The organism is Mycobacterium sp. SMC-21, assembly GCF_045310825.1.
Classification (GTDB): Bacteria; Actinomycetota; Actinomycetes; order Mycobacteriales; family Mycobacteriaceae; genus Mycobacterium.
The window spans coordinates 1-45,110 of sequence record NZ_JBJIAO010000040.1 but is presented as its reverse complement, the minus strand read 5'-3'; the positions used below and the strand labels follow the sequence as shown (position 1 = coordinate 45,110).

Annotated in this window: 41 protein-coding genes and 1 tRNA gene; 21 read left to right on the top strand and 21 right to left on the bottom strand. The window is 67.6% G+C overall.

Annotation, left to right across the window (positions count from 1 at the left end; genetic code table 11):
• Positions 1–256: 256 nt before the first annotated feature.
• Positions 257–580 carry a hypothetical protein gene (locus ACJH6H_RS25395; protein ID WP_346414333.1) on the bottom strand — a complete coding sequence of 108 codons (324 nt, stop codon included), beginning with the start codon at positions 578–580 and terminating at the stop codon, positions 257–259.
• Positions 581–599: 19 nt separating this feature from the next.
• Positions 600–672 (bottom strand) — tRNA-Arg (locus tag ACJH6H_RS25390).
• Between the two features lie 166 nt (positions 673–838).
• On the opposite strand from ACJH6H_RS25390, the gene ACJH6H_RS25385 reads away from it, so the two are divergent.
• From ACJH6H_RS25385 to ACJH6H_RS25350, 8 genes are all read left to right on the top strand, one after another.
• Positions 839–2,320, top strand: a complete 1,482-nt coding sequence (locus ACJH6H_RS25385) for a wax ester/triacylglycerol synthase family O-acyltransferase (RefSeq protein WP_406776067.1) — start codon at positions 839–841, stop codon at positions 2,318–2,320.
• A complete protein-coding gene (locus ACJH6H_RS25380) occupies positions 2,317–3,894 on the top strand; it encodes an HAD-IB family hydrolase (RefSeq protein ID WP_406776066.1) in 1,578 nt (525 codons plus the stop codon). The genes ACJH6H_RS25385 and ACJH6H_RS25380 overlap by 4 nt, the downstream gene beginning before the upstream one ends.
• Entirely contained in the window at positions 3,891–6,248 is a 2,358-nt protein-coding gene (locus ACJH6H_RS25375; RefSeq protein WP_061006001.1) for a glycerol-3-phosphate 1-O-acyltransferase, read from the top strand. Before ACJH6H_RS25380 ends, ACJH6H_RS25375 begins: the two co-directional genes overlap by 4 nt.
• A gap of 163 nt (positions 6,249–6,411) precedes the next feature.
• On the top strand, positions 6,412–6,849 hold the full coding sequence (locus ACJH6H_RS25370) for a single-stranded DNA-binding protein (RefSeq protein ID WP_061006009.1): 438 nt from the start codon (positions 6,412–6,414) through the stop codon (positions 6,847–6,849).
• Between the two features lie 172 nt (positions 6,850–7,021).
• The gene (gene ettA, locus ACJH6H_RS25365; protein ID WP_061005999.1) at positions 7,022–8,695 is read left to right on the top strand and encodes an energy-dependent translational throttle protein EttA; all 1,674 of its coding nucleotides are present in this window, start codon (positions 7,022–7,024) and stop codon (positions 8,693–8,695) included.
• Between the two features lie 55 nt (positions 8,696–8,750).
• A complete protein-coding gene (locus ACJH6H_RS25360) occupies positions 8,751–13,610 on the top strand; it encodes an NAD-glutamate dehydrogenase (protein WP_061005997.1) in 4,860 nt (1,619 codons plus the stop codon).
• Positions 13,611–13,617: 7 nt separating this feature from the next.
• The gene (locus ACJH6H_RS25355) at positions 13,618–14,031 is read left to right on the top strand and encodes a thioesterase family protein (RefSeq protein ID WP_061005995.1); all 414 of its coding nucleotides are present in this window, start codon (positions 13,618–13,620) and stop codon (positions 14,029–14,031) included.
• The gene (locus tag ACJH6H_RS25350) at positions 14,028–14,663 is read left to right on the top strand and encodes a hypothetical protein (RefSeq protein WP_293013022.1); all 636 of its coding nucleotides are present in this window, start codon (positions 14,028–14,030) and stop codon (positions 14,661–14,663) included. Before ACJH6H_RS25355 ends, ACJH6H_RS25350 begins: the two co-directional genes overlap by 4 nt.
• Here ACJH6H_RS25350 and ACJH6H_RS25345 read toward each other — a convergent pair.
• The 3 genes from ACJH6H_RS25345 to ACJH6H_RS25335 all read right to left on the bottom strand — a co-directional run bounded on the left by ACJH6H_RS25345 (position 14,660) and on the right by ACJH6H_RS25335 (position 16,727).
• Positions 14,660–15,631, bottom strand: coding sequence for an IS481 family transposase (locus ACJH6H_RS25345; RefSeq protein WP_043988055.1), 972 nt, complete (start codon positions 15,629–15,631; stop codon positions 14,660–14,662). The genes ACJH6H_RS25350 and ACJH6H_RS25345 overlap by 4 nt on opposite strands.
• Positions 15,632–15,770: 139 nt before the next feature.
• The gene (locus ACJH6H_RS25340) at positions 15,771–16,262 is read right to left on the bottom strand and encodes a pyridoxamine 5'-phosphate oxidase family protein (protein ID WP_346414340.1); all 492 of its coding nucleotides are present in this window, start codon (positions 16,260–16,262) and stop codon (positions 15,771–15,773) included.
• 63 nt (positions 16,263–16,325) lie between these two features.
• Positions 16,326–16,727 (bottom strand): nuclear transport factor 2 family protein, encoded by a 402-nt coding sequence (locus tag ACJH6H_RS25335; RefSeq protein ID WP_346414341.1) that lies wholly within the window; start codon positions 16,725–16,727, stop codon positions 16,326–16,328.
• Positions 16,728–16,814: 87 nt separating this feature from the next.
• Between ACJH6H_RS25335 and ACJH6H_RS25330 the strand changes: the two genes are divergently transcribed.
• Positions 16,815–17,405 carry a helix-turn-helix domain-containing protein gene (locus ACJH6H_RS25330; RefSeq protein ID WP_346414342.1) on the top strand — a complete coding sequence of 197 codons (591 nt, stop codon included), beginning with the start codon at positions 16,815–16,817 and terminating at the stop codon, positions 17,403–17,405.
• A gap of 50 nt (positions 17,406–17,455) precedes the next feature.
• Here ACJH6H_RS25330 and ACJH6H_RS25325 read toward each other — a convergent pair whose 3' ends face one another.
• From ACJH6H_RS25325 to ACJH6H_RS25290, 8 genes are all read right to left on the bottom strand, one after another.
• Positions 17,456–18,121 carry a cyclase family protein gene (locus ACJH6H_RS25325; RefSeq protein WP_406776065.1) on the bottom strand — a complete coding sequence of 222 codons (666 nt, stop codon included), beginning with the start codon at positions 18,119–18,121 and terminating at the stop codon, positions 17,456–17,458.
• A gap of 33 nt (positions 18,122–18,154) precedes the next feature.
• A complete protein-coding gene (locus ACJH6H_RS25320) occupies positions 18,155–19,078 on the bottom strand; it encodes an SDR family NAD(P)-dependent oxidoreductase (protein WP_346414346.1) in 924 nt (307 codons plus the stop codon).
• Entirely contained in the window at positions 19,075–20,652 is a 1,578-nt protein-coding gene (locus tag ACJH6H_RS25315) for an NAD(P)/FAD-dependent oxidoreductase (protein WP_346414347.1), read from the bottom strand. Before ACJH6H_RS25315 ends, ACJH6H_RS25320 begins: the two co-directional genes overlap by 4 nt.
• Before the next feature lie 11 nt (positions 20,653–20,663).
• The gene (locus ACJH6H_RS25310; RefSeq protein ID WP_346414348.1) at positions 20,664–21,545 is read right to left on the bottom strand and encodes a metal-dependent hydrolase; all 882 of its coding nucleotides are present in this window, start codon (positions 21,543–21,545) and stop codon (positions 20,664–20,666) included.
• A 24-nt stretch (positions 21,546–21,569) separates the two neighbouring features.
• Complete coding sequence (locus tag ACJH6H_RS25305; RefSeq protein WP_346414349.1) at positions 21,570–22,451, bottom strand: metal-dependent hydrolase; 882 nt, start codon at positions 22,449–22,451, stop codon at positions 21,570–21,572.
• A 146-nt stretch (positions 22,452–22,597) separates the two neighbouring features.
• A complete protein-coding gene (locus tag ACJH6H_RS25300) occupies positions 22,598–23,305 on the bottom strand; it encodes a TetR/AcrR family transcriptional regulator (protein ID WP_346414350.1) in 708 nt (235 codons plus the stop codon).
• A gap of 3 nt (positions 23,306–23,308) precedes the next feature.
• A complete protein-coding gene (locus tag ACJH6H_RS25295; RefSeq protein WP_406776064.1) occupies positions 23,309–24,877 on the bottom strand; it encodes an alpha-amylase family glycosyl hydrolase in 1,569 nt (522 codons plus the stop codon).
• The gene (locus ACJH6H_RS25290; protein ID WP_212814902.1) at positions 24,877–25,281 is read right to left on the bottom strand and encodes a globin; all 405 of its coding nucleotides are present in this window, start codon (positions 25,279–25,281) and stop codon (positions 24,877–24,879) included. The genes ACJH6H_RS25295 and ACJH6H_RS25290 overlap by 1 nt, the downstream gene beginning before the upstream one ends.
• A 132-nt stretch (positions 25,282–25,413) precedes the next feature.
• On the opposite strand from ACJH6H_RS25290, the gene ACJH6H_RS25285 reads away from it, so the two are divergent.
• From ACJH6H_RS25285 to ACJH6H_RS25275, 3 genes are all read left to right on the top strand, one after another.
• Positions 25,414–26,055: an HNH endonuclease gene (locus tag ACJH6H_RS25285; protein ID WP_212812343.1), complete on the top strand. Its 642-nt coding sequence runs from the start codon at positions 25,414–25,416 to the stop codon at positions 26,053–26,055.
• Positions 26,056–26,118: 63 nt separating this feature from the next.
• Positions 26,119–26,349, top strand: coding sequence for a hypothetical protein (locus tag ACJH6H_RS25280; protein WP_029105398.1), 231 nt, complete (start codon positions 26,119–26,121; stop codon positions 26,347–26,349).
• Positions 26,336–26,812, top strand: a complete 477-nt coding sequence (locus ACJH6H_RS25275) for a DUF5130 domain-containing protein (RefSeq protein WP_020102225.1) — start codon at positions 26,336–26,338, stop codon at positions 26,810–26,812. The genes ACJH6H_RS25280 and ACJH6H_RS25275 overlap by 14 nt, the downstream gene beginning before the upstream one ends.
• Positions 26,813–26,931: 119 nt before the next feature.
• Here the strand turns inward: ACJH6H_RS25275 and ACJH6H_RS25270 are convergent, their stop codons facing one another.
• On the bottom strand, positions 26,932–28,170 hold the full coding sequence (locus ACJH6H_RS25270) for an alkane 1-monooxygenase (RefSeq protein ID WP_346414352.1): 1,239 nt from the start codon (positions 28,168–28,170) through the stop codon (positions 26,932–26,934).
• A 459-nt stretch (positions 28,171–28,629) separates the two neighbouring features.
• Here ACJH6H_RS25270 and ACJH6H_RS25265 point away from each other — a divergent pair, with 459 nt between their 5' ends.
• A complete protein-coding gene (locus ACJH6H_RS25265; protein WP_346414353.1) occupies positions 28,630–30,252 on the top strand; it encodes a GMC oxidoreductase in 1,623 nt (540 codons plus the stop codon).
• A gap of 31 nt (positions 30,253–30,283) precedes the next feature.
• On the opposite strand, the gene pepN is transcribed toward ACJH6H_RS25265, so the two are convergent.
• On the bottom strand, positions 30,284–32,884 hold the full coding sequence (gene pepN, locus ACJH6H_RS25260; protein WP_346414354.1) for an aminopeptidase N: 2,601 nt from the start codon (positions 32,882–32,884) through the stop codon (positions 30,284–30,286).
• Between the two features lie 102 nt (positions 32,885–32,986).
• Between pepN and ACJH6H_RS25255 the strand changes: the two genes are divergently transcribed.
• From ACJH6H_RS25255 to ACJH6H_RS25240, 4 genes are all read left to right on the top strand, one after another.
• On the top strand, positions 32,987–33,625 hold the full coding sequence (locus tag ACJH6H_RS25255) for a DsbA family protein (protein ID WP_212812339.1): 639 nt from the start codon (positions 32,987–32,989) through the stop codon (positions 33,623–33,625).
• 194 nt (positions 33,626–33,819) lie between these two features.
• Positions 33,820–36,006 carry an LpqN/LpqT family lipoprotein gene (locus ACJH6H_RS25250; protein WP_406776063.1) on the top strand — a complete coding sequence of 729 codons (2,187 nt, stop codon included), beginning with the start codon at positions 33,820–33,822 and terminating at the stop codon, positions 36,004–36,006.
• A gap of 92 nt (positions 36,007–36,098) precedes the next feature.
• On the top strand, positions 36,099–36,578 hold the full coding sequence (locus ACJH6H_RS25245; RefSeq protein WP_061002719.1) for a ribose-5-phosphate isomerase: 480 nt from the start codon (positions 36,099–36,101) through the stop codon (positions 36,576–36,578).
• 15 nt (positions 36,579–36,593) lie between these two features.
• The gene (locus tag ACJH6H_RS25240; protein WP_073698148.1) at positions 36,594–37,388 is read left to right on the top strand and encodes an Fpg/Nei family DNA glycosylase; all 795 of its coding nucleotides are present in this window, start codon (positions 36,594–36,596) and stop codon (positions 37,386–37,388) included.
• A gap of 3 nt (positions 37,389–37,391) precedes the next feature.
• Here ACJH6H_RS25240 and ACJH6H_RS25235 read toward each other — a convergent pair whose 3' ends face one another.
• Positions 37,392–38,246: a hypothetical protein gene (locus ACJH6H_RS25235; RefSeq protein ID WP_061002712.1), complete on the bottom strand. Its 855-nt coding sequence runs from the start codon at positions 38,244–38,246 to the stop codon at positions 37,392–37,394.
• Between the two features lie 72 nt (positions 38,247–38,318).
• On the opposite strand from ACJH6H_RS25235, the gene ACJH6H_RS25230 reads away from it, so the two are divergent.
• Genes ACJH6H_RS25230 through ACJH6H_RS25220 form a run of 3 tightly spaced genes read left to right on the top strand, consistent with a single transcriptional unit; the run spans position 38,319 to position 41,351 of the window.
• On the top strand, positions 38,319–39,170 hold the full coding sequence (locus tag ACJH6H_RS25230; RefSeq protein ID WP_073698151.1) for a phosphoribosyltransferase family protein: 852 nt from the start codon (positions 38,319–38,321) through the stop codon (positions 39,168–39,170).
• 14 nt (positions 39,171–39,184) lie between these two features.
• Complete coding sequence (locus ACJH6H_RS25225; RefSeq protein ID WP_133427209.1) at positions 39,185–40,723, top strand: nicotinate phosphoribosyltransferase; 1,539 nt, start codon at positions 39,185–39,187, stop codon at positions 40,721–40,723.
• A complete protein-coding gene (locus ACJH6H_RS25220; protein WP_061002717.1) occupies positions 40,716–41,351 on the top strand; it encodes an NUDIX domain-containing protein in 636 nt (211 codons plus the stop codon). The genes ACJH6H_RS25225 and ACJH6H_RS25220 overlap by 8 nt, the downstream gene beginning before the upstream one ends.
• A 211-nt stretch (positions 41,352–41,562) precedes the next feature.
• Here the strand turns inward: ACJH6H_RS25220 and ACJH6H_RS25215 are convergent, their stop codons facing one another.
• Positions 41,563–41,778, bottom strand: a complete 216-nt coding sequence (locus tag ACJH6H_RS25215) for a hypothetical protein (RefSeq protein ID WP_064858062.1) — start codon at positions 41,776–41,778, stop codon at positions 41,563–41,565.
• A gap of 117 nt (positions 41,779–41,895) precedes the next feature.
• On the bottom strand, positions 41,896–42,045 hold the full coding sequence (locus ACJH6H_RS25210) for a hypothetical protein (protein WP_165605489.1): 150 nt from the start codon (positions 42,043–42,045) through the stop codon (positions 41,896–41,898).
• A gap of 93 nt (positions 42,046–42,138) precedes the next feature.
• Between ACJH6H_RS25210 and ACJH6H_RS25205 the strand changes: the two genes are divergently transcribed.
• On the top strand, positions 42,139–42,546 hold the full coding sequence (locus tag ACJH6H_RS25205) for a DUF2628 domain-containing protein (protein WP_166428082.1): 408 nt from the start codon (positions 42,139–42,141) through the stop codon (positions 42,544–42,546).
• On the opposite strand, the gene ACJH6H_RS25200 is transcribed toward ACJH6H_RS25205, so the two are convergent.
• The 3 genes from ACJH6H_RS25200 to ACJH6H_RS25190 all read right to left on the bottom strand — a co-directional run.
• Positions 42,543–43,604 (bottom strand): IS630 family transposase, encoded by a 1,062-nt coding sequence (locus tag ACJH6H_RS25200; protein ID WP_016895231.1) that lies wholly within the window; start codon positions 43,602–43,604, stop codon positions 42,543–42,545. The genes ACJH6H_RS25205 and ACJH6H_RS25200 overlap by 4 nt on opposite strands.
• Positions 43,605–43,647: 43 nt before the next feature.
• Entirely contained in the window at positions 43,648–44,859 is a 1,212-nt protein-coding gene (locus ACJH6H_RS25195; protein ID WP_226521232.1) for an alkane 1-monooxygenase, read from the bottom strand.
• 8 nt (positions 44,860–44,867) lie between these two features.
• Positions 44,868–45,110: hypothetical protein (locus tag ACJH6H_RS25190; RefSeq protein ID WP_406776062.1), on the bottom strand; the 243-nt coding region annotated here is incomplete at its 5' end.

The window sequence follows — 45,110 nt, the reverse complement described above, 5'->3', positions numbered from 1 at the left end:
AAGGACCCTAACACCGGCTACGCTGCCAGTAGCCGCGTAACCACAAATCCCGTGTCCACTACATGGGGGCAAGGCCCCTGGTGTGGGGCATCCCGATGTCGATGACCATTGCCGGCATCTTTGCCAAGGCCTGGCGCCGCGAACCGTTCGGCTGGGGCGGCAAGCTGTGGCGCGGCGTGACGTGGTTCGTCCTGTATCTGACGATGATCGGGGTCCGGGAACGGATCGCGTTCGGTGCCGAGCACCACGGGTGGAGTCAGATTCTGCTCTTCGCCGTGTCGCTGATCCCGGTCTGGATCTTCTGGACGATCACCCCGGCGCTCCTCGTGCGCGACGGCGGCCGCGCCTGGCGTGCGCTGCTGCTCGCGGGGTTGGCGGGCGTCGTCATCGAGGGCACCATCCTGCCGCTGGCCGCCCGGATGATCTTCCCGCCGCTGCTACGCGGGTGGGACGACTTCGGGCCGATCGGCGTGGCGATGGCGCTGCTCACGTGGTGCGGCATCAGTGGCGCCGGCTGGGTCGTCACGGCGTGCGTCGGGGCGGTGCTGTGGGAGCGGACGGCGCCGTCGCGCACGGTCATCGAGGCCGAGACGGGTGAGCGCCCCCGACAGGACTCGAACCTGCAACCTACGGAGTAGAAATCCGCTGCGCTATCCATTGCGCCACGGGGGCACGTAAACGATACGCAACCGCGCAGATGTGAAGGCAACGCACTCGCCGTAGCCCGATGACGCCTCTGCACAGTGGCCATGGCAACAGCCGTATTGCCCGCACCCTCCCCGGCGGCGGACTAGCGTTAGGGTCCAGCGCTGGGCAACGACGGAGGAGAGCGACAGCCATGAGCGACGTGCCGGACTTTGACACGGCCGGGTTGCCCGAAGAGTTGAGTGCGGTTGATCAGTTGATGCATCGCGGGGAGGCCAATCCCCGCACGCGGTCCGGCATCATGGGCGTCGAACTGCTGGACGTCACCCCGGACTGGGACCGGTACCGCGCGCGGTTCGAGCAGGCGTCCCGCAAGGCCATCCGCCTGCGGCAGAAGGTCGTGATGCCGAGCCTGCCGACGGCGGCGGCGCGCTGGGTCGTCGATCCCGACTTCAATCTGGATTTTCACGTGCGCCGCGTGCGTGCCCCGGGCGCGGGCACGCTGCGCGAGGTCTTCGATTTCGCCGAGCTGGCGCTGCAGTCGCCGCTCGACATCTCCCGTCCGCTGTGGACGGCCACGTTGGTCGAAGGGCTGCCGGGCGGTGGGGCCGCCAACATCGTGCACATGAGCCACGCCGTCACCGACGGTGTCGGCAGCATGGAGATGTTCGCGAACCTCTACGACCTCGAGCGGGATCCCGCGCCGAGGCCGTCGGCGCCGTTGCCGATCCCCGAAGACCTGTCGCCGAATGACCTTGCGCGCCAAGGCATCAACGCGCTGCCGAAGGGCATCGCCAACAACGTGCTCGATGTGACCCGCGGCGCGGCGGGGCTGCTCGGGCGCATGGTGCGGGATCCGGCCGACGCGGTCGGCGGGGTGGTCGACTACGTCCGCTCGAGCCGGCGGGTCATGACGCCCGCGGCGCCGCCGTCGCCGGTGCTGCGGCGCCGTGGTCTGGCGTCGCGCAGCGAGGCGATCGACATCAAGTTCAGCGATCTGCACAAGGCCTCCAAGGCCGCCGAGGGCTCCATCAACGATGCGTACCTCGCCGCGCTGTGCGGCGCGCTGCGCCGCTACCACGAGGCCAAGGGCGTCCCGGTGGCGTCGCTTCCCATGGCGGTGCCGGTGAACGTTCGCTCCGACTCGGATCCCGCCGGTGGCAACAGATTTGCCGGCGTGAACATCGCCGCCCCCATCGGCGTCGTCGACCCGCGCAAGCGCATCCAGAAGGTGCGCGCCCAGATGACCCGCAAGCGCGAGGAGCGCGCCATCGAGGTCGTGGGCGTCGTCGCGCCGCTGCTGAACCTGGTGCCGGATCCGCTGCTGGAATCCATGGCCGGTTCGGTGGTCAATTCCGATGTGCAGGCCAGCAACGTGCCCGGTCCTCCGGTCGACACGTACATCGCGGGCGCAAAAGTGGTGCGGCACTACGGAATCGGTCCGCTGCCCGGCGTCGCGATGATGGCGGTGCTCATCTCCCGCAGCGGCTGGGTCACCATCAGCACCCGCTATGACCGGGCATCCATCAATGATCCCGAGCTGTGGGCCCGCTGCCTGCTCGACGGATTCAACGAGGTGCTGGCCCTCGGCGGGGACGGCCGAGCCATTCCGGCGTCGTTCGAGTTGTCAGACGAACAGGCCGAGTCGGCAGTGAACGGGGGTGCCGCACAATGAGTTCGGACGACGACTACGCGGGTGAGTTCCGCAACGCCCGGCTGCCGGGCTCGGTGGCGGAGATTCTGGCCAGCCCCGAAGGGCCGGAGGTCGGCGCGTTCTTCGACATGGACGGCACCCTGGTGGCCGGGTTCACCGGCGTGATCATGACGCAGGACCGGTTGCGCCGCCGCCAGATGGGCGTCGGTGAATTCATCGGCATGGTGCAGGCCGCGGTGAACCACCAACTGGGCCGCGCCGAGTTCGAGGACCTCATCGGCCGGGGCGCGCGGATGCTGAACGGCAATTCGCTCAGCGACCTCGACGAGCTGGGCGAGCGGTTGTTCATCCAGCACATCAAGAAGCGGATTTATCCCGAGATGCGTGAGCTCGTCCGTGCGCACCAGGCGCGCGGGCACACCGTCGTGTTGAGCTCGTCGGCGCTGACGGTCCAGGTGGAACCCGTGGCGAACTTCCTCGGCATCAAGAACGTGCTGTGCAACAAGTTCGAGACCGACGAGGACGGACTCATCACCGGTGAGGTCGTCAGGCCGGTGCTGTGGGGCCCCGGAAAGGCCAACGCCGCACAGCATTTCGCGGCGAACAACGGTGTCGATCTGGCGAAGAGCTACTTCTACGCCGACGGTGACGAAGACGTCGCGCTGATGTACCTGGTCGGCAATCCCCGGCCCACCAACCCGGCTGCCAAGCTGGAATCTGTTGCCGCCAAACGTGGTTGGCCGGTGCTGAAGTTCTCCAGCCGCAGTGGCAGCAGTCCCATCGCGCAGCTGCGGACCTTCGCCGGCATCGCGTCGCTGGCACCGGTCGCCGCCGGTGCCCTCGGGCTCGGCCTGTTGACCGGCAACCGGCGCACGGGCGTCAACTTCTTCACCTCGGCGTGGAGCAAGGCGCTGATGGCGACGCTCGGCATCGACCTCAACGTGCTCGGCGCGGAGAACCTGCGGGCGCAACGGCCCGCGGTGTTCATCTTCAACCACCGCAATCAGGCCGACCCGATGATCGCCGGCGCCCTGGTGAGCGACAACTTCACCTCGGTGGGCAAGAAGGAGCTCGAGAGCAACCCGATCATGGGCACCATCGGCAAGGTGATGGACGCCGCGTTCATCGACCGCGATGATCCCGCCTCGGCCATCGAGAGCCTGCACAAGATGGAAGAGCTTGCCCGTAAAGGCCTTTCGATCCTGATCGCACCCGAGGGCACCCGCCTGGACACCACCGAGGTCGGCGAGTTCAAGAAGGGGCCGTTCCGGATGGCCATGGCCGCTGGTATCCCCGTCGTGCCGATCGTGATCCGCAACGCGGAGGTGATCGCCGCGCGCGATTCGTCGACCTTCCACGCGGGCAAGGTCGACGTCGTCGTCTATCCGCCGATCTCGGTCGAGGACTGGACGCTCGACGATCTGTCGGAGCGCATCGCGGAAGTGCGTCAGCTCTATCTCGACACCCTCCGAAAATGGCCGCACGACAGCGTGCCCGACAATCCGCTGTACCACCGGTCGGCGGCGCCGGCCGAACCCGGGGACTCGCCCGACGACAGCGGCGATGCGCCGCGCAGCGCCAAGGGCCGACGGTGAAGCACACCGCTGACGACCTCGCCAGCTTCGACCCGACGGACGACGCGCTGGTGCTGACCGCGGTCGGCTCCGCGGCCGAGTGGGACCTGCTCAACGACTGGCTGGCCCATCAACGCAAGCAGCATCCGGATACCCGCCTCGAGGTGCTCCGGCTGCCGACCGAGGGCGAGCCGTCGCCCGGCACGCTGGCCCGGCTGGTGGAACTGCTCGGCGCCGACGAAAGCCGTTCGGTGGTTCCCGTTCGAGTGTTCTGGGTGCCCGCCGGTCTGCCGACGCGCTCCAAGATCGTCTCGCTGATCTCCGGCCGCGACCGGTACCGGCCGCCGGAGCTGCTGCAGCGCCGCATCCTGCGCAAGGACCCGCTGCGGGCCCGGGTGGTGGCCGGTGAGCCCGCCACGGTGGGCCAGCTGCGGCAGCAGTGGAAAGACACCACGACCGCCGAAAACCCAAGGGAATTCGCGCGATTCGTGCTGCGCCGCGCACAGCTCGCCATCGAGCGGGTGGAGTTGCGGCTGCTCGGGCCCGAATACAAGTCACCCCGGCTGGTCAAGCCCGAGGTGCTGGCATCGGCCCGGTTCCGGGAGGGCCTGGAGAAGATCCCGGGCGCGACGGTCGAGAAGGCCGGCGAGATGCTCGACGAGCTGTCGACGGGCTGGAGCCGGTTCTCCGTCGACTTCATCCCCAAGATCGGGCGCGCGATCTTCAGCCGGGGTTTCGACCCCAACGTGGACTACGACCGCGAGCAGGTCGAGTCGATGCGGCACGCGCTGGAGCTGCACCCCGCCGTGCTGCTGTTCTCGCACCGGTCGTACCTCGACGGCGTGATCGTCCCGGTGGCGATGCAGGAGAACCGCCTGCCGCCGGTGCACACCTTCGCCGGCATCAACCTGGCGTTCGGTCTGATGGGGCCGATCTTCCGGCACTCCGGCGTCATCTTCATCCGGCGCAACATCGCCGGCGACCCGTTGTACAAGTACGTCCTCAAGGAGTACGTCGGGTACATCGTGGAGAAGCGCTTCAATCTCAACTGGTCCATCGAAGGCACGCGCTCCCGGACCGGAAAGATGTTGCCGCCCAAGCTCGGTCTGCTGGCGTACGTCGCCGACGCCTACCTCGACGGCCGCAGCGAGGACATCCTGCTGCAGCCCGTCTCCATCAGTTTCGACCAGTTGCACGAGACGGCCGAGTACGCCGCGTACGCCCGCGGCGGTGAGAAGACCCCCGAAGGCCTGAGCTGGCTGTACCACTACATCAAGGCACAGGGCGACCGGAACTTCGGCAAGATCTATGTGCGGTTCCCCAAAGCGGTGTCGATGCGGGAACAGCTGGGGCCGCCGGACGGTCCGGTGGCCACCGATCCCGCGCTCAAACGCCTTGCGCTGCAGAAGATGGCTTTCGAGGTGGCGTGGCGCATCCTGCGGGCCACGCCCATCAATGCCACGGCTCTGGTGTCGGCACTGCTGCTGACCACCCGCGGGCTGGCGCTGACGCTCGACCAGTTGCACCACACCCTGCAGGATGCGCTGGATTACCTTGAGCGCAAGAAGATTCCGATGACCAACTCGGTTCTGCGGCTCCGCACCCCCGAGGGGGTCCGGGCCACGCTCGACGCCATGTCCGGCGGGCATCCGGTGACCGCGGTGGACAGCGGCCGCCAGCCGGTCTGGTACATCGCGCCGGAGAACGAGCACGAGGCGGCGTTCTACCGCAACACGACCATCGACGCGTTCCTCGAGACCGCCATCGTCGAGCTGGCCATGGCACACGCCGCAAAGGCGGAGTCCGATCCGGTGGGGGCGTTCTGGGCCCAGGTGATGCGGCTGCGCGACCTGCTCAAGTTCGAGTTCTACTTCGCCGACTCGGCGTCGTTCCGCGAGCACATCCTGGAAGAGATGTCGTGGCAGGACAACTGTGAGCAGCAGCTGGCCGAGGGCGGCGAGGCCATCTACGCGATGCTGCGGGCCAAACGGCCGATCATCGCCGGCGCCATGCTGCGGCCGTTCCTGGAGGCCTACGAGCTGGTCGCCGACGTGTTGCGGGGCACGCCGCCCGACATCAGCGAGAAGGACCTGACCAAGAGGGCGCTCGGCGTCGGCCGGCAGTACGTCGCGCAGGGCCGGATCCGCAGCAACGAGTCGGTGTCGGCGCTGCTGTTCACGACGGCGCGGCAGGTGGTGGCCGACCAGAAACTGCTGGAGGCGGCACCCGACCTGGAGGAGCGGCGCACCGCATTCCTGGCCGAGCTGCGGGCGATCCTGGCGGACATGGCGACCGTCGACTCGATCGGCTGGATCAAGTTCGATGTCCGTGAGCTGCAGCGGCGCAAGTCCAAGAAGGCGATCGAGGCGGAGTGAACCGGGCCGGGTGAGTCCCACCCCGGGTTGTCCACAGTTCGCGATTCATCCACAACCGGCGCCGCCCCGAGGGCGGCGCCGGTTCTTTTGTCGGTGCCTGACGGGTCAATGGACGCACAGGCCGACGAGAACGCCGGCAACACCGAAATGGATGGAGAAGCACATGTTCGAGACACCCTTCACCGTGGTCGGCAACGTGATCACCGACGTCGTCGCGCGCCGGGCCGGGGAGAGCAACCTCGCGACGTTCCGGATGGCGAGCAATTCGCGGAAGAAGACCGACGACGGCTGGGAGCCGGGCAACTCGCTGTACGTCACGGTCAACTGCTGGGGCCGGCTGGCCGACGGGGTGGCAGGCCGGTTGTTCAAAGGCGACCCGGTGGTGGTCGTCGGCTACATCTTCACCAACGAGTACCTGGACAAGGAGGGCAACCGCCGGTCATCGATGGAGGTGAGGGCGACGTCCGTCGGTCCGGACATGGCGCGTTGCCAGGTCAAGATCGATCCCCGGCGGCCGAGCCCGATCGAACCGGAGCAGCCCCAGGTGGCCTCGGAGCCGCCCGAGACCGAGAACTCGGACGCGCTGGTGCTGTCGGCGTAGGGCAAATGTCGGGGCGCCCCACGCGGCGGCGCCCCGACCGCGCCAGCGGGCGATTTGGCGGCTTGCCTAGGATGGTCAGCGAGTTTTCGCGGGACCGCGCCCGATCCAGTGAGTCGGGGTGCGCGCGACGAGAACGCTACGACGAACAGCCAACGAAAGGCATGACGACGGCATGGCCGAATTCATCTACACGATGCGCAAGGTCCGTAAGGCGCACGGCGACAAGGTCATCCTCGACGACGTCACCCTGAACTTCCTGCCCGGCGCGAAGATCGGTGTCGTCGGCCCCAACGGCGCCGGTAAGTCCAGCGTCCTGAAGATCATGGCCGGCATCGACAAGGCCAACAACGGCGACGCCTTCCTGGCGCCCGGCGCCACGGTCGGCATCCTCATGCAGGAGCCCGAACTCGACGAGACCAAGACGGTGCGCGAGAACGTCGAGGCCGGCGTGGCGGTCAAGGCCAAGCTCAACCGGTACAACGAGGTCGCCGAGCTGATGGCCACCGACTACACCGACGAGCTCATGGAAGAGATGGGCAAGCTCCAGGAGGAGCTCGACGCCGCCGACGCCTGGGACATCGACTCCCAGCTGGAGCAGGCCATGGACGCGCTGCGCTGCCCGCCGCCGGACGAGCCCGTCACCCACCTCTCCGGTGGTGAGCGCCGCCGCGTCGCGCTCTGCAAGCTGCTGCTGAGCAAGCCCGACCTGCTGCTGCTCGACGAGCCCACCAACCACCTCGACGCCGAGAGCGTGAACTGGCTCGAACAGCACCTCGCCGACTACAAGGGCGCGATCCTCGCCGTCACCCACGACCGGTACTTCCTGGACAACGTCGCCGAGTGGATCCTCGAGCTCGACCGCGGCCGCGCCTACCCGTACGAGGGCAACTACTCCACGTACCTGGAGAAGAAGGCCGAGCGTCTCGAGGTGCAGGGCAAGAAGGACCAGAAGCTGCAGAAGCGGCTGAAGGACGAGCTGGCCTGGGTGCGTTCCGGTGCCAAGGCCCGTCAGGCCAAGAACAAGGCCCGCCTCGGACGCTACGAGGAGATGGTCGCCGAGGCCGAGAAGACGCGGAAGCTCGACTTCGAGGAAATCCAGATTCCGACGCCGCCGCGCCTGGGCAACGTCGTGGTGGAGGTCGACAACCTGAAGAAGGGTTTCGACGACCGCGTCCTGATCGAGAACCTGTCCTTCACCCTGCCGCGTAACGGCATCGTCGGCGTCATCGGCCCGAACGGTGTGGGTAAGTCCACGCTGTTCAAAACCATCGTGGGCCTCGAGCAGCCGGACGGCGGCACCGTGAAGGTCGGCGAGACGGTCAAGCTGTCGTACGTCGACCAGAGCCGCGCGGGCATCGACCCGAAGAAGACGGTCTGGGAGGTCGTCTCCGACAAGCTCGACTACATCGAGGTCGGCCAGAACGAGATCCCGTCGCGGGCCTATGTGTCGGCGTTCGGCTTCAAGGGACCCGATCAGCAGAAGCCGGCCGGCGTGCTCTCCGGTGGTGAGCGCAACCGGTTGAACCTGGCGCTGACCCTCAAAGAGGGCGGCAACCTGATCCTGCTCGACGAGCCGACCAACGACCTGGACGTGGAGACCCTGTCTTCGCTGGAGAACGCGCTCGAGCAATTCCCCGGTTGCGCCGTGGTCATCAGCCACGACCGCTGGTTCCTCGACCGCACCTGCACCCACATCCTCGCGTGGGAAGGTGACGACGAGGACGAGGCCAAATGGTTCTGGTTCGAGGGCAACTTCGGTGCCTATGAAGAGAACAAAGTGGAACGACTTGGAATCGAAGCGGCGCGTCCGCACAGAGTGACCCACCGCAAGCTGACTCGCGACTAACGTCGCACGTACGTGCCGATCGGGGCACGACGGCGCGACGTCAGGAGCAAGTCGGATGACGGAAAATCGGGGCGGACTCAGCGGTACGACGCGGTCCGCCGGTGCGGACGGCAACGCTGGTCTCGCACGGGCATACCTGCTCACCTACCGCGGCCCCAACGACGGTTCGCCGGCCGACGGTGGGGTCACCGCCCCGATCGACGTCGCGATGGCGACCCGGGTGTCCCCGGAGTTGCTGGCCGCGCATTATCGCCTCGGTCATCGCCGGTCGACGGGGGAGACGCTGGTCGCGATCTACGCCGCCGACGATCCCGGCCGCTTCGGCCCGGCGCTGCAGATCGTCACCGATCACAGTGCGCTGCTGATGGACTCGGTGATGGTGCTGCTGCACCGCATCGGTGTCGCTTACACCGCGATCATGAGTCCGGAGTTCCGGGTGCGGCGGGACGCGGCGGGCGAGGTCGTCGCGATGGGTCCGGCGGGTGACCCCAGCGCCCCGGCCGACGGCGTCGACGAGACCTGGATTCACGTGCAGCTGGCGACCATGGGGGACGGCAAGGCCGTCGCCGAGGCGGCCGCTGTGTTGCCGCATGCCCTGACCGACACCCGTGCAGTGCAACTCGATACGCCCGCGATGAACGCCGCGCTCGTCGGCCTGGCCAACGCGCTCGACGCCGACCACAACGGCCGGTTCCCCGGCTATGACCGGCGCGACGTCGCGGCCTTGCTGCGCTGGCTCGCCGACGGGCACTTCGTCCTGCTGGGCTACCAGCAGTGCACCGTGGAGAACGGGCAGGCCCAGGTGGACCCGGCGACGCGGCTGGGCGTGGCCAAGTTGCGTAGCGACGTGCTGCCACCGCTCGCGGGCGACGACGAACTGTTGGCGGTGGCACAGGCCACCATGCCGAGTTACCTGCGCTACGGCGCCTACCCGTACATCGTGGTGGTGCGCGAGAGCGCGGGACCGAACGGGCCCGCGCGCGAGCACCGCTTCATCGGCCAGTTCACGGTGACGGCGGGCAATGCCAATGTGCTCGAGATTCCACTGATCTCGCGGCGCGTCAACGAGGCGCTGGCGCTGTCGCAAGGTGATCCGAGCCGGCCCGGCCAGCTGATGCTCGACATCATCCAGACCGTGCCGCGCTCCGAGCTGTTCTCCCTGACCGCGCGCGACCTCGTCGCGATGGGGAAGTCCGTCATCGACCTGGGTTCGCGGCGGCGTGCGCTGTTGTTCCTGCGCGCCGACAAGCTGGCCCACTTCGTCTCGTGCCTGGTGTACCTGCCGCGCGACCGGTACACCACCGACGTGCGGCTGGCCATGCAGGACATCCTGGTGCGCGAACTCGGCGGCGAGAGCATCGAGTACACCGCCCGGGTCAGTGAATCACCTTGGGCCGTCGTGCATTTCACGGTCCGATTGGGCGAGAACGCCAGCGCGGCGAGTATCGACACCTCGGCCGCCAACGAAACCCGGATCCAGGGTCTGCTGACCGAGGCCGCGCGCACCTGGGGCGACCGGCTGATCGGTGCTGTCACACCGGGCACCATCACGCGCGCCGAGGCCGAGCACTATGCGGTGGCGTTCCCCGAGGTCTACAAGCAGGCGTTCACGCCGACCGGTGCCATCGAGGCCATCACCATCATCGATCAGCTGCAGGACGACAGCGTCAAACTGGTGCTGGACTATCCCGAAGCCGGGGCCGACGATGACGGCACCGCCCAACTCACCTGGTACCTGGCCGGCCGGTCGGCCTCGCTGAGCGAGCTGCTGCCGATGCTGCAGTCCATGGGCGTCGTGGTGCTGGAGGAGCAGCCGTTCAACGTCGTGCGCGCCGACGGCGTGCCGGTGTGGATCTACCAGTTCAAGATTTCCCGGCACCAGTCCACCGTCGACGCCCCGGAAGCCGAACGCGAAGTCATCGCCACCCGCTTCGCCGACGCGGTCACCGCCATCTGGCAGGGCAAGGTGGAGATCGACCGGTTCAACGAGCTGGTGTTGGGCGCGGGCCTGACCTGGCAGCAGGTGACGATCCTGCGGGCCTACGCGAAGTACTTGCGGCAGGCCGGCTTTCCGTACAGCCAGTACCACATCGAGACGGTGCTGCGCGACAACCCGGGCACCGCGAAGTCTCTCGTCGAACTCTTCGAGGCGGTCTTCGACCCGACCGGTGCCGACGCGGCCGATCGTGCCCAGACGGCGGCGGCCGCCGTTGCCGCGGACATCGACGCCCTGGTGAGCCTGGACACCGACCGGGTGCTGCGGGCCTTCGCGGCCCTGGTGCAGGCGACGCTGCGGACCAACTACTACGTCACCGCCGAGGGCTCGGCCCGAGAGCGAAACGCGTTGTCGTTCAAGCTCAATCCGCAGCTCATCGACGAATTGCCGCTGCCCAGGCCCAAATACGAGATCTTCGTGTACTCGCCGCGGGTCGAAGGCGTGCACCTGCGGTTCGGCAACGTGGCCCGCGGCGGCCTGCGCTGGTCGGACCGGCGGGAGGACTTCCGCACCGAAATCCTGGGCCTGGTCAAGGCGCAGGCGGTGAAGAACGCCGTCATCGTCCCCGTCGGCGCCAAGGGCGGCTTCGTGCTGAAGTCGCCGCCCGCGCCCACCGGTGACGCGGCCGCAGATCGCGATGCCCTGCGCAACGAGGGCGTCGCCTGCTACCGGCTGTTCATCGCCGGGCTGCTCGACGTCACCGACAACGTCGAGACGGCCACCGGCGCCGTCGTGCCGCCGGCGCAGGTGGTGCGCCGCGACGGCGACGACGCCTACTTGGTGGTCGCCGCCGACAAGGGCACCGCGACGTTCTCCGACATCGCCAACGACGTCGCCAAGTCGTACGGCTTCTGGCTGGGCGACGCGTTCGCCTCCGGTGGTTCGGTGGGCTACGACCACAAGGCCATGGGCATCACCGCCAAGGGCGCCTGGGAGTCGGTCAAGCGGCACTTCCGCGAGATGGGGCATGACACCCAGACCCAGGACTTCACCGTCGTCGGCGTCGGCGACATGAGCGGTGACGTGTTCGGCAACGGCATGTTGCTGTCCAAGCACATTCGCCTGGTGGCGGCTTTCGACCACCGGCACATCTTCCTGGACCCGAACCCCGACTCGGCCCGTTCGTGGGTCGAACGCGACCGGATGTTCAAGCTGCCCCGGTCGAGTTGGGACGACTACGACAAATCGCTCATCAGCGAGGGTGGCGGCGTCTACAGCCGGGACCAGAAGTCGATCCCGATCAGCCCGCAGGTGCGCGAGGTGCTGGGCCTGGCCGCCGACGTCACCGAGCTCACGCCGCCGGCGCTGATGAAGTCGATCCTGCTGGCGCCCGTCGACCTGTTCTGGAACGGCGGCATCGGCACCTACATCAAGGCCGAGACCGAATCGGACGCCGACGTCGGCGACCGCGCCAACGACGCCATCCGGGTCAACGGAAATCAGGTGCGCGCCAAGGTGGTTGGTGAGGGCGGCAACCTCGGTGTGACGCAGCGCGGTCGCATCGAATTCGATCTGGCCGGCGGCCACATCAACACCGACGCCATGGACAACTCGGCCGGTGTGGACTGCTCCGACCACGAGGTGAACATCAAGATTCTGGTCGACGCCCTGGTGACCGCGGGCAAGGTCGCGGCCGCCGAGCGCACCGACCTGCTGATGTCGATGACCGACGAGGTCGGTCGTCTGGTGCTCGCCGACAACATGTCGCAGAACGACCTGATGGGCACCAGCCGCGCCAACGCCGCCAGCCTGCTGCCGGTGCACGCCGCCCAGATCCGTGACCTGGCGAGAGAACGCGGACTCAACCGCGAGCTGGAGGCGCTGCCGTCGGACAAGGAGATCCGTCGGCGGATGGAGACCGGGTTGGGGCTGACGTCCCCCGAGCTGGCCACCTTGATGGCGCACGTGAAGCTCGCGCTCAAGGAAGACGTGCTGGCCAGTGACCTGCCCGACCAGGAGGTGTTCGCCGGTCGGCTGCCGGACTACTTCCCCGAAGAGTTACGGGACCGGTTCACCGCGGACATCCGGTCGCACCAGCTGCGCCGGGAGATCATCACCACGATGCTGGTGAACGACCTCGTCGACACCGCCGGCATCACCTACGCCTACCGCGTCGCCGAGGATGTCGGCGTCGGACCGGTCGACGCGGTCCGCAGTTACGTCGCGGTGGACAAGATCTTCCGGGTCAACGAGGTGTGGCGGAACATCCGGGCGGCAGGCATGGCCGGTGTTCCGGTGGATGTCACCGACCGCATGACGCTGGATCTGCGGCGCCTGATCGACCGGGCCGGGCGCTGGCTGCTGAACTACCGGCCCCAGCCGCTGGCGGTCGGCGCCGAGGCCAACCGGTTCGCGGCGAAGGTCGCCGAGCTCACCCCGCAGATGGCGCAGTGGCTGCGTGGCGACGACAAGGCCATCGCAGAGACCGATGCCGCACAGTTCGAGGCCGCCGGCGTCTCGCAGGAGCTGGCCTACATGGTGGCCACCGGCCTGTACCAGTACAGCTTGCTCGACGTCATCGACATCGCCGACATCGCCGAGCGGGAGCCCGCCGAGGTGGCCGACACCTACTTCGCGCTGACCGACAATCTGGGCATCGACAACCTGCTCACCGCGGTATCCGAACTCAGCCGCAACGACCGCTGGCATTCGTTGGCGCGCTTGGCGATTCGCGACGATATCTACGGGTCCATCCGGTCGCTGTGCGTCGACGTGATGGCGGTCGGGGAGATCGACGAGACCGGCGAACAGAAGATTCACGAGTGGGCGTCGACCAACAGTTCGCGCGTCATGCGGGCCCGCCGGACGCTGACCGAGATCCTGGGCGACGAGGTGCGTGACCTGGCGACGCTGTCGGTGGCCGCGCGGCAACTGCGGAGCATGACCACGAGAACGACGGGAACGGGCAATCAGGGATGATGGGCGGGTGACTGAACGCTTCACGACGCCGGTGCCGGTGCGCTGGTCGGACATCGACATGTATCAGCATGTCAACCACGCCACCATGGTGACCATCCTCGAAGAGGCGCGGGTGCCGTTCCTCACCGAGCCCTTCGCCGAGGACGTCGCCACCACCGGGCTGCTGATCGCCGAAGTCAACGTGAAGTACAAGGACCAACTGCGCCTTGTCGATTCACCACTGCAGGTGACCATCTGGACCAACCGACTGCGGGCCTGCGACTTCACGCTGGGCTACGAGGTGCGGTCGGCGCACGCCGATCCGGACTCCAAGCCGGCCGTCATCGGGGAGACCCAGCTCGCCACCTTCAACATCGAGCGGCAGATGCTGGTGCGCATCGCCCCGCATCAGCGGGAGTACCTGCAGCGTTTTGCCCGATGACGGAGCGCGGAATCTGGCTCGCCGACGCCGTCCAGGCGCAGAACCTGGCGACCTTCGTCGAGCGCGTGCTGCGGCTCGACGAGGCGGCTGTGGTGCGGTTGAAGGCTCGGAACGTGGACGTCGTCGTCGCCTGGGCCGCAACAGGTTTCGAGGTGCTGGCCGCGCGCGTGGTGAACGGGCGGGTGGCGCCGTCCGATCTGTGCGCTGGGGCCGACGCGTTGAGCCACGAGCTGCCCGGCTCGGGCCGGATCGACCCGGGCTTCGCGATGGACTCGGCGTGGCGCGGTGCGTTGCCGCCCGACGACGGGTTCAGCCACCTCGACGACGTGCCGGCGGCCGCGGTGCTGGAGTTGTTTCAGCGCGGCGTCGAACTGGCCCGCGAGCACAGCGGTCCGCAGGGGCCGCCACCGTCGCTGCTCGACCAGGACGTCCTCACCGTCAGCGCCGGCGACATCGAGGTGGGCATCCCGATGCGGTGTGTATTCGCCTTGACCGCCATGGGTTTCGTACCCGATCCGCTGCCCGAGAACGAGGTGGTCCGGGTCCGGGTGCATCCGACGTGGCTGCGCATCGACGCGCGGTTCGGATCGGTGTACCGCCGCCGTGGTGGCCCGATCCTGCTGTCGCCCTAGGTGTTCTTCACGGGTAGGTTGTGAACGCGTAGGCGCTCGATTGGTGTCATTCCGCCGATGCCGGTGTGGGGTCGGTGGTGATTGTAGTGATGCAGCCAGTGCTGGTAGGTTCCGGCGCGTTCGGCCTCAGAGCGGTAGGTCTGCGCATAGGCCCATTCGGTGGTCAGGGTGCGGTTGAATCGCTCGACTTTGCCGTTGGTCTGTGGCCGGTAGGGCCGGGTCCTCTTGTGGGTGATGTCGGGGCCGAGCGCTTCAGCGAAATTCTTTGACCGGTAACAGGATCCATTGTCGGTCAACACTCGTTTGACGGTGATGCCGTGGTCGGCGAAGAACGCGTTGGCGCGTTTCCAGAATCCCGCGGCGGTTTCTTTGCGTTCGTCGGTGAGGTCCTCGGAGTAGGCCAGCCGGGAGTGGTCATCAACGGCGTGGTGCAAGAACGTGTATCCCATGCCGCAGCGGTTGCGCCGGCCGGCTTGGCGACCCAGCTTGCGATGGCCGCCCCCGTCGGGGATGCGGCCCAGTTTCTTGACGTCGACATGGACCAAGTCGCCGGGAGCCGGGTGCTCATAGCGGCGGGGTTTGGGCCGGCGTACCGGTAACCCGGTGTTTTGGTCCAGGTGCCGCAGCAATGGCATCCGGTAGCGGCGCAGCACCGCCTCAACGGTCGAGCGTGGCAGGTGCAGGTAAGCGGCGATGCGATGTGGGCCCCAGCGCCGGGTGAAGCGCAGGTTGACGATGCGCCGCTCACGTCGTTTCGGCAACCGCAACGGACTGCGATGCGGCCGGCTGGGCCGGTCTACCATCGCTGCTTCGCCACCGTCGCGATAACGGTCGGCCCATTTCTTGGCTGTGGCCACCGAACATTGGAACCGCTCAGCCGCGCGCCGCAAACTCCAGCCCTGATCAACAACCGCCTGCGCAAGCCGCAACCGCCCACGAGGAGTCAACGAAGCATTAGCGTGGACCATGAGGACCTCTCGGTAATCGGATGTGCGTGTTTGGTAACCACACCGATACCGGAGGTCCTCACCTACTTCCGCTCACCACGCCGTTCACAACCTGTCTGGGAGTTACACCTAGGGCTGGGCTGGATCGGGCAAGCGCGAATCAGTGCTTGCGGACGACGTGCTCGGCTTTACCGGGCTTCCACACCGTGATGTCGAGGTGTCCGTCTGCCACTTCGACCGCGGACGCCCCGACCAGGTTGGCGCGATAGCAGTGCTCGAACTCCTGGCCGCGGATGTCGAAGCCGGTCTGTTCGTACAGTGCCTCGGCGAACCGCCGGTGCAGGGCCTTGTCCTGCACGTCCTCCACGACACCCCACAACTTCGCATCGCCATCACCGACGTGGGTGTCGACCGTCGCGGTGTGCAGGCAGAAGCGCGGATCACGGGCGAGGTCGTCGAACTTCGTGGTGTGCGGCATGCCCGAGATCCACAGTTCGTCTTCGAAGAACCGTGGCTCCATGGGGCTGATGCGCGGAAATCCGTCCGAGCGCAGCGTGCCCAGCATGCACAGGTTCCCGGTGGCGGTATGTCGGCGGACGAAGGTGGTTGCGATTCGCGGCGCGACGTCCGCGAACTCTTTCCAACTGGTCATGTTCGCGACGGTAGTCCGCGGCGCGCGGCCTGAAAACCCTCCAGAGGACTCAGTCCAGATCCGTCAGCTCGCAACGAGAGCGTCGTGCCAGCGTTGGGTATCGGTGATCTGGACCAGTCCGACGACCTTGCCGTCCCGGATGGTGATGTCGTGGACGAACGCCGCTGAATACTGCTTCCCGGTGGCGCGGCTGCTGCCTCGGTAATAACCGAACGCGATGATGCGTTCGTCGTCGATGACGACGAATTCGTCTGGCTGGGGCGTAATTTCGAAGTGGGTGGCCGCCTCGCCCCAGACCTTCGACAACATCGTCTCGGGGCTGTCGACGTCGCCGCCCAATCCGAACGGCATGCCCGCGCTGACCCGGCCGGTGAAGTCGGGGTGTAGCAACGCCGCGAGGCCGGCGGGGTCATGCGCGGCGAATGCCGCGTACAGGTTCGTCGCTATGTCGCTGGGTGTGCTCATGGTGATCTCCCTCGGGACGAAACCAGCGCGTCGGACTGGTTTTAGAGTGATTGCTCTAAAACCGTATTAGAGCATATCCTCTAATACATGGGAAGACCGCCGCGGCATTCTGCGGACGACTTCGTGGATGCCGCGATCCGGCTATTTGCCGAAGGCGGCGTGCGGGCGCTCACGATGAATGCGGTGGCCCGCGAAATCTCTGCCCCGAGTGGGTCGATCTACCACCGGTTTCCCGACCGGGCAGCACTGTTGGCTGCCGTCTGGTTTCGTACCACCGGCGACTTCCAGCGTGGCTATCTCGATGTCCTCGGGAATCCCGTCACGCCCGCCGGCGCCGTCGACGCCGCGGTCTGGATCGTCGACTGGTGTCGCACACACCTAGCGGAAGCTGTTGTGCTGCAGGCCGGGGTGCGTGCGTTCGATCCGGACGAGTGGGCGGAGGCAGCCCGAACGGATTTGGCGGTGCGGGACGAGAACAGCAAGCGCGACATCGACAAGGCAATTCGACTACTGGCCAAAACATCTGGCCGTCCTGTCGATCAGATCGCGTTCGCATTGCTCGATCTGCCGCTGGCCGCCGTCCGGCGCCATCTGCTCGCCGGCGAAGTACCGCCCAAGCGGACCGGCAAGCTGGTGCGGGACATGGTCGGGCTGCTGCTCGGCGTTGCCGGCGACTAGCCGGCCAGACTCGTCAGCGCGACGTCAAGGTTAGGCCGGCCGGTCCGCCGTCAGTCAGGGATGGTCGCGTATGCCCGGACCGGGAAGGTGCCGAACCCTTCGATCCGCGGTGGGACGGCGGTGAAGCGGGCGCCGCGGGCCGGTACCGACGCCAGGTTGGTCAGGTGCTCGACGACGTGAATCCCGTTGCCCAGCAGCGCGGTATGGATGGGCCGTCGACCTTCGGCCCCCGGGCCGGCGTCATCGATGTTGACGGAGTCGATACCGACGAGCGCGACCCCGCGGCTCACCAGGAGCTCGGTCGCGCCCTCGGAGAGATACGGCGCGTCGACGGCGTAGGCCGGGGTGCCGAAATATCGATCCCACCCGGTGTCGATCAGCACCGCACAGCCGGCGTCGATGTCATCGGGCAGCTCGGCGGCGGCGACCGCGCGTGCCGTGACGTCCCGACGGTGCACGACGATCGTCGGCAGGTCCACCAAGGTGTTCAGGTCGAGGCCGGCCAGGTCGGCGCCGTTCTCGTAACGGTGAAACGGGGAGTCGAGGTAGGTGCCGGTGTTGCCGACCATCGTGATCGCGCCGATCGCGAATTCGGTGCCGGCGGCATAGACGTCGCGGGATGCCTCGCGGGTCAGGTGGTCGCTGATCGACGGTGCCGGCAGCCCCGGATAGGTCACCAGCCCCGCACGAATGGTGTGAGACAGATCGACGAGCATGGTGGGCCTTTCCCGCGCGGTTGACGACCAACCTTAGCGAGCCGGGACGGCCTCCTTCGCGGCGGTCGACGGCGTCACCCGGTCGAGCAACGGCCCGGCCAGCTTCCCGAGCAGATCGAACGAGAAGGGCTGTGTCATGCGGCGATTGACGCCCGGTGCGAGGCGGTGCATGACATACCCGAGCCAGGCCTCGGCCCGCACGGGCACCACCGCCAGGTCATAGCTGACGGCCCGCACCACGGCCCGCGCCACGAGGCCGGGGCTCATCGGTGAGAACGGCAGCTTTTCGGCGAACTCCTGCAGTTGCCTGGTGAGACGTTGGGCCTGTGCGACGAGCGCGGGGTCCACGCCGACGGTCACCGCGCGGTCGCCGATGTTCGTGTTGATGACGCCGGGGCAGATGGCGCTGATCCCGATGCCGTACGGCCTGAGCTCCAGGCGCAGGCACTCACTGAGCATCTTGACCCCCGCCTTGGACACCGAGTACGGCGCCATGACCGGTGTCGGCGTGAACGCCGCCGCCGATGCGATGTTGACGATGTGACCACCCCGGCCGCGCTCGGCCATCTGCGCACCGAACACCCGGCAGCCGTGCACCACGCCCATCAGGTTGACGCTGAGCTGCTTGTCCCAGTCCGCCGCGGACAGTTCGAGGAACGGCCCGCCGACGACGATCCCGGCGTTGTTGACGACGACGTCGGGCACCCCGTGCTCGGTGCGAACGTCAGATGCGAAGGCCTCCCAGTCCTCCGGATCGGTGACGTCCAGCCGGGCTGCCGACACGCGGCGGCCGGCGCCTTTGATCATGGCGGCGGTCGCTTGTGCCGAGTCGAGGTCGATGTCGGAGACGACCACGTGCGCACCGCCTTTGGCGAAGCGGATCGCGGTGGCGCGCCCGATGCCGCTGCCGGCACCGGTGACGACCACGAGCTGTGGGTCCAGGCTGTTGATCTTCATCCGGCGTCCTTCGCGGTGGCTGCTACTTGGTCGGCATCGGCGGTGCCGGTCCCGTACCGATACACGTCGAGGTCGTAATGGCGGTTCTGCCAGTACATCTCGCCGTGCGTCGTCGGCCGGAACGGGGAATCACCGTGATAGTCGATGTAATACGTGTTGGACCCTGCGCAGGTGGGCGTGAACAGGACATTGCGCGCCTGCCGGCGGAGGCAGTACCGGAAATAGGCGTCATGGACTTCGTGCCGGATCTCGACCTCCCGGGCGCCGCGACGCTTGGCTTCGGCGATCGCGCGACTCAGGTGTGCCGCGGTGGCCTCGATCATCCACAGGTACGACCCGAGCACGAAGCCGTAGGGCCCGGTGATCATGAACATGTTCGGGAAGCCGGGTACGGACACGCCCTGATAGGCCTGAAAACGATTGACCGCCCAGAACTCCGCGGCATCGAGCCCGTCGCGGCCGACGACGGGGAAGGGCGGCACCGAATCCCGTTCCCACAGTTTGAATCCGGTCGCGCAGATGAGGACGTCCACCTGGTGCTCGACACCGTCGGTGGTCACCACGCCGGTCTCGGTGATGCGCTCGATGGCGTCGGTCACCAGGCTGACGTCACTGCGATTGAACGTCTTGAGGTAGTCGTTGGACATCGACGGGCGCTTGCAGCCCAGGCCGTAGCGGGGGATCAGTTTCTCCCGGGTCGCCGGATCGCTGACCTGGCTGCGCATCCACGCCCGCACGGGTGCTTCGGCGAGCTTGCGCGTGGCCTCGACCAGCCAACCCGGCCCGGTGAGCATTCCGCCCATCCCGATCTCGGTCGCGACGGTACCGACGGCGCGCAGCCCGGACCGCACCTGGCCGATCTCCAGCACTGCGCGGGTGATGCCGTGAATTGTGCTGTCGGGCTTGGGAAACACCCAGATCGGCGTCCGCTGGAAGACCGTGAGGTGCGCCACCTCGTCCACGATCGCCGGCACCAGTTGCAGCGACGTCGCGCCGGTGCCGATGACCGCGACCCGCTTACCGGCCAACTCGACGTCGTGATCCCACAGCGCGGTGTGCATGAGCACCCCGCCGAAATCCTGCAGACCGGGAATGTCCGGCAGTTTGGGCCGCTCGAGCCCGCCGACCGCCATCACCACGTGGCGGCCCGTGATTTCTGCGCCGCCGTCGAACGTCAACCGCCACATGCTGTTCTGCTCGTCGAACGCCGCACCGGTCACGATCGTGTTCAGCCGCAGCTTGTCGCGCAGGCCGTACTTGTCCACCATGTCGTCGGCGTAGTCCCGCAGCTCGTTGCCGGGCGCGAAGACGCGTGACCAGCCGCCGCGCTGCTCATACGAGAAGCTGTAGATGACGGATGGGATGTCCACTGCCACACCCGGATAGGTGTTGGCGTGCCAGGTGCCGCCGACGTGATCCCACTTGTCGACGATGACGAAGTCGTGTATTCCCTTGCGCTGGAGCGCGATGCTGGCGCCGATGCCGCCGAACCCGGCCCCGACGATCACCACCTCATGATCGGGCTCGTGTCGCTCCGCCGTGGCCGACCGTGCGGCCTTCGTGCTGGTGGTCATGTCCGGCCCGGCTACCGAACGTAGCCGACGAGCTCGCCGTCGGCGCCGAACAAGTCGTGCTGCCACCGGGCGAGGAGCTCGTCGGTGGGCACGTCGTCGGGGTGGAAGCCGGGCCGCAGGTACTCGGCGATCTCGCCCAGGAAGCCGCGGAGCAGGGGTCCGCGGAAGACGCCGTAGGTCTGGCGCAGCACCGTGATCGGTCGCGGCCATGCCGTCGGGTCCAACAGGATCGACAACGCCACCGCGGCGGTGACCACGGGGATGGTCAGGAAGTACATGAACCACATGACCGCGATGCGCGTGCGCTCGGAACCGCCCACCGACCGGTAGACGTCGAAGGCGACGGACTTGTGCTCGAGCTCCTCCATGGCGTGCCAGTTCAACAGGCGCCAGACTTCGGGATCGCCTGGGATCGCCTGGATTTCGTCGTTCGACAGCACCCGCGCGCCCAGGACCGCGGTGTAGTGCTCGGCGGCGGCCGTCATCGCCAGATGCACCTTCGCCGGGATCAACTTCTCGATGCGCAGCACCACCTTCTGGCGCACGCTCGTCGGGGCGAACAGCAGGAACCGCACGAGGGGATAGCCCATGTCGGCGAGCTGGGTGTTCAACTTGCGGTGTTCCTGGCCGTGCACGGACTCCTGGCCGATGAACCCTGCGACGCGCTTCTTCAGTACCGGGTCGGTGATCTGGTCGGAGAAGCGGCGAACGGACCGGATGAATGACTCCTCGCCGGGCGGGAAGGAACCGGACAGCACCGCCACCAGGTGGCTGAACACGATGTCGCCCTCGACGAAATGCCGGTGCAGCGGTTCGGGTTCGCCGAACCGGAACCGCATCCGCCGCACCTTGGGAAAAGCGACCGCGTGCGCGGTGATCGGGTCAGCACTCATGATCGATTCCTTCCGTTGTGCCGGCTATCTGAGGTGGTCGACGAGGACGCCGTCGGTGCCGAAGAGGGTGTCGCGCCACTGCTGGGCCAGTTCGGTCGTGTCGACGTCGTCGGGGTGGAAGCCAGGGCGTAGGTAGACCGCGAGGTCGGGCAGCAGGCCCTTGAATATCGGGCCGGTGAACAGCTCGTACGTCTCGCGCACCAGGCGGTCGGGCCGGCGCCGCGCGACCGGGTCGGACCCGACCGAGACGGCAAGCGAAACGAGCGTCACCGGGAGCAGCAGTGCGCACGCCGCCACCATGACCGCGATGCGGGTGCGCTCGGTGCCACCGACGGCGCGGTACACGTCGAAGGCCACCGACTTGTGCTCGAGTTCTTCCAGCGCATGCCAATTCAGCAGATGCCACACTTCCGGATCGGCCGGGATCGATTGCAACTCGTCGCTCGACAACACCCGTTCGGCCAGCACCGCGGTGTAGTGCTCCGCGGCGGCCGTCAATGCCAGATGCACATGAGCGGGCAACCGGTCTTCGAGCCGAATCCGCCTGTCTTTGAAGGATTCTGAATCCCACCACGCGATGGGGTAGCCCATCGCGATGAGCTTCTCGTTGAGGTGCCGATGTTCCTGTCCATGCATCGACTCCTGGCCGATGAAGCCGGCGACCCGTTTCTTGAGCTCGGGATCGGTGATGCGGTCGGCGAATCGGCGGACCGATCGGATGAAGCCTTCCTCGCCGGGCGGAAATGCGCCCGAGAGACCGGCGACGAAATGGCTGAACACCATGTCGCCGGCGACGAAGTACTTGCGGCTCGCTTCCTCGTTGAAGCGGAAGCGGATTCGCCGGGTCCGGGGATACACCTCCCCGGCGTTCCGCGCTGACGTGGGTTGCGCACTGCGTACGGCCATGCCGCCCGCCTTTCCTCGAACATTCAGTAACTAGTACCGCGAGTTCTAGTAGTTCGAAGTTACGACGGCGTGCGCCATTGCGCAAGGGTTTTGGATAATGACGTTTTCTGAGCGGGCGCGGCGGCCCGGGTGGGCCGGGGACCGGTTCAGTCGGTGGTGCCGAACAACGCCATCTGTTCGTCGGGTGCGATGACGACGCCGCGGGCAGCGGCCGCCGCCGACACCGCACCCCAGATCACGGGCGTCAGTTGCGCGATGAGTTCGTCTTTACCGATCGTCGGCTCGTTGAGCCAGCGCAGCACGCCGAGTGCCACGGCTCCGAGAATCGCGTCGGCCGTGTATTCGAGGTGGTCGCCGTCGCCGCCATGGGCGCGCACCATCGCCGCGAGCACCTCGGTCATCGCGCTCGACAGATTGCGGCCGTTCTCGAGCAGCTTGGTCCGGGAATGGTCGTCGCTGAAATGGGAGCCGACGACGAAGCGAAAGAGGTTGGGCCGCTCGGCCACCAGGTCGACGTAGGCGGTCAGTGCGGAACTCACGAGCTCCAATGCCGTCGCGGTGACGTGGAAGCAGGGCATGACGCGCTGCACGATCAGTTCCTGCATGCGCTCGCCGACCGCGGCGAACAACGTCTCCTTGTCGGTGAAGAAGCGATACAACTTCGGCCGCGGGACGCCGGCGGTTTTCACCACGTCGTCGATCGACAGGTCGGGGCCGTACTCGTCGATGGCGCGCAAGGTGGCCTCGATCAGGTCGGCCTTCACCGTCGCGCGATGCGCCCGCCAGCGGTCGGCCCGTGCGTCACCCGTCGGTGCGGACATCCGCACCGCGACACGGGTGGCGTCCACGGGCATGGGCTAATCGTAAGTCAGCCAGAGGGCCGTGTCGGGTGGGATTCGCCCGTCGGGCAATGGTCCACTCGCGAGCACCACCCGGCCGCCGGGCGTGTCGACCGTTGTGCTGCCCGCGTTCAGCAGGCACACCAGGCCGTCCTCGCACTGGAATGCCAGCAGGTCGTCCGCGGTCGGCAGCCACCGCACCGACCGACCCAAAACTGTTCGGCCCCGGCGTAATTCGATTGCGCGCCGGAAGAGCGACAGTGTCGAATCCGGGTCCGCGGACTGCGCGGCGACCGTCAACGGCCCCCAGCCGTCGGGCATCGGGAGCCACGTCCGCGCGGTCGGCGAGAACCCGTACGGGGCGCTGTCGCCGGACCAGGGCAGCGGCACCCGGCAGCCGTCGCGGCCCCGCTCGGTGTGGCCGGAACGCTCCCACACGGGGTCCTGCAGGACGTCGTCGGGCAGCTCGACGTTGGGCAGCCCGAGTTCTTCGCCGTTGTAGACGAACACCGCGCCCGGCAGTGCCAGCATCACCAGCGCCATCGCCCGTGCTCGCGAAAGCCCCTGTGGGCCATCGCCGTAACGGGTCACCTCGCGTTCGACGTCGTGGTTGGACAGTGTCCACGTGGGCGGTGAGTCGGCCAGTTCGGCGGCGGCCAGCGAATTCTCGATCGCCTCGCGGACGGCCGCTGCGGTGAAATCGGCTCGTACCAAACGGAAATTGAAGCCCAGATGCAGTTCGTCGGGCCGGAGGTACTTGGCGAAATCCTCGTTGTCGAACACCCAGACCTCGCCGACGGTGGCGGCGTCGGGGTAGTCGTCGAGTACCGTCCGGATGCCGCGGTGAATGGCGTGCACGCCGTCGTTGTTGAACCGCGGATCGTCGACCCGGGTGGTGAGCATGACGCCTTCGGGATCGGCCATGTCCGGCAGGTCGGCCGGTTTCGCCATCCCGTGCGCCACGTCGATCCGGAATCCGGCGACGCCGCGGTCCAGCCAGAACCGCAGCGTCCGTTCCAGATCCGCAGGAACCTCCGGGTGGTCCCAGTTCAGGTCCGGCTGTGCGGCGTCGAACAGGTGCAGGTACCACTGGCCGGGGCTGCCGTCGGGTTCGGTGACCCGCGTCCAAGCGGGCCCGCCGAACACCGACCTCCAGTTGTTCGGTGGCAGAACGCCGTCCGGCCCGCGCCCATCGCGGAAGAGGTAGCGGTCGCGTTCGGGGCTGCCCGCGCCCGCGGCGAGCGCCGCCTGGAACCACGGGTGCGCCGAGCTGGTGTGGTTGGGGACCAGATCCATGGTGACCTTGATGCCCGCCGCACCGGCGGCGGCGAGCAGCCGGTCGAGCGCCGCCATTCCGCCGAACAGCGGGTCGACGTCACGCGGGTCGGCGACGTCATACCCGTGATCGACCATGGGGGAGACCATCACGGGGTTGAGCCACAGCGCGTCGACGCCGAGTGCGCGCAGATGGTCCAGGTGCGCGGTGACGCCGTCGAGATCGCCGACGCCGTCACCGTCGCTGTCGGCGAACGAGCGCGGGTAGAGCTGATAGAAGACCGCGCGGGACCGCCACCGCGGATCCGTCATCAGAACGCCGAGTTGACCATGTGCTGGGCGGCCATGTCGAAATAGTCGAGCAGCGCCTGCCGGTGCGCGTCGTCGATGGTCTCCGGGCCGATCGAGGCGAGCGCGCTGTGCATGCACCGTAGCCAGGCGTCACGCTCGAGGAAGCCGATCCGGAACGGGGCGTGCCGCATCCGCAGCCGGGGGTGGCCGCGTTCCTGGCCGTAGGTGCGGGGACCGCCCCAGTACTGCTCGAGGAACATCCGCAGCCGGTGCTCGGCGCCGTCGAGGTCGTCCTCGGGATACAGCGGGCGCAGGATTTCGTCGTCGCGGACCAGTTGGTAGAACCGCGACACCAGGAGATGGAAGGTCTCCGCTCCACCGACTTCGTCGTAGAACGACCGCTGCGCCTCTGTCACGGTCGCCATTGTCCACGAGGACGTGATGACGCGTTCCATGCGGGACTCGTCACGCGAAGTTCATCGAATGGTCCAGCTAAGACGCCAGAATTCTCGTGCGTTGTCTGTCGATCCGTGGTGAACTGTCAGCACGGAGGACGTATGTCGCAACGGAGGAAGGTCCGCGGCCACAGACTTCACGGCGCCGCGGCGGGTTCGCCTGTGTCGAGCCCGGCACTGTCATCACCCCTGCACGCAGTCGAATCAAGTCCCACCGACGGCTCGCTCTGGGGCCGCCGCCGCGTCCTGCTGCTGAATTCGACCTACGAACCGCTGACCGCGCTGCCCATGCGGCGCGCCGTGATCATGGTGCTGTGCGGCAAAGCCGATGTGGTCCACGCCGATCCGTCCGGTCCCGTCATACACTCGGCGACCCGCGCGGTCGCCGTCCCGTCGGTCATCCGGCTGCGTAGCTATGTGCGGGTCCCATATCGGGCCCGCATTCCCATGACCCGGGCCGCTTTGATGCACCGGGACCGGTTCCGCTGCGCGTACTGCGGAGGCAAGGCCGACACCGTCGACCACGTCGTGCCGCGCAGCCGCGGTGGTGAGCACTCCTGGGAGAACTGCGTCGCGGCGTGTGGCCCGTGCAATCACCGCAAGGCCGACCGGCTACTGAGCGAACTCGGCTGGACCCTGCACGCGGTGCCGTTGCCGCCCAAAGGACAGCACTGGCGACTGCTCTCGGCGGTCAAGGAGCTCGATCCGGCCTGGGTGCGGTATCTCGGCGAAGGCGCCGCCTGACATCCGCGCGCGGATTGCCCCTGTCCTCAGCGTGAGCGGTGCGCGTACTGATACGGTTTGCGCGTGAGCATTGCACTTACTCATTCGCTGCTCGGTGGCGTGCCGCTGGCGCTGCTGCTGGTGCTTGGCGCGCTGTTCTTGCTGCGCAAGAGTCCGCATCCGGACACCTACAAGATGACCGACAAGTGGACCCACGCCCCGATCCTGTGGGCGGCCGAGGAACCGGCGGATCACGGCCACGGCGGCCATGACTCGCACCTGACTGTGGGAGGTGGCGCAAGTGGCAAGTGGTAGCCAGACCGAGGTCGCAAACATCGATCCGGCCAACCTGCCGTACGGCTACGCCGTCACGTACAGCGGCCGCATCTCCGGCGTCACCGAGCCCGGTGAACTGTCGGTGCACTACCCGTTCCCGGTCAAGGACCTGGTGTTCCTCGACGACGCCCTGAAGTACGGCTCGCGCGCCGCCGGCGCCCGCTTCGCCGTCTACATCGGCGACCTGGGTGCGGACACCGCCGCCACCGCGCGTGAGGTGCTGGCCACCGTGCCGACGCCGAACAACGCAGTGCTGCTGGCCGTCTCGCCGAACCAGAAGGCCATCGAGGTCGTCTACGGCGCCGAGGTCCGCGGTCGCGGTATCGAAGAGGCTGCCCCGCTGGGTGTGTCCGCGGCTGCGGCGTCGTTCAAGCAGGGCAACCTGATGGACGGCCTGATCAGCGCGGTCCGCGTGCTGAGCGCCGGCGTCTCGCCCGCCTGATTTCATTCACCCTGCCGGGTGCGGACCACTGGTTCGCACCCGGCAGAGTGCTATCCAGGGTCGGCCGACCTGGCGCTGAGAGGTCGTTCACTCACGCGAATGTGCCGCGTCGGCAGGGTTCAGTGCGCGGCAGGGTAGCGCTTGCGCAGGCGGGCCTCATAGCCCGGCTGCAACGCGGTGCGGCTGATGTCGCCGTCGTAGTGCGCCAGCACGCGGGGATCCATCACCCGGCGCCACAGCGGCGGGCAGATGGCCAGCAGCAGCATCGTTCCGTAACCGCCCGGCAGCTGCGGCGCCTCATCGGCATGGCACAGCGCCTGGTACCGACGCATGGGGTTGGCGTGGTGGTCGGAGTGCCGCTGCAGGTGGAACAGGAAGACGTTGGCGATCACGGTGTTGCTGTTCCAGCTGTGCCCGGCGCGCACCCGCTCGTACCGGCCATTGGGCAACTTCTGCCGCCGCAGGCCGTAGTGCTCCAGGTAGTTGACCGTCTCCAGCAGGAAGATGCCGATCACGGCCTGGCCGAAAAGCCACGGCAGCACAATGGGTCCGAACCACACCGCCAGGATGATGAACAGCACGACGCTCAGCAGCCAGGCGTTGAGGACCTCGTTGTGCAGCGACCACTTGGACTTGTGCACGCGGGCGAGTCGCTCGGATTCCAGCTTCCAGGCCGACCGCAGACTGCCGATGACCGAACGGCCGATGAAGGCATACAGGCTCTCGCCGAGGCGCGAGCTGGCCGGGTCCTCCGGCGTCGCCACCCGCACGTGGTGACCGCGGTTGTGCTCGACGAAGAAGTGGCCGTAGCAGGTCTGGGCCAGGGCGATCTTGGAGAGCCGGCGCTCGGACATGCCGCGCTTGTGGCCGAGCTCGTGGGCGGCGTTGATCGCGATACCGCCGACCGTCCCGACCGCGGCCATGAGGCCCAGCTTGTCGGCCAGCGACATGCTCACCCAGCCGCCGCCGGCCCACAGCCAGCACGCGAAGATCAGCGACAGATACTGCGCCGGCAGGAAGAGGTGCGTGGCGATCCGGTAGAACGGGTCGTCCTCCAGGCTGCGCAGGTCGCCGGGAGCCTTCTCGGCCTCGGGGCCGACGATGTGGTCGAGCAGCGGGACCAGCCCGAACGTCAGCACCGACCCCGTCCACCAGAACGCGTCCATGCCGGTGAGCCAGACCAGCAGCCACGACAGGCCGACCATTCCGGGGGTGATGGGACCCAGCAGCCACACGTAGCGCTTGCCGTCGCGCCATTTCGACTTGGCAGCGGGGGCGGGCTGGGCGGCGGGAGTGTCGGGCGCCTCGGGCGCGTGGGGTTGCGACGCCTCCTGGCTCGCGCGCAATGCCGACAACACCCCGTATTCGTACCCGTATTCGGCCGTTTGCGCAAATACAAGTCGGTTGCCAGAGCCACTTCCTGTCCGTTTTCTCATCGTTATCCAGCAAATTGTTTGAGCCGTCAGCGCGCGAGGGTATTCGGGATGGTCGCCCGGCCTCGGTCCCGGCGGTTGGGCAGCCGTGGTCCGGTCGCCGCCGTCGCCACCAAACTTGCAGGTAGAGTGCCATACACCGATATGGGTGACGTACGACATACCGGGCGTCGGGCGGGGCGGACGACGCGCTGGCGGCCGGATCCCGCACGGCGGCGGAAACTCCGCGCCATCGTGTAATTTTTGAGATGAATCCGTTATTCGGAGGCCGGCAGGCGACTGGCTTCGGGTTAGCTGGCGGTCAGGCGGAAGGACGATCTTGGCAGTGATGCACGGCCGGCATCGACACATCCGGTGCTGGGGCGCGGCCGCGGCAGGTCGCCGATGAGCCCCATCAGCCGGCGCCAGTTCCTCGGCGGTGCGGCGGTGGTGGGCGTCGCCGGGGCGGCGGGAATCGGGGCCCTCGTCGAACGATCACGCGACCGTACGGAGTCCCGCAAGCATTTTTCGGCCATCGTCATCGGCAGCGGCTACGGCGGGGGAGTCTCCGCGCTGCGCCTGGGACAGGCCGGTATCGAGACACTGGTCATCGAACAGGGCCGGCTCTGGGACAAGCCCGACGACGACGGCAAGCGCTTCTCCAAGATGCTGCCCGCCGACACCCGCGCCGGCTGGTTCACGAAGATTCCGCCGAGCCTGGTCACCTCCTTCGGTGGCTTCACCGTCGAGCAGGTGGCCGAGCACGCGCCGTCGCCCCAGCCGATCCAGGCCGGCATCTGTCAGAAGGTGACGCACGGTGCCCACGACGTCTTCCGGGGCCTGGCCGTCGGTGGTGGCTCGATGGTCAACGCGGGCATCGCCGCCATCCCGACGCCGCGCCAGATCGACAAGGCGTTCCCCGACATCGGCGCCGACGAGTTCCTGCGCACCTATGTCGAACGCGCCAAGACGTCGCTGAAGATCAGTTACCGCGACATGGCCTGGTTCGAGCAGACCCCGTGCTTCCAGTACGCCCGCGCGGGCCGCAAGTACGCGGCGGCGGCCGGCTACAAGGTCGACTACAACGGCAGCTCGTACTCGTTCGACTACCTGGTCAAAGAGGCGGCCGGCCAGGTGCCGCAATCGTCGCTGGCGTTCGAGCAGCAGTTCGGCAACAACTACGGCCGGTTCGGCAGCGTCGACCAGACCTACCTTGCCGACGCGCTCAAGACCGGCCACGTCACGCTGCGCCCGCTGACCGAGGTCATCTCGATCCGTCAGGAGCGTTCGGGTGAGTTCGTGGTGTCCACCCGCGAGATCGACCGCTGGGGCAAGGAGCTGTCGAAGGCCGAATTCGGTTGTGACCAGCTGTATCTGGCGGCCGGTGTGCTCGGCACCACCAAGCTGCTGCTGAAGGCGCGCGAGACCGGGGACCTGGCCCACCTCAATGATCAGATCGGTAAGGGCTACGGCAACAACGGTGACGTGATGGTCGGGCACAACCTGGCCAAGAGCGATCCGGCCGGCACCACCCAGTCCCTGATGGGCATGATCAACATCGACGGCCGCGACGACCCGGACAATCCGGTGTACGCCAGCATGTTCTCCATGCCGCTGCCGGTGGAGACCTACCTGCTCGGGTACTACGTCATGGTCGACACCGGGGACCGGGCCGACATCACCTACGACCGCCAGTCCGACACCGCGACGATCCAGTGGACCGATGCCTTCGCGGCGAACAACGAGGCCAGGGCGAAGCAGGTCTTCGACAAGATCCTGAAGGCCAACAAGGTCGACTACCGCAACGACCTGTTCAGCGGAAAAGTGTTTGCGCCCAACACCGTTCACCCACTGGGTGGATGCGTCCGGGGCAAGGCCACAGACGCGTTCGGGCGGGTGAACGGCCACCGCAACCTGTTCGTCAACGATGCGTCGCTGATGCCCGGGCACCTCGGCTGCAACCCGTACATGACCATCACCGCGCTCGCTGAGCGCAACATCGAGGGCATCCTGCAGGGCCGCACCTAGCCGGTGGCCAGGTGCGGCCCATGCAGTCGCGTCAGCTCACGTCGAAGGCACGGGCGCGCAGCGAACGCTCCACTCCCGCACGGCCTTCCAGCACCAGGCGGCGCAGGGCCGGCGGAATCTCCGGATCGGACAGGTACCGGTCGGCGGCGTCGAGGCCGGCCTGGCTGATGTCCCACGACGGGTACAGGCCGATGACCACGGTCTGGGCCACCTCACTCGAGCGCCGCTCCCACACCCCGGAGATCGCCGCGAAGTAGCGGTCCCGGAACGGGTCCAGCAGCTCGGTCTGGCCCGGCTGGACCAGACCGCCGACGATGGCGCGCGTGGTGATGTTCGCCAGGGTGTCGTCCTCGATGACCTGTTGCCACGCAGCCTCTTTCACCGCGGCCTGCGGGCGCGCGGCGGCGGCGGCAGCGGCACTGCGCCGGCCGGCGGCCGTCGGATCCTGCTCGGCCTCGGCGTCGATGAACGGCGTCTGCGTGCCGTCCGCGTCGATGACGCCGGCACGCGCGAGCGCCGTCACGATGCGCCAGCGCAGATCGGTGTCGATCACCAGCCCCGTCATGTTGACCGCGGCGGGCTCGTTGTCCAACAGCGTCGACAGCACCGCGATGTGGTTCGGCGCCAGCACCGACGTGCACAGCGCGTTGATGTACGCCAGCTGGTGGTCCGATCCCGGCGACGAATCCCGCGCCAGGTCCAGCAGGGCATCACCGAAAGCGGGCCAACCGATTTCGGCCGCCCACGCCGGATCGGCGTAGGAGGTCAGCGCCGTCTGCGCCTGCAGCACCAGCCGCTGAGCGACGCCCACCTCGGACTCGGCGTGCAGCCCGCTCATCACGAGGGCGACGAACTCGCGGGCCTTCATCTCGGCCTCGCGCGTCATCTCCCACGCCGCCGACCATGCCAGGGTCCGGGGGAGCGGGTCGTCGATGTCGGCGATCCGGCTCAGCACCGTCTGCAACGACGCGGGATCGAGCCGCATCGAGCAGTAGGTCAGGTCGTCGTCGTTGACCAGGACCAGCTTGCCGCGCGAAACCCCCACCAGGGCAGGAACATCCGTCACCGGGCCCTCGACGTCGAGCTCCTCGCGGTGCACCCGGACCAGCTTGCCGGAGCCGTCGTCGTCGTAGATGCCCACCGCGAGCCGGTGCACGCGCGTCTCGCCGGCACCGGGCGCCGCGCCGCTCTGGGTGATGGCGAACCGCGTGAACGCCCCGGCGCCGTCGACGTCGAAATCGGCCCGCAGCGTGTTCAGGCCCGTGGTCTTGAGCCACTGCTGGCCCCAGTCCGACAGGTCCCGGCCCGACGACTTCTCCAGCGCGCCGAGCAGATCGGCGAATGTGGCGTTGTCGTACGCGTGGTCGTGGAAGTAGTCGCGCAGGCCCGACAGGAACGGCTCCAGCCCGACATAGGCAACCAGCTGCTTGAGCACGCTGGCGCCCTTGGCGTAGGTGATGCCGTCGAAGTTCACCTCGACCGCGGCCAGGTCGGGGATGTCCGCGGCCACCGGGTGGGTCGACGGCAGTTGGTCCTGCCGGTAGGCCCAGGACTTCTCCACATTCGCGAAGGTGGTCCAGGCCTGCTTGTACTCGGTGGCCTCGGCCTGGCACAGCACCGAGGCGAAGGTGGCGAAGGACTCGTTGAGCCACAGGTCATCCCACCACCGCATGGTGACCAGGTCGCCGAACCACATGTGGGCCATCTCGTGCAGCACGGTCTCGGCACGCCGCTCGTACGAGTAGCGCGTGACCTTGGACCGGAAGACGTAGTCCTCGAGGAACGTCACGGCGCCGGCGTTCTCCATGGCGCCCGCGTTGAACTCCGGCACGAACAGCTGGTCGTACTTGCCGAACGCGTACGGCGTCCCGAAGTTGTTGTGGTAGAAGGAGAATCCCTGCTTGGTCTCGGTGAACAGCCGCTCGGCGTCCATGAACTCGGCGAGCGAGGCGCGGCAGAAGATGCCCAGCGGAATGTCCCCGTGTTCGTCGCTGTAGACGTCGTCCCACCGGGCGTACGGGCCGGCGATGAGGGCCGCCAGGTACGTGCTCATCTTCGGGGTGGTGGCGAATCGATGGACCGTCCCCGTATCTGATGTCGCCGCCGGGGCGGCTCCGGCCGACGTGCCGGCCCCGTTGGAGATCACCTGCCAGTGCGCCGGCGCGGTCACCGACACGTCGAAGGTGGCCTTGAGGTCCGGCTGGTCGAAGCAGGCGAACATCCGCTTGGCGTCAGCGGTTTCGAACTGCGAGTAGAGGTAGACCTCACCGTCGACCGGGTCGACGAAGCGGTGCAGTCCCTCACCGGTGTTGGAGTAACGGCAGTCCGCGTCGACCACGACGACGTTCTGCTCGGCGAGCCCGGCCAGCGGCACGCCCGTCGATTCGTCGTAGGCGGACACGTCGATGGGTTGCCCGTTGAGGGTCGCGCTGCGGATGGAGTCGGCCGCGATGTCGATGACGGTGTTGGCGCCGGGAAGGGCGCTGAACGTCACCGTGGTGACGGAGCGGAACGTGCGCTCGCTCGGTGCGCCGGCTCCGTCGGTGAGGTCGAGATCGATGCGGTAGTTGTCAACGGTCACCAGCGCGGCGCGCTCGGCGGCCTGGTCGCGGGTCAGGTTCGGAAGTGCCACGTCACCAACTTAGGGGACAACCGGTTGCCGTGACCGGGAACATAGGGACGCCGGGCATAGTTGTTGGCAACGAGATCTGTACCGACTCAGTAAGGACGAGCAATGGCCGACGCCACCGCCACGAAAGACCCAGCCGTCAAGAAAGATGTCGCGGGGTTCTGGTTCGACCCGCTGTGCCCGTGGGCCTGGATCACCTCCCGCTGGATTCTCGAGGTCCAAAAGGTCCGCGACATCGACATCGAGTTCCACGTCATGAGCCTGGCGGTGCTGAACGAGGGCCGCGACCTGCCCGAGCAGTACCAGGAAATGATGAAGAAGGCCTGGGGTCCGGTCCGCGTCGCCATCGCGGCGGAGGAAGCCGTCGGTTCCGAGGTGCTGGCGCCGCTGTACACCGCGATGGGCACCCGGATTCACAACCAGGGCAACAAGGATTTCGACGTGGTCATCGCCGAGTCGCTCGAAGAACTCGGCCTGCCCGCCGAGCTCGCGGAGGCAGCCACCAGCGACAAGTACGACGAGGCGCTGCGCAAGAGCCACCACGCCGGCATGGATGCCGTCGGCCCCGATGTCGGCACCCCGACCATCCACGTCAACGGCGTCGCTTTCTTCGGTCCGGTGCTGTCGCGCATCCCGCGGGGCGAAGAGGCCGGCAAGCTGTGGGACGCGTCCGTGATTTTCGCCGCCTACCCGCACTTCTGGGAGCTCAAGCGCTCCCGCAACGAGGCGCCCGAATTCGACTGACCGCAATCACCCGCTAGTCACGCTCACCAGGGTCGGCCCGGGTAATCTCGTCGGCGTTCCGCAAGGAACGTCTGGACGCGGTTACCGTGGCCAGACACATCCGAAACATGAGCCACAACGATGCAACTGGTGGGGAGCGACGTGCCGACGGACAGTTTCGTCCTTCGACGTGCGGGTTTGAGTAGGATGCGCTGATGTCGCTGGAGACGGGCGCAACCTTCGCCGGGTACACCGTGCGCCGGTTGCTGGGCTCAGGGGGAATGGGCGATGTGTACCTCGTCCAGCACCCCCGGCTGCCCCGCCTCGACGCCATGAAGGTGCTCCGGGAAACCGCCTCCACCAACGACGAATTCCGCATCCGCTTCGAGCGCGAAGCGAACATCGCCGCGGGTCTGTGGCACCCGCACATCGTCGGCCTGCACGACCGCGGCGAGTTCGAGAGCCGGCTGTGGATCACCATGGACTACGTCGACGGCACCGATGCCGCCCAGCTGGTCAAGTACGAGTACCCGAACGGCCTGCCGCTGGAGCTCGTCGTCGACATCGTCAAGGCCATGAGCTCGGCCCTGGACTACGCGCACCAGCGCGGCCTGCTGCACCGCGACATCAAGCCGGCCAACATCCTGCTCAGCAACATCGACACCGACGAGCGGCGAATCCTGCTGAGCGACTTCGGCATCGCCCGCCAGATCGGTGAGGTGACGGGCCTGACGTCGGCCAACCTGGCGATCGGCACCGTCTCCTACTCGGCGCCCGAGCAACTGATGGGCGGCGAGATCGACGGCCGCGCCGACCAGTACGCGCTGGCCGCGACCGCCTACCGGTTGCTCACCGGACAGACGCCGTACCAGGACACCAACCAGATCGCGGTCATCAGCCAGCACCTCAGCGCGCCACCGCCCAAGGCAAGTGACCTCAAGCCGTGGCTCGAACCGCTGAACGAGGTGCTGATCAAGGCCATGGGCAAGTCGCCCGAGGACCGCTTCGACTCCTGCACCAAGTTCGCGCGAGCCTTCGAGCGGCAGGCCGAACTGGTCACCGAGTCACCCACGCTGAACCTGCGCACCGCGGAACTGAAGCTGCCGACCGTCACTCCCGTGGTGACCCCGGAACCGGCCGCCGAGCCGCCGTCCGCCCCCGAGGTGACGCCGCCGCCGGTCGCCCCGCCGCCGGTGGTGTCGGCCGAACCCGTGCCCGAGCCGGAACCGGCGCCTGGCCCCGAGCCGGAACCCGAACCGGTCGCGCCAGAGCCCGTCGCGCCGCCGCCGGCTCCGGAACCGCCCGTGCCGCCCGTGCCACCGGTGTCGCCACCGTCGGTCGACCCGGTCTCGGAGCCGACGCCGCCGCCGGTGCCGCAGCGCGGCCCTGTCGGGCCGCCGCCCGACCCGAAACCGTTTCGGCCGGAACCTGATTCGTCGCCGTCGGCCCCGCCGTACCGGCAGCCGGTGCCTGGGCCACCGCCCATACCGCCGCAGCGGCCCGTCCGGCCGACGCACGAGACGGTGTCGCCGACGGTGGTCCTGCCGGTCATCCCCGCAGACCCGGCGGCGCACGCCGCACCCGGAGTCGGCCGTCCCACCGCACCGCCCCCGCCGTCGTACTCGCAACTCGCGGCCGACATCGGCAAGACGCCACCGGGCCGTGGCCAGTCCTCGGGTGGCAAGACCAAGATCTGGGTGATCGGTGGCGCCATCGCCGCCGTGATCGTGGTGCTGATCGGTGTCGTGCTGCTGAATTCCGGTGACGATTCGAGTGGGCCCTCGGACGCCTCGGGAACCAGCACCCAGAGTTCCGGGGCGAACACGCCATCGTCGTCGCACAAGCCCGCACCGCCGGTGCTCGTGGGTACGCCCGGTAACTACCAGACCATCGCGACCTACCTGAAGAGCAACAACATTCAGGAATCGCTGGTGCACCGCAACGAACCCGGCGCACCGGTGGTGACCATGCCCATGCCGCCGGGCTGGGCTGACGCCGGACCGCAGACGCCGGCCTTCGCCTACCAGTCGATCGTCTACAACGGCCCGAGTGCCGGCAACTACCGGCCCAGCGCCACGGCGTTGATCTCGCGCCTCGGCCCGAACGCCGATGCGCAGAAGATCCTCGACTTCGCGCCGGGTGAACTGAACAACCTGCCGGGATTCACCCCGACCGACACCGGCACGCCCGGGACCGTCGACGGCCACAAGTCGTTCCAGATCGCCGGTTCCTGGAACTCCAACGGGGTGACCAAGCTCATCACCCAGAACACCGTCGTCATCCAGGACGGCACCGGGCTCTACGTCATGCAGATCAACATCGACGGCGTCGCCGATCAGGCCGAGATCATCAAGCAGATCACCGAGGCCATCGACCGCGACACCAAGATCGCCGCGGGCTGAGCCGGCGAGTGTGTGGGGCCGGCTGAGCCGGCGAGTGGGCCGGCCGAGCCACTGATTCTGTCCCGGGCCGCTGTTCTGCCAGAATGTGCGCCATGCGCGTATATCTCGGAGCCGACCACGCCGGTTACGAACTCAAGCAGGCCCTGCTCGACCACCTGACCGCGGCCGGCCACCAGGCCGTCGACTGCGGTGCCTTCGCCTACGACGCGGAGGACGACTACCCGGCGTTCTGCATCGACGCCGCCAAGCGCACCGTCGAGGACCCGGGCAGCCTGGGCATCGTCATCGGCGGCTCGGGCAACGGCGAGCAGATCGCCGCCAACAAGGTGCCGGGCGTGCGCTGCGCGCTGGCGTGGAGTGTCGAGACCGCGCAGCTGGCCCGCGAGCACAACAACGCGCAGGTCATGGGCATCGGTGGCCGTATGCACAGCACCGAAGAGGCCTTCGCCATCGTCGACGCGTTCCTGGCCGCCGAGTGGTCGCAGGCCGCGCGGCACCAGCGCCGCATCGACATCCTGGCCGAGTACGAGAAGACGCACGTGGCCCCCGAGGTTCCGGGCGCTCCGGCCTGATCCCGGGCCTGACCCGTGCCGGAGGGGCATACCCTCCACCGGCTGGCCCGCCTGCATCAACAGCGATTCGGGCGGGCGCCGGTGGTCGTCAGCAGTCCGCAGGGCCGGTTCGCCGATGCCGCGGCCGCCGTCAGCGGCCGGGTGCTGCGTAAGGCCGACGCCTGGGGCAAGCACCTGTTCCACCACTACGAAGGTGGTGCGGTGGTGCACGTCCACCTCGGGCTGTACGGCACGTTCACCGAACAGCCACTGCCGATGACCGCGCCCGTGGGTCAGGTGCGCATGCGCATGCTCGGGGCCGAGTTCGGGACCGACCTGCGCGGCCCGACCGTGTGTGAGCTGATCGACGAGGGCGGCGTCGATGACGTCGTGGCCCGGCTCGGTGCCGATCCGCTGCGCCGCGACGCCGACCCCGGCTTGGCCTGGGCGCGAATCAGCAAGTCCCGCAGGTCAATCGGATCGATGCTGATGGACCAGACGGTGATCGCCGGTGTCGGCAACGTGTACCGCAGCGAGTTGCTGTTCCGGCACCGGATCGACCCGCATCGCCCCGGCACCCAGCTGACCGAGGCCGAATTCGCCGAGCTGTGGACCGATCTCGTCGCGCTCATGAAGGTCGGGGTGCGCCGCGGCAAGATCGTCGTGGTGCGCACGGAAGACGACCACGGCGCGCCGTCCTACGCCGCCGACCGGCCGCGCACCTATGTGTACCGGCGTGCGGGGGAGGCGTGCCGCGTGTGCGGCGCCACCGTCCGCACCGAGGTCATGGAGGGGCGAAACCTGTTCTGGTGCCCCGATTGTCAGGTGTGACCGCTAGTCGCCGCCACCGCCGCAGCCGCCACCGCAGCCACCGCCGCCACAACTGCTGCCACCACCGCCGCAGCTGCTACCCGAGTCGCTGCTCCCGGAGTCCCAACTGCCGCTGCCGGAATCCCAGCCGTTGTTGTCGTTCCAGCTGACGTCCTGGCCCTGGCCGGAGTCTGCGAACTGGCTCTGGTCGAGGCCCTGCTGGTAGCCCTGGTCGAACCCCGAACCGTATCCGGACTCGAAACCCGATGCGCCGTAACTGACTCCGTGCATGCCGTCGAACAGCGCGTCGAACAGCAGCACCGAACCGACGCCCCACGCTCCGGCGACCAGCGCCGGCTTCCACCACGGCTCGGAGTACCAGCCCTCGGGCACCGGGCGACCGGCGACCCGGCCGCCGGGATAGTAGTTCGGGGTGGCGGCCGTCGGACCCGGTGAGGCCTGAATCTGCCTGCCGTCGAACTGGATTCGGCGATCCTCGGTGACCTCACCCGCACCGCGCTGGCCGGCCAGCTGCTGCAGCGGGGGACCGGGGTCGATGCCCATGGCGGTCCGCGCGGCCCGCACGTAGTACAGCCCTTCCATCGCGCTCTGCTTCGCAAAGGCGGCCTGCTGGGCGGTGGTGGCCTGTTCGATCTGCGACGCGGCGGCGTTGTAGCGCTCGGACGCGTCGGCCAGGGCCTGGCGCGAGGCCTCGTCCGTGCCGGTCAGATTGAACACCTGCCCGCCCAGCATCTCGATGACGCGGCGGGCGTCGGCTTTCGCGTTGGCCAGCGCGGCCGCCTTGTTGGCTTTGCTCTGCCTGCTGAACAGGAAGAACCCAATGGCCACGATGACGATCAGGATGAGCACGAACTCCATGGAGGCAGCTTACCGATGACGGCCGTCACAGAGATATGGACATTTATGTCCGTATCTATTACCGTCATCATCATGAACGCGACATTCCACGTCTTCGACACCGAACGCGGTGTGCTGTCGACCGCACCCGGAATCGTCACCAGCTACCCCGGTGGCGACACCGCGGTCCGGGAACTGGAACCGCTCGGCGCGGGACTGCGCCCGGTCATCTGGAGCCACTGCGGCGCAATCGATTACGCCGCAGCCGGGCAGTGGGCAGCCTTCCACCGCAACCGATCGGCCGACGCCCCGGTGCTGGTGGCGCCATACCTGCCGTCGGCCCGCGGTGACCACGACCCGACCGACGACGCGCGCGTCGCCGCCCGCCTCACTGCTGCCACGGGCATCAAGCACATCGTGACGGTGGATCCGCACTCGCCGGTCTGGGCCGACGAGGCCCGGCGTGGGGGAGCGGCCGTCACCGTCATCGAGGCCGTGGACCTGGTGGCATGCGGCGCCGCGCACCACCCGGGCTGGGCGGGCGTCGTCGCCCCCGACAAGGGGGCCCGCGACCGTGCCGGGCGAGTGGCCTCCCGATTGGGCGTGCCGCTGTATGTCGCTGGGAAGCAACGTGATCCGGCCACCGGCAAGCTGTCGGGGTTCGTCGCTCCGGAGGGGCTGCCGGAACAGGGTCGCCTGCTGGTGATCGACGACATCTGCGACGGCGGCGGCACCTTCGCCGGCTTGGCCGACGCCGTCCGGGCGAGCCGCCCCGAACTGGCGCTGCACCTGTGGGTCAGCCACGGCTGCTTCACCGGACGCTGGCGGGAGAACCTCGCCGGCTACGCCTCCGTCACGAGCACCGACTCCCGCGCCACGCCCGACGGCGTGCACGTGCAACCGCTGGAACCGTTCATCGTCCGCGCCCTGGCCACTCTGATCTGACAAGGACCGACCTCATGACAATCGAAGCAACCACCACGTACCGGCCGGAAACCATTGCGGCCCTGGACGTCCTGATGGACACCGACGCCTACAAGCTGGACCACCGCCGCCAGTACCCGGCAGGCACCGAGTACGTCTACTCCAACCTGACGGCCCGCGGCAGCCGCATCCCAGGGGTGAGCTGGACGGCGTTCTTCGGCCTGCAGGCCTACCTGCGGGACCTGAACCAGCGGTGGAGCGCCTTCTTCGCCGCCGACGTCGACGAGGTGTGCCAGGCGTACATCGACCGGGTCACGCAGGTGCTGGGGCCCAACGACGTTGGCGCCGAACACATCCGGCAACTGCACGCGTACGGCCGGCTGCCGCTCCGGGTGCGGGCGCTGCCGGAAGGGACCATCGTCCCGGTCGGCGTGCCGTACCTGACCGTCGAGAACACCGCGCCCGAATTCTTCTGGCTGACCAACTACATCGAGACCGACATGTCGGCCGCGTTGTGGCAGCCCATCACATCGGCGACCACCGCGTGGCGCAACCGCACGCTGCTGGACGCCCGCGCGCGGGACACCGGCGCCGACCCGGCCGCGGTGGACTGGCAGGGGCACGACTTCTCCTTCCGCGGCATGGCCGGCAGCGCGGCCGCCGCGGCCTCGGGGGCCGGGCACCTGTTGGCGTTCACCGGCACCGACTGCCTGCCCGCGCTGGGCTGGATCGACCGGAACTATCCGGGCTCGCCGGAGGGCGCGATCATCGGTGGCAGCGTGCCCGCCACCGAGCACAGCGTCATGTGTGCGGGCACCCAGGACGACGAAGTCGCCACGTTCGCCCGGTTGCTGGACCTGTATCCGACCGGCATCGTGTCGATCGTCAGCGACACCTGGGACCTGTGGCACGTCTGCACCGGCATCCTGCCCACGCTGAAAGACACCATCACCGCGCGCGACGGCAAGGTGGTGATCCGTCCGGACAGCGGTGACCCCGAACGCATCCTGTGCGGCGACCCGCAGGCCCCGGCCGGCAGCCCCGCCCGCAAGGGTGTGGTGAACCTGCTGTGGGAGGTGTTCGGCGGCACCGTCAACGCGGCCGGCTATCGGGAGCTGGATCCGCACATCGGCGTCATCTACGGCGACTCGATCACCCACGACCGAGCCGACGCCATCACCGCCAACCTGATGGGCCAGGGCTATGTGTCCACCACCCCGGTGCTGGGATTCGGTTCCTACACCTACCAGTACGTCACGCGCGACACCTTCTCAATCGCCATGAAGGCGACCTGGGTGCAGATCGATGGTCGCGGCCGGGACATCGCCAAGGCGCCGGTCACCGATCCGGGCAAGCGCAGCGCACGGGGCCGGTTGGCCGTGGTCCGGGACGGGCGGGGAGGACTGACGCTGGTGCAGGGCGCGGCCGGCGCCGTCGAGACGACGGACGCCATGCGGACCGTGTTCGAGGACGGCGTCATCGTCAACCCGGTGACCTTCGCGGAGGTGCGCGCTACCGTGCGACGTGATTGGGCGGCATACGCCGCCGGCGAGGAGGACGCCCGTCATGGCTGAGTCGCTGGCCACCTGGCTGAGCGTCGACGTCTTCGCGGTGAGCCCCGGTGCGGAACCGGGGCTCATCCTCGCGCGCCGGCAGCGTGAACCGCACCGGGGTGCCTGGGCACTGCCCGGCGTGGTGCTCGATGCGGCCAACGGGGAGACGGTCGCCGCGGCGGCACACCGCGCGCTGCGGGACCGGGCCGGCTCCGAACCGATCGATGGACCGCCGACGGTGGCCCTCGTCGTGTCCGACCCGCAGCGCGACGAGCGCGGGCACACCGTGTCACTGGTGAACGTGATGCGCGCTCAACCCGGCGACGACGTGCTCCTGGTGCGCGACGGTGACCCCGTGCCGCCGCTGCCCTTCGGGCACAACGCGATGATCAGGGACACCGCGGCGACGGTGTCACAGCGACTGTTGTCGGACCCCGCGACCGTCGCGGCGATGTTCGGCGGCGGCTGCACGGCCGGTGAGGTCTGCGAGCTGACGAAGCTGCTGTTCCACCTGTCGGGCGGCGCGGGCGCCGAGCCGATTCCGCTGGCCGCGATGCGGCGCCGGCTGGAACGGGCGGCACTGTTCGCCCCGGATGGCAGCCGGCCCGCGCACACCCGGCCGGTGACGGTGTTCCGGGTCGCCAGATAAACGTCTACTGCGTAAATGCTGGCAAATTGCTGGGGCATACGGGCTGGCGCGGCGCGAGGCGTGCACGTTACGTTCCTGTGAACATGCCCGCCACCTGGCGAAATGGTTCAACTATGAGTCGCGACCTGCTGATTTACGGGTTACGCTCCCGGCACCCTGCTGGAGGAGAACGACTTATGGCCGACGCAGAGACCGAACCGGTGGCAAACACTCACACCGCATCGGCGCCGACGAAATGGTTCAGCACGGACGGCGGCAAGGTGCTGATAGTTGTGGTCGGCGCTGTCGTCATCTTGTTGCTCCTGCTCGGGATCGGATCGCTTGCCGGATTCGAAATCCCGCCGCCCGCGCCGGAGACACCGGCCACTCCCGCGAGCTCGACGACGTCGGCGCCTGCCGCCACTTCGCCGGCCTCGACGACCGCCACCTCAACTTCCGCGCCAGCGCCTGCGCCGGTCCCCACACCCACGGCGACCGCTCCGGCCAGCCCGGCTCCGGCGCCGCCGACGCGTCCCTCGACGGCGACGACTCAGGCTCCGACGACCTACACGCCGCCGCCTGCGAGGCAGTACACGCCGCCCGCCAGTGCGCCGGCACCCCCGCCCGCCGCGTCACCGACCGCGACCGCGACGGCACCGGCGAGCTCGGAAGCCCCCGCCCCGGCCAATCCGCCGCAGTTCAACGTGATCCGCACGACCAACGGTGTGGCGCGGCCGATTCCGGGTAGCAGCTAGCGGCTGGGACCCGAGCGCACGCACAAAACTGCACAGCCGTTAATGTCGTTGGAGTGTCACAGCAACTTCCCAGTTCCACGGTGTCCCCGTCGTGGCAGAAGCGGTTCGACTTCTTCAACGCCTACGGTCTGCCGAACTCGACGCCGGAATCCAAGGCGGCCTACAAGGCCCTGACGTTCCTGGAGCGGGTGAAGCTCACCTCGAACATCCTGGCTTTCCTGTTCGGGCCCATCTACTTCTTCGTCAAGGGCATGTGGCGCAAGGGGCTGACGCTGCTCGGGATCTTCGTCGCGGTAGAGCTGGTGCTCGTCGTGCTCAATGTGTCGGATTCCCTCGCCCGCGCGATCGGGTTCGGTCTTGCCGCGATCGGCATGTCGACGGCGAATTACGCCTACTACCTGCACGTGGTGCGGGGCAGTCAGTCCTGGAACCTGTTCGAGGGACACGGTCGGCAGCGCTAGTGTCGCGCGTCTGAATTTGTTTTACGGGCGTGGGGCAGGATTTCGTCGGCGGTCTTGGTCCACACGAATGGGTGGCAACGTTGGTTCCAACCGTCGATGAATGCGCCGATGGCTGCGATGAGTTCTTTGACGCTGTCGAACGATCCCCGGCGGATCGCTTGGCGGGTGATGATCGAGAAGAACACTTCGACCATGTTCAGCCAGGAACCTGATGTCGGGGTGAAATGCAGTGTCACACGCGGATTCTTGGCTAGCCACGCGTTGATGTCCGCATGCTTGTGGGTGTGGTAGTTGTCGCACACCACATGTAGCCGGCGCCTCGGATACGCCCGGGCCACGGTCTTGAGGAAGTCGAGGAACTCGGCTTTGCCGTGACGTTCATAGCAGCGGTCGGTCACTTTCCCGGTCGCGATCTCCAGTGCCGCGAACAGGGTCGCGGTGCCGTTGCGCTGGTAGTCGTGTGTGGCCTTCTCTGGCAGACCCGGGCGCATCGGCAGGATCGGTTGGGTCCGGTTCAGTGCCTGAATCTGCGATTTTTCGTCTACGCACAAAACGATCGCTTTCTCGGGCGGGTTCAGATACAGCCCGACGACGTCACGAACTTTGGCTTCCAGTTCGGGGTCGGTGGAAAACTTGAACGTCTGGCGGCGCCACGGTTTGACCCCGTAGCGTCGCCACGCCCGGGCCACGGTGGCATCCCCGACGCCGAGGTACTTACCCAGCAGACGACTCGACCAGTGCGTCACCGCCAACGAATCCGGCGGCGGATCGAGTGTGGCCGCCAGGATCGCCGCGTCATCGACAGTCTTAGGTCGACCACTACGGGGTTCATCGTCCAGACCGTCAATGCCTAACGCGGCGAACCGATCCCGCCACTTGATCACCGTCGGCCGCGACACCCCCACCAGTCGGGCCGCTCCCGACGTGCCCGCACCATCGCCCACGGCCAACACGATCCGGGCCCGCTCAACATGGCCGGCAGGCATCGTCGAGGACCGTGTCCACGACTGCAATGTCGCACGATCCTCATCACTGATCACCAACGCAGATGACGGCATACACCATCATCGCACACTGTAAACTAATTAATGACGCGCGACACTAGCTGCCGTCGATGGCCAGCCGTTTCAGCTGTCGCGGGCTCAGTGCGGTGAGTCGGACGTCGCCGCCGTAGATCGCGAGGACCCGCGGATCCATCACGCGGCGCCACCACATCGGAACGAGGCTGAGGACCAGCATCGCGGTGTAGTTGCTCGGCAGCTGTGGCGCATCCTCGGCGTGCCGAATCCCTTGGTAGCGGTGCGACGGGTCGACGTGATGATCCGAGTGGCGCTGCAGATGCAGCAGGAAAACGTTCATGATGACCGTGTTGCTGTTCCAGCTGTGCGTGGGGCGCAGCCGCTCATAGCGGCCCGACGGCAGTTTCTGCCGGCGCAGCCCGTAGTGCGACAGGTAGTTCATGGCCTCCAGCAGGAAGATGCCGATGAGCGCCTGGCCCAACAGCCACGGCAGGACCACGGGCCGGAACCACAGCGCCAGCCCGGCGAACAGGATGACGCTCAGCAGCCACGCGTTGAGCACGTCGTTGCGCAAGCTCCAGCGTGAACGTCCTTGGCGGCCAAGGCGTTTGGTCTCGATCCGCCAGGCCGAGCGGGTACTGCCGACGACAGAGCGCACCACGAAGAAGTACACGTTCTCGCCGAAGCGGGCACTGGCCGGGTCTTCCGGTGTCGCGACACGGACGTGGTGTCCGCGGTTGTGCTCGACGTAGAACTGTCCGTACCAACTCTGGGCGAGTGCCAGCTTGCTGAGCCACCGCTCGGCGCGGTCGCGCCGGTGTCCCAGCTCGTGGGCCGCGTTGTTGGCGATGCCACCGGACAGGCCGACCGCGACCATGAGCCCCAGCTTGTCGGTGAACGTCAACGTGACCCAGCCGCCGCCGGCCCACACCCAGCAGCCGAAGGCCAGCGCGAGGTACTGCGTCGGCAGGAACATGTGAGTGGCGAACCGGTAGTACTTGTCCTGCTGCAACTCTGCCAGGATGCGGTCCGGCGCCCGATCGCCCTTCTCCCGCCCCAGTAGATGATCGGCGGCGGGCCCCGCCACCAGGATCACGAAGAGTGCGGTCCACCAGAAGAAGTGGAGCCGGGTGGTCCACACCAGCAGCCAGGACAGCGTCACCGCGCCGGGAGCGGACGGGACCAGCAGCCACAGGTATCTCTTCGGGTCCCGCCACGTGCCCTCAGCAACCTCTGCACCCACGTCGACGGGCCGCCTGTCTCGGCGGTCCGACGGGGTGATCGACGCGGTCATCGGAGCATTTATACCGCCACCGCTATCGAGTCTCGACCCGGATGGCAAAAATATTTGCCAGCAGGCTTTGCATTCCTGGTTGAATCGGCGCTGACCTGCTCATTGCTGTCGCAAAGCACGCGTAATTTGGCATTGCGGTGATTTGCATTGAATTGCCAGGAAACTCCCAGAATTACAGGCTCTTCGCAGTTGAGGGTGTAGAGGTCATCGGCGCGTCGTTGCCGGGATAGGGGTCGAGGTCTCTCGAAGAT

Bases quoted from the DNA above. Each gene is read 5' to 3' on its own strand.
- ACJH6H_RS25395 (WP_346414333.1), bottom strand. From the start codon at position 580: ATGACCGTGCGCGACGGCGCCGTCCGCTCCCACAGCACCGCCCCGACG.
- ACJH6H_RS25385 (WP_406776067.1), top strand. From the start codon at position 839: ATGAGCGACGTGCCGGACTTTGACACGGCCGGGTTGCCCGAAGAGTTG.
- ACJH6H_RS25380 (WP_406776066.1), top strand. From the start codon at position 2,317: ATGAGTTCGGACGACGACTACGCGGGTGAGTTCCGCAACGCCCGGCTG.
- ACJH6H_RS25370 (WP_061006009.1), top strand. From the start codon at position 6,412: ATGTTCGAGACACCCTTCACCGTGGTCGGCAACGTGATCACCGACGTC.
- ettA (WP_061005999.1), top strand. From the start codon at position 7,022: ATGGCCGAATTCATCTACACGATGCGCAAGGTCCGTAAGGCGCACGGC.
- ACJH6H_RS25360 (WP_061005997.1), top strand. From the start codon at position 8,751: ATGACGGAAAATCGGGGCGGACTCAGCGGTACGACGCGGTCCGCCGGT.
- ACJH6H_RS25350 (WP_293013022.1), top strand. From the start codon at position 14,028: ATGACGGAGCGCGGAATCTGGCTCGCCGACGCCGTCCAGGCGCAGAAC.
- ACJH6H_RS25345 (WP_043988055.1), bottom strand. From the start codon at position 15,631: ATGGTCCACGCTAATGCTTCGTTGACTCCTCGTGGGCGGTTGCGGCTT.
- ACJH6H_RS25340 (WP_346414340.1), bottom strand. From the start codon at position 16,262: ATGACCAGTTGGAAAGAGTTCGCGGACGTCGCGCCGCGAATCGCAACC.
- ACJH6H_RS25335 (WP_346414341.1), bottom strand. From the start codon at position 16,727: ATGAGCACACCCAGCGACATAGCGACGAACCTGTACGCGGCATTCGCC.
- ACJH6H_RS25330 (WP_346414342.1), top strand. From the start codon at position 16,815: ATGGGAAGACCGCCGCGGCATTCTGCGGACGACTTCGTGGATGCCGCG.
- ACJH6H_RS25325 (WP_406776065.1), bottom strand. From the start codon at position 18,121: ATGCTCGTCGATCTGTCTCACACCATTCGTGCGGGGCTGGTGACCTAT.
- ACJH6H_RS25320 (WP_346414346.1), bottom strand. From the start codon at position 19,078: ATGAAGATCAACAGCCTGGACCCACAGCTCGTGGTCGTCACCGGTGCC.
- ACJH6H_RS25315 (WP_346414347.1), bottom strand. From the start codon at position 20,652: ATGACCACCAGCACGAAGGCCGCACGGTCGGCCACGGCGGAGCGACAC.
- ACJH6H_RS25310 (WP_346414348.1), bottom strand. From the start codon at position 21,545: ATGAGTGCTGACCCGATCACCGCGCACGCGGTCGCTTTTCCCAAGGTG.
- ACJH6H_RS25305 (WP_346414349.1), bottom strand. From the start codon at position 22,451: ATGGCCGTACGCAGTGCGCAACCCACGTCAGCGCGGAACGCCGGGGAG.
- ACJH6H_RS25300 (WP_346414350.1), bottom strand. From the start codon at position 23,305: ATGCCCGTGGACGCCACCCGTGTCGCGGTGCGGATGTCCGCACCGACG.
- ACJH6H_RS25295 (WP_406776064.1), bottom strand. From the start codon at position 24,877: ATGACGGATCCGCGGTGGCGGTCCCGCGCGGTCTTCTATCAGCTCTAC.
- ACJH6H_RS25290 (WP_212814902.1), bottom strand. From the start codon at position 25,281: ATGGCGACCGTGACAGAGGCGCAGCGGTCGTTCTACGACGAAGTCGGT.
- ACJH6H_RS25285 (WP_212812343.1), top strand. From the start codon at position 25,414: ATGTCGCAACGGAGGAAGGTCCGCGGCCACAGACTTCACGGCGCCGCG.
- ACJH6H_RS25265 (WP_346414353.1), top strand. From the start codon at position 28,630: ATGAGCCCCATCAGCCGGCGCCAGTTCCTCGGCGGTGCGGCGGTGGTG.
- ACJH6H_RS25255 (WP_212812339.1), top strand. From the start codon at position 32,987: ATGGCCGACGCCACCGCCACGAAAGACCCAGCCGTCAAGAAAGATGTC.
- ACJH6H_RS25250 (WP_406776063.1), top strand. From the start codon at position 33,820: ATGTCGCTGGAGACGGGCGCAACCTTCGCCGGGTACACCGTGCGCCGG.
- ACJH6H_RS25245 (WP_061002719.1), top strand. From the start codon at position 36,099: ATGCGCGTATATCTCGGAGCCGACCACGCCGGTTACGAACTCAAGCAG.
- ACJH6H_RS25235 (WP_061002712.1), bottom strand. From the start codon at position 38,246: ATGGAGTTCGTGCTCATCCTGATCGTCATCGTGGCCATTGGGTTCTTC.
- ACJH6H_RS25230 (WP_073698151.1), top strand. From the start codon at position 38,319: ATGAACGCGACATTCCACGTCTTCGACACCGAACGCGGTGTGCTGTCG.
- ACJH6H_RS25225 (WP_133427209.1), top strand. From the start codon at position 39,185: ATGACAATCGAAGCAACCACCACGTACCGGCCGGAAACCATTGCGGCC.
- ACJH6H_RS25220 (WP_061002717.1), top strand. From the start codon at position 40,716: ATGGCTGAGTCGCTGGCCACCTGGCTGAGCGTCGACGTCTTCGCGGTG.
- ACJH6H_RS25200 (WP_016895231.1), bottom strand. From the start codon at position 43,604: ATGCCGTCATCTGCGTTGGTGATCAGTGATGAGGATCGTGCGACATTG.
- ACJH6H_RS25195 (WP_226521232.1), bottom strand. From the start codon at position 44,859: ATGACCGCGTCGATCACCCCGTCGGACCGCCGAGACAGGCGGCCCGTC.